Annotated in this window: 61 protein-coding genes and 2 tRNA genes (1 of these 63 cut by a window edge); 45 read left to right on the plus strand and 18 right to left on the minus strand. The window is 73.8% G+C overall.

What is annotated here, in order from left to right; all coding sequences use genetic code 11:
- On the minus strand, nucleotides 1–199 hold a 199-nt coding region (locus tag EDD28_RS17725; protein WP_211339224.1), incomplete at its 3' end, for a hypothetical protein.
- Between the two features lie 2022 nt (nucleotides 200–2221).
- On the opposite strand from EDD28_RS17725, the gene EDD28_RS12195 reads away from it, so the two are divergent.
- Together EDD28_RS12195 and EDD28_RS17730 are read left to right on the plus strand one after the other, a co-directional pair.
- Nucleotides 2222–2479, plus strand: coding sequence for a hypothetical protein (locus tag EDD28_RS12195; RefSeq protein ID WP_211339073.1), 258 nt, complete (start codon nucleotides 2222–2224; stop codon nucleotides 2477–2479).
- Nucleotides 2480–2505: 26 nt separating this feature from the next.
- Nucleotides 2506–2718 carry a hypothetical protein gene (locus EDD28_RS17730; RefSeq protein WP_211339072.1) on the plus strand — a complete coding sequence of 71 codons (213 nt, stop codon included), beginning with the start codon at nucleotides 2506–2508 and terminating at the stop codon, nucleotides 2716–2718.
- Nucleotides 2719–3033: 315 nt separating this feature from the next.
- On the opposite strand, the gene EDD28_RS17450 is transcribed toward EDD28_RS17730, so the two are convergent.
- Nucleotides 3034–3177 (minus strand): hypothetical protein, encoded by a 144-nt coding sequence (locus EDD28_RS17450; RefSeq protein ID WP_170169483.1) that lies wholly within the window; start codon nucleotides 3175–3177, stop codon nucleotides 3034–3036.
- A 36-nt stretch (nucleotides 3178–3213) separates the two neighbouring features.
- Here EDD28_RS17450 and EDD28_RS17455 point away from each other — a divergent pair, with 36 nt between their 5' ends.
- The 8 genes from EDD28_RS17455 (at nucleotide 3214) to EDD28_RS12235 (ending at nucleotide 7707) form a co-directional block, all read left to right on the plus strand.
- Entirely contained in the window at nucleotides 3214–3813 is a 600-nt protein-coding gene (locus EDD28_RS17455; RefSeq protein WP_170169484.1) for a hypothetical protein, read from the plus strand.
- On the plus strand, nucleotides 3810–4748 hold the full coding sequence (locus tag EDD28_RS12205; RefSeq protein ID WP_170169298.1) for a phosphatase domain-containing protein: 939 nt from the start codon (nucleotides 3810–3812) through the stop codon (nucleotides 4746–4748). The genes EDD28_RS17455 and EDD28_RS12205 overlap by 4 nt, the downstream gene beginning before the upstream one ends.
- A complete protein-coding gene (locus EDD28_RS12210; protein WP_123737795.1) occupies nucleotides 4748–5065 on the plus strand; it encodes a hypothetical protein in 318 nt (105 codons plus the stop codon). The genes EDD28_RS12205 and EDD28_RS12210 overlap by 1 nt, the downstream gene beginning before the upstream one ends.
- Nucleotides 5062–5748, plus strand: coding sequence for a hypothetical protein (locus tag EDD28_RS12215; protein ID WP_123737794.1), 687 nt, complete (start codon nucleotides 5062–5064; stop codon nucleotides 5746–5748). The genes EDD28_RS12210 and EDD28_RS12215 overlap by 4 nt, the downstream gene beginning before the upstream one ends.
- Nucleotides 5745–5930, plus strand: coding sequence for a hypothetical protein (locus tag EDD28_RS17460; protein ID WP_170169297.1), 186 nt, complete (start codon nucleotides 5745–5747; stop codon nucleotides 5928–5930). The genes EDD28_RS12215 and EDD28_RS17460 overlap by 4 nt, the downstream gene beginning before the upstream one ends.
- An 11-nt stretch (nucleotides 5931–5941) precedes the next feature.
- On the plus strand, nucleotides 5942–6877 hold the full coding sequence (locus EDD28_RS12220) for an SPFH domain-containing protein (RefSeq protein WP_170169296.1): 936 nt from the start codon (nucleotides 5942–5944) through the stop codon (nucleotides 6875–6877).
- Nucleotides 6874–7077: a hypothetical protein gene (locus EDD28_RS12225; RefSeq protein ID WP_123737792.1), complete on the plus strand. Its 204-nt coding sequence runs from the start codon at nucleotides 6874–6876 to the stop codon at nucleotides 7075–7077. The genes EDD28_RS12220 and EDD28_RS12225 overlap by 4 nt, the downstream gene beginning before the upstream one ends.
- Nucleotides 7078–7248: 171 nt before the next feature.
- Nucleotides 7249–7707 (plus strand): hypothetical protein, encoded by a 459-nt coding sequence (locus EDD28_RS12235; RefSeq protein WP_123737790.1) that lies wholly within the window; start codon nucleotides 7249–7251, stop codon nucleotides 7705–7707.
- Nucleotides 7708–7732: 25 nt separating this feature from the next.
- Here EDD28_RS12235 and EDD28_RS12240 read toward each other — a convergent pair whose 3' ends face one another.
- Together EDD28_RS12240 and EDD28_RS12245 are read right to left on the minus strand one after the other, a co-directional pair.
- Complete coding sequence (locus EDD28_RS12240; protein WP_123740092.1) at nucleotides 7733–8404, minus strand: 3-methyladenine DNA glycosylase; 672 nt, start codon at nucleotides 8402–8404, stop codon at nucleotides 7733–7735.
- Nucleotides 8401–9750 carry a heparan-alpha-glucosaminide N-acetyltransferase domain-containing protein gene (locus EDD28_RS12245; protein WP_148059617.1) on the minus strand — a complete coding sequence of 450 codons (1350 nt, stop codon included), beginning with the start codon at nucleotides 9748–9750 and terminating at the stop codon, nucleotides 8401–8403. The genes EDD28_RS12240 and EDD28_RS12245 overlap by 4 nt, the downstream gene beginning before the upstream one ends.
- A 102-nt stretch (nucleotides 9751–9852) precedes the next feature.
- On the opposite strand from EDD28_RS12245, the gene EDD28_RS12250 reads away from it, so the two are divergent.
- The 4 genes from EDD28_RS12250 to EDD28_RS12265 all read left to right on the plus strand — a co-directional run bounded on the left by EDD28_RS12250 (nucleotide 9853) and on the right by EDD28_RS12265 (nucleotide 13911).
- The gene (locus EDD28_RS12250; RefSeq protein ID WP_123740094.1) at nucleotides 9853–10665 is read left to right on the plus strand and encodes a methyltransferase domain-containing protein; all 813 of its coding nucleotides are present in this window, start codon (nucleotides 9853–9855) and stop codon (nucleotides 10663–10665) included.
- Nucleotides 10666–10726: 61 nt separating this feature from the next.
- On the plus strand, nucleotides 10727–11509 hold the full coding sequence (locus EDD28_RS12255) for a fumarylacetoacetate hydrolase family protein (protein ID WP_123740095.1): 783 nt from the start codon (nucleotides 10727–10729) through the stop codon (nucleotides 11507–11509).
- A gap of 216 nt (nucleotides 11510–11725) precedes the next feature.
- Complete coding sequence (gltX, locus tag EDD28_RS12260; RefSeq protein WP_123740883.1) at nucleotides 11726–13159, plus strand: glutamate--tRNA ligase; 1434 nt, start codon at nucleotides 11726–11728, stop codon at nucleotides 13157–13159.
- A complete protein-coding gene (locus EDD28_RS12265; RefSeq protein ID WP_123740096.1) occupies nucleotides 13156–13911 on the plus strand; it encodes an HAD family hydrolase in 756 nt (251 codons plus the stop codon). The genes gltX and EDD28_RS12265 overlap by 4 nt, the downstream gene beginning before the upstream one ends.
- 24 nt (nucleotides 13912–13935) lie before the next feature.
- Here EDD28_RS12265 and EDD28_RS12270 read toward each other — a convergent pair whose 3' ends face one another.
- Nucleotides 13936–15063, minus strand: a complete 1128-nt coding sequence (locus EDD28_RS12270) for a GTP-binding protein (RefSeq protein ID WP_123740097.1) — start codon at nucleotides 15061–15063, stop codon at nucleotides 13936–13938.
- 52 nt (nucleotides 15064–15115) lie between these two features.
- Here EDD28_RS12270 and rpmB (EDD28_RS12275) point away from each other — a divergent pair, with 52 nt between their 5' ends.
- Genes rpmB (EDD28_RS12275) through rpmF form a run of 6 tightly spaced genes read left to right on the plus strand, consistent with a single transcriptional unit; the run spans nucleotide 15116 to nucleotide 16404 of the window.
- On the plus strand, nucleotides 15116–15352 hold the full coding sequence (gene rpmB, locus EDD28_RS12275) for a 50S ribosomal protein L28 (protein ID WP_123740098.1): 237 nt from the start codon (nucleotides 15116–15118) through the stop codon (nucleotides 15350–15352).
- Nucleotides 15352–15522, plus strand: coding sequence for a 50S ribosomal protein L33 (rpmG, locus tag EDD28_RS12280; protein ID WP_123740099.1), 171 nt, complete (start codon nucleotides 15352–15354; stop codon nucleotides 15520–15522). Before rpmB (EDD28_RS12275) ends, rpmG begins: the two co-directional genes overlap by 1 nt.
- A complete protein-coding gene (rpsN, locus tag EDD28_RS12285) occupies nucleotides 15522–15827 on the plus strand; it encodes a 30S ribosomal protein S14 (protein WP_123740100.1) in 306 nt (101 codons plus the stop codon). Before rpmG ends, rpsN begins: the two co-directional genes overlap by 1 nt.
- 6 nt (nucleotides 15828–15833) lie before the next feature.
- Complete coding sequence (locus EDD28_RS12290) at nucleotides 15834–16115, plus strand: type B 50S ribosomal protein L31 (RefSeq protein WP_123740101.1); 282 nt, start codon at nucleotides 15834–15836, stop codon at nucleotides 16113–16115.
- On the plus strand, nucleotides 16112–16234 hold the full coding sequence (gene ykgO, locus EDD28_RS12295; RefSeq protein ID WP_123740102.1) for a type B 50S ribosomal protein L36: 123 nt from the start codon (nucleotides 16112–16114) through the stop codon (nucleotides 16232–16234). Before EDD28_RS12290 ends, ykgO begins: the two co-directional genes overlap by 4 nt.
- On the plus strand, nucleotides 16234–16404 hold the full coding sequence (gene rpmF, locus EDD28_RS12300; protein WP_123740103.1) for a 50S ribosomal protein L32: 171 nt from the start codon (nucleotides 16234–16236) through the stop codon (nucleotides 16402–16404). Before ykgO ends, rpmF begins: the two co-directional genes overlap by 1 nt.
- 135 nt (nucleotides 16405–16539) lie before the next feature.
- Here the strand turns inward: rpmF and EDD28_RS12305 are convergent, their stop codons facing one another.
- Nucleotides 16540–18150 (minus strand): VaFE repeat-containing surface-anchored protein, encoded by a 1611-nt coding sequence (locus EDD28_RS12305; RefSeq protein ID WP_123740104.1) that lies wholly within the window; start codon nucleotides 18148–18150, stop codon nucleotides 16540–16542.
- Between the two features lie 166 nt (nucleotides 18151–18316).
- Nucleotides 18317–19525, minus strand: coding sequence for a GNAT family N-acetyltransferase (locus tag EDD28_RS12310; protein WP_123740105.1), 1209 nt, complete (start codon nucleotides 19523–19525; stop codon nucleotides 18317–18319).
- A 137-nt stretch (nucleotides 19526–19662) separates the two neighbouring features.
- On the opposite strand from EDD28_RS12310, the gene EDD28_RS12315 reads away from it, so the two are divergent.
- Nucleotides 19663–19734: transfer RNA gene (locus EDD28_RS12315), tRNA-Gln, on the plus strand.
- Nucleotides 19735–19825: 91 nt separating this feature from the next.
- A tRNA-Glu gene (locus EDD28_RS12320) sits at nucleotides 19826–19898 on the plus strand.
- 72 nt (nucleotides 19899–19970) lie between these two features.
- Here the strand turns inward: EDD28_RS12320 and EDD28_RS12325 are convergent.
- Both EDD28_RS12325 and EDD28_RS12330 read right to left on the minus strand, forming a co-directional pair.
- Nucleotides 19971–20360 carry an HNH endonuclease gene (locus tag EDD28_RS12325; RefSeq protein ID WP_123740106.1) on the minus strand — a complete coding sequence of 130 codons (390 nt, stop codon included), beginning with the start codon at nucleotides 20358–20360 and terminating at the stop codon, nucleotides 19971–19973.
- A gap of 112 nt (nucleotides 20361–20472) precedes the next feature.
- Nucleotides 20473–21192 (minus strand): IclR family transcriptional regulator, encoded by a 720-nt coding sequence (locus EDD28_RS12330; protein ID WP_123740107.1) that lies wholly within the window; start codon nucleotides 21190–21192, stop codon nucleotides 20473–20475.
- A gap of 147 nt (nucleotides 21193–21339) precedes the next feature.
- On the opposite strand from EDD28_RS12330, the gene leuC reads away from it, so the two are divergent.
- The 3 genes from leuC to EDD28_RS12345 all read left to right on the plus strand — a co-directional run bounded on the left by leuC (nucleotide 21340) and on the right by EDD28_RS12345 (nucleotide 24077).
- The gene (gene leuC, locus EDD28_RS12335; protein ID WP_123740108.1) at nucleotides 21340–22821 is read left to right on the plus strand and encodes a 3-isopropylmalate dehydratase large subunit; all 1482 of its coding nucleotides are present in this window, start codon (nucleotides 21340–21342) and stop codon (nucleotides 22819–22821) included.
- Between the two features lie 34 nt (nucleotides 22822–22855).
- A complete protein-coding gene (gene leuD, locus EDD28_RS12340; RefSeq protein ID WP_123740109.1) occupies nucleotides 22856–23503 on the plus strand; it encodes a 3-isopropylmalate dehydratase small subunit in 648 nt (215 codons plus the stop codon).
- Between the two features lie 109 nt (nucleotides 23504–23612).
- On the plus strand, nucleotides 23613–24077 hold the full coding sequence (locus tag EDD28_RS12345) for a VOC family protein (RefSeq protein WP_123740110.1): 465 nt from the start codon (nucleotides 23613–23615) through the stop codon (nucleotides 24075–24077).
- Between the two features lie 36 nt (nucleotides 24078–24113).
- On the opposite strand, the gene EDD28_RS12350 is transcribed toward EDD28_RS12345, so the two are convergent.
- Together EDD28_RS12350 and EDD28_RS12355 are read right to left on the minus strand one after the other, a co-directional pair.
- On the minus strand, nucleotides 24114–24974 hold the full coding sequence (locus EDD28_RS12350; protein ID WP_123740111.1) for an LLM class flavin-dependent oxidoreductase: 861 nt from the start codon (nucleotides 24972–24974) through the stop codon (nucleotides 24114–24116).
- A gap of 4 nt (nucleotides 24975–24978) precedes the next feature.
- Nucleotides 24979–25563 (minus strand): MarR family winged helix-turn-helix transcriptional regulator, encoded by a 585-nt coding sequence (locus EDD28_RS12355; RefSeq protein WP_123740112.1) that lies wholly within the window; start codon nucleotides 25561–25563, stop codon nucleotides 24979–24981.
- Between the two features lie 72 nt (nucleotides 25564–25635).
- Between EDD28_RS12355 and EDD28_RS12360 the strand changes: the two genes are divergently transcribed.
- From EDD28_RS12360 to EDD28_RS12410, 11 genes are all read left to right on the plus strand, one after another.
- Nucleotides 25636–27699, plus strand: a complete 2064-nt coding sequence (locus tag EDD28_RS12360; RefSeq protein ID WP_245968068.1) for an MMPL family transporter — start codon at nucleotides 25636–25638, stop codon at nucleotides 27697–27699.
- A gap of 48 nt (nucleotides 27700–27747) precedes the next feature.
- Nucleotides 27748–28275 carry a hypothetical protein gene (locus tag EDD28_RS12365; RefSeq protein WP_123740113.1) on the plus strand — a complete coding sequence of 176 codons (528 nt, stop codon included), beginning with the start codon at nucleotides 27748–27750 and terminating at the stop codon, nucleotides 28273–28275.
- A gap of 160 nt (nucleotides 28276–28435) precedes the next feature.
- Nucleotides 28436–30118, plus strand: a complete 1683-nt coding sequence (locus EDD28_RS12370) for a TIGR04028 family ABC transporter substrate-binding protein (protein WP_123740114.1) — start codon at nucleotides 28436–28438, stop codon at nucleotides 30116–30118.
- Nucleotides 30119–30134: 16 nt separating this feature from the next.
- Nucleotides 30135–31070 carry an ABC transporter permease gene (locus EDD28_RS12375; RefSeq protein WP_123740115.1) on the plus strand — a complete coding sequence of 312 codons (936 nt, stop codon included), beginning with the start codon at nucleotides 30135–30137 and terminating at the stop codon, nucleotides 31068–31070.
- Between the two features lie 10 nt (nucleotides 31071–31080).
- Nucleotides 31081–32028: an ABC transporter permease gene (locus EDD28_RS12380; RefSeq protein WP_123740116.1), complete on the plus strand. Its 948-nt coding sequence runs from the start codon at nucleotides 31081–31083 to the stop codon at nucleotides 32026–32028.
- Nucleotides 32025–33767 (plus strand): dipeptide ABC transporter ATP-binding protein, encoded by a 1743-nt coding sequence (locus EDD28_RS12385; protein WP_123740117.1) that lies wholly within the window; start codon nucleotides 32025–32027, stop codon nucleotides 33765–33767. The genes EDD28_RS12380 and EDD28_RS12385 overlap by 4 nt, the downstream gene beginning before the upstream one ends.
- A 2-nt stretch (nucleotides 33768–33769) precedes the next feature.
- Nucleotides 33770–34792 (plus strand): putative FMN-dependent luciferase-like monooxygenase, encoded by a 1023-nt coding sequence (locus EDD28_RS12390; RefSeq protein ID WP_123740118.1) that lies wholly within the window; start codon nucleotides 33770–33772, stop codon nucleotides 34790–34792.
- A complete protein-coding gene (locus tag EDD28_RS12395; RefSeq protein ID WP_123740119.1) occupies nucleotides 34789–35445 on the plus strand; it encodes a CMD domain protein in 657 nt (218 codons plus the stop codon). The genes EDD28_RS12390 and EDD28_RS12395 overlap by 4 nt, the downstream gene beginning before the upstream one ends.
- Nucleotides 35442–36071 carry a peroxidase-related enzyme gene (locus tag EDD28_RS12400; protein ID WP_123740120.1) on the plus strand — a complete coding sequence of 210 codons (630 nt, stop codon included), beginning with the start codon at nucleotides 35442–35444 and terminating at the stop codon, nucleotides 36069–36071. The genes EDD28_RS12395 and EDD28_RS12400 overlap by 4 nt, the downstream gene beginning before the upstream one ends.
- 11 nt (nucleotides 36072–36082) lie before the next feature.
- Nucleotides 36083–36934 (plus strand): lysophospholipid acyltransferase family protein, encoded by an 852-nt coding sequence (locus EDD28_RS12405; RefSeq protein ID WP_123740121.1) that lies wholly within the window; start codon nucleotides 36083–36085, stop codon nucleotides 36932–36934.
- On the plus strand, nucleotides 36931–37929 hold the full coding sequence (locus tag EDD28_RS12410) for an NAD(P)H-dependent glycerol-3-phosphate dehydrogenase (RefSeq protein ID WP_123740122.1): 999 nt from the start codon (nucleotides 36931–36933) through the stop codon (nucleotides 37927–37929). Before EDD28_RS12405 ends, EDD28_RS12410 begins: the two co-directional genes overlap by 4 nt.
- 563 nt (nucleotides 37930–38492) lie before the next feature.
- Here the strand turns inward: EDD28_RS12410 and EDD28_RS12415 are convergent.
- Nucleotides 38493–39695 carry a trans-sulfuration enzyme family protein gene (locus tag EDD28_RS12415; protein WP_123740123.1) on the minus strand — a complete coding sequence of 401 codons (1203 nt, stop codon included), beginning with the start codon at nucleotides 39693–39695 and terminating at the stop codon, nucleotides 38493–38495.
- A 62-nt stretch (nucleotides 39696–39757) separates the two neighbouring features.
- Between EDD28_RS12415 and EDD28_RS12420 the strand changes: the two genes are divergently transcribed.
- Nucleotides 39758–40873, plus strand: a complete 1116-nt coding sequence (locus EDD28_RS12420) for a D-alanine--D-alanine ligase family protein (RefSeq protein ID WP_123740124.1) — start codon at nucleotides 39758–39760, stop codon at nucleotides 40871–40873.
- A gap of 78 nt (nucleotides 40874–40951) precedes the next feature.
- Here EDD28_RS12420 and EDD28_RS17465 read toward each other — a convergent pair whose 3' ends face one another.
- Together EDD28_RS17465 and EDD28_RS12425 are read right to left on the minus strand one after the other, a co-directional pair.
- The gene (locus EDD28_RS17465) at nucleotides 40952–41119 is read right to left on the minus strand and encodes a hypothetical protein (protein ID WP_170169485.1); all 168 of its coding nucleotides are present in this window, start codon (nucleotides 41117–41119) and stop codon (nucleotides 40952–40954) included.
- A 110-nt stretch (nucleotides 41120–41229) separates the two neighbouring features.
- Nucleotides 41230–41736 (minus strand): DUF3515 family protein, encoded by a 507-nt coding sequence (locus tag EDD28_RS12425; protein WP_245968069.1) that lies wholly within the window; start codon nucleotides 41734–41736, stop codon nucleotides 41230–41232.
- Nucleotides 41737–41777: 41 nt separating this feature from the next.
- On the opposite strand from EDD28_RS12425, the gene EDD28_RS12430 reads away from it, so the two are divergent.
- Nucleotides 41778–42755: a thiamine-phosphate kinase gene (locus EDD28_RS12430; RefSeq protein ID WP_123740125.1), complete on the plus strand. Its 978-nt coding sequence runs from the start codon at nucleotides 41778–41780 to the stop codon at nucleotides 42753–42755.
- Between the two features lie 91 nt (nucleotides 42756–42846).
- Here EDD28_RS12430 and rpmB (EDD28_RS12435) read toward each other — a convergent pair whose 3' ends face one another.
- Entirely contained in the window at nucleotides 42847–43038 is a 192-nt protein-coding gene (gene rpmB, locus EDD28_RS12435; RefSeq protein WP_123740126.1) for a 50S ribosomal protein L28, read from the minus strand.
- Between the two features lie 234 nt (nucleotides 43039–43272).
- On the opposite strand from rpmB (EDD28_RS12435), the gene EDD28_RS12440 reads away from it, so the two are divergent.
- From EDD28_RS12440 to EDD28_RS12450, 3 genes are all read left to right on the plus strand, one after another.
- Nucleotides 43273–45570 carry an ATP-dependent DNA helicase RecG gene (locus EDD28_RS12440; RefSeq protein ID WP_245968070.1) on the plus strand — a complete coding sequence of 766 codons (2298 nt, stop codon included), beginning with the start codon at nucleotides 43273–43275 and terminating at the stop codon, nucleotides 45568–45570.
- A gap of 94 nt (nucleotides 45571–45664) precedes the next feature.
- Nucleotides 45665–46366, plus strand: coding sequence for an ABC transporter ATP-binding protein (locus EDD28_RS12445; RefSeq protein WP_123740127.1), 702 nt, complete (start codon nucleotides 45665–45667; stop codon nucleotides 46364–46366).
- The gene (locus EDD28_RS12450; RefSeq protein ID WP_148059618.1) at nucleotides 46363–48147 is read left to right on the plus strand and encodes a DUF6297 family protein; all 1785 of its coding nucleotides are present in this window, start codon (nucleotides 46363–46365) and stop codon (nucleotides 48145–48147) included. The genes EDD28_RS12445 and EDD28_RS12450 overlap by 4 nt, the downstream gene beginning before the upstream one ends.
- A 29-nt stretch (nucleotides 48148–48176) precedes the next feature.
- On the opposite strand, the gene EDD28_RS12455 is transcribed toward EDD28_RS12450, so the two are convergent.
- The 3 genes from EDD28_RS12455 to EDD28_RS12465 are packed head-to-tail and all read right to left on the minus strand — an operon-like array spanning nucleotide 48177 to nucleotide 51158.
- Entirely contained in the window at nucleotides 48177–48980 is an 804-nt protein-coding gene (locus tag EDD28_RS12455) for an ABC transporter ATP-binding protein (RefSeq protein WP_123740129.1), read from the minus strand.
- Nucleotides 48973–50061 carry a FecCD family ABC transporter permease gene (locus EDD28_RS12460; RefSeq protein WP_211339225.1) on the minus strand — a complete coding sequence of 363 codons (1089 nt, stop codon included), beginning with the start codon at nucleotides 50059–50061 and terminating at the stop codon, nucleotides 48973–48975. Before EDD28_RS12460 ends, EDD28_RS12455 begins: the two co-directional genes overlap by 8 nt.
- Complete coding sequence (locus tag EDD28_RS12465) at nucleotides 50058–51158, minus strand: FecCD family ABC transporter permease (protein WP_211339226.1); 1101 nt, start codon at nucleotides 51156–51158, stop codon at nucleotides 50058–50060. Before EDD28_RS12465 ends, EDD28_RS12460 begins: the two co-directional genes overlap by 4 nt.
- A gap of 148 nt (nucleotides 51159–51306) precedes the next feature.
- On the opposite strand from EDD28_RS12465, the gene EDD28_RS12470 reads away from it, so the two are divergent.
- The 4 genes in view from EDD28_RS12470 to EDD28_RS12485 are tightly spaced (at most 40 nt apart) and all read left to right on the plus strand, a layout consistent with a single transcriptional unit that may run on beyond the window.
- Entirely contained in the window at nucleotides 51307–52380 is a 1074-nt protein-coding gene (locus EDD28_RS12470; protein ID WP_245968071.1) for an iron-siderophore ABC transporter substrate-binding protein, read from the plus strand.
- Nucleotides 52381–52420: 40 nt separating this feature from the next.
- The gene (locus EDD28_RS12475; RefSeq protein WP_123740131.1) at nucleotides 52421–53224 is read left to right on the plus strand and encodes a siderophore-interacting protein; all 804 of its coding nucleotides are present in this window, start codon (nucleotides 52421–52423) and stop codon (nucleotides 53222–53224) included.
- Nucleotides 53225–53240: 16 nt separating this feature from the next.
- Nucleotides 53241–53855, plus strand: coding sequence for a 16S rRNA (guanine(966)-N(2))-methyltransferase RsmD (rsmD, locus tag EDD28_RS12480; RefSeq protein ID WP_123740132.1), 615 nt, complete (start codon nucleotides 53241–53243; stop codon nucleotides 53853–53855).
- Nucleotides 53855–54250, plus strand: the 5' portion of a protein-coding gene (locus EDD28_RS12485) for a hypothetical protein (protein WP_123740133.1). 15 nt of this gene lie beyond the right edge of the window; 396 of the gene's 411 nt are visible here — the first part of the coding sequence; its start codon is at nucleotides 53855–53857; its stop codon lies beyond the right edge, outside the window. Before rsmD ends, EDD28_RS12485 begins: the two co-directional genes overlap by 1 nt.

Consider the following 54250-nt stretch of genomic DNA (forward strand, 5'->3'; position numbering starts at 1 on the left):
CATGCTCGCGCTCCTGGATCACATCGAGAAGCTGACCGGCAGGCTGGACCACGCCGAGTTCCGTGCAACGGAGGCCGAGTGGCAGTTGGCGGCCGAGAGTACGCACCAGGATGACGGACCGTGCGCGTCTGTGACCCTCGCGAACGTGGATATCGCGAAGATCTACGACGAGAACGAAATCCTGCGGCGCGACCTGCACACGCCAAGGCTGAGCGCGAGCACGCCTCGGTATTGCTCGGCTCCTGCGTCAGGAGCGGAACGTGCTGCGGCGCGAGGTGGACGGACGCGGACGGGCTCGTGCCGCCTCGACCGGGTGCCGAGCGGAGCACGGTGCGACGCCTGGCGGACGGCTCGCTGGTCTGCTCGGGGTGCGGCAGATTGTGGCCGTGCCGACGCTCCGCGCGCTGGAGGGGGACGCGTCATGACGAGGGCCGCGATGATGGCGACGACGCGCTACGGTCGGGCCATGAGCCAGTACCCGCGCAGCGTCGCGCCGTCCGCCCATGCAGCTCAGCACAAACCCCAACCTCACGCGTGGGCGCCCCGGCGCGCTACCCGGCGGAGGCGTTTCGCGACCGTCGCGTCGACGCAGTCTCGGATGGGTGTGGGGTGTGGTTGCGGGAGTGGGTGCGATCGTCCTGGTGGCGGTCATCACCCGGGCAATCCGGAGGTCGCTCGCGCGACGGCCGACCTTCGCGCGAGCTGGTCCGGGCTGGTTGATGCTTCTGGTCGCCACTCACGGGGTCATCCGGACTGGCCCGCGCCTAGTCGTAACCCACTCTGCTCGCACATGCGAGAGCAATAGGATAAGTGTCGTGTAGTGTGTTGACACGGCAGGCGAGAGAATGGAGAGAGAAGTGACCATCATCATCGGACTGGCTGGGGCGAAGCGCTCGGGCAAGACAGCGCGGCGAATACTCGCTGCGGCCACGGGTTCGCATCATGTGCTTCGCGACCCCTGCGCGACATCCTCGGAGGGCTCGACCCGATCATCCCGGCGGCGCGAACCCAGGGCGGCTACCAGCGCCTCAGCGAAGGCGTTGAGGGAGGCGGGGGGCTGGGAGGGCATCAAGGGCAGCCCTTCTACTGGAGGTCCGCGGCCTGTTGGCAGCGCCTCGGCACCGAGGCCGGCCGCATGGTTCTCGGCCAGGACATCTGGGTCGACGCCTGGAGTCTCGGATCGCCGGCGCGGTCGAGATGGGCGAGGACCGCTTCGTCATCCGGACGTCCGCTTCCCGACGAGATGGACCGACTCCTCGACATGGTGGCTCCGTGTACCGACTCGTCGGCCGAGGGTCGGCAACGATCCCCACCCCTCGGAGCGGGCGCTCGACGGCATCGCCCTCACGGAGATCGAGAACGACATGGAGGTCATCGACCTGCATCGCCACCTCGACTCGATCGTCGAGATGGAGCGCGACTACGAGGACATGCGGGCCGACCTCGCGGGGGTGACCGCATGAAGCTGCCCACCGCGGACGACATCTCGGGATGGTGGACCGGCCTAGCGGGTCGCCCCGAGGCCCCCGCCGATCGCACGTGCCGAGCGCCCCCGCGCGCCTGGAGGCCGAAGTCGCGTGCACTGAGGATCGGCCGGCTTCGGCGGCCGACGCCCCGCTGCCCCCCTCGGGCTACCGATGGGCTGCGGACGTTGCGGAGGTGTCGTCCGTCTATCGCGGTTCGCCCTCTCGCGGAGGGCCGCTCCTGGGGTTGCAGCTTCTGTTGCTCCGGGAGTCGGACGGGGAAGGGCCGTTGGTCGGCGTCGCGTCTTCGGGGACCATGGCGAGATCCGTCGATGGACGATGTCATCGAGGCGATGGAGAGCATCCTTAAGGATCGCCATGCCCTGGAAGCGGAGGCGGCTGCGCGGCAGGCTCGGTGGGACGAGCGCGTGGCGAGACTAGCGCGCCTTGAGCGCCTCGCCGAGAGCCTCGGGGGTGGTCGCTGATGGGGCCGGCTACGCGGAGGTGTCCTACAACCTCGACGAGAAGTACGTGACCGGCGACCGGATCTGCCGTGCCGCCGGGGAGGCGTCGCGGTTCTCATCGACCTGGCGACCGCAGACTATGCCCGCCCGCTTGCGTGCATCGACGTGCGGGCGATGATCGTCCTCGCGTCCGTCTGGCCGGAGCTGAGCGAGCCCGACACGATCCCGAGCCGTACCTCGTCCAGCTCATCCACCCGGGGGTCATGCCATGACCGAGCGAAAGGGGCAGGGGTCGTGACCAAGCACTGTGTCGTCGCTCATCGCATCTGCCGAACGACCGGCAAGCGCAGCTTCTTCTCGGACCGCGACGCCCGGAAGGCCCTGGGCCGCGCCCAGGCGAAGCGCGAGAAGTGGCAGCGGACCGAGACGCGGTACTACCACTGTCGCGACTGCGATGGCTACCACCTGACCTCGCAGTCGCGACAGGAGCACGACGCCGCCGCAGTGCTCTGGCAGGAGTTGCGCAAGATCGCCGAGGAGAGTGTTGCCTGATGCAATGGTGTAACGTGGGGTTGAACGTGCCTGACGATGGTGCCGTCGTAGAGGGGCGGCACTCGACCAACTGCGCGGTGAGCGTCGGGCGCGATGGCTGCGTTGTCCTCACCACCTGGCGCGGGTACCCGGCAGACCGCCAGATGACCACCTTCCTCGACCGACAGGCGTTCCTCGACGCCGTCTCCGACGCCCTTGGCGTCGACATCACCGACCACAACGAAGGGAGCACACTGTGAAGCTCAGCGAGATCCTCGACCCGACCCTGCTGGCGGCCGATGTCGACGCCGGCTACATCACCTCGCGCCACCACCCCGACGACCAGTCGCTCGTCATCTACAACTACACCCCGGCGGCGCAGTATGACCGGCACTGGACGGACGCGACGCGCCTCTGTCGCGGTCTGATCGTGCGGCTCGACGGCAGCGGCGACGCCGACATCGTCGCTCGTCCGTTCGCCAAGTTCTTCAACTATGGCGAGCACCCGGACGGGAGCCTCAACCTCAGCCAGTGGGCCGTCGCCTACGACAAGCTCGACGGCTCTCTCGGGTCATCTACCCCGCGCCGGACGGACGCCCCGCCGTCGCGACGAGGGGGTCGTTCACCAGCGACCAGGCGGTCCACGCGACGACCGTCCTGCGCGAGCGGTACTCCAAGGTCGACACCCAGGCCGGGTGGACGGATCTCGTGGAGATCATCTACCCTCGAACCGGATCGTCGTCGACTACGGCGATATGGACGACCTGGTCCAGATCGGGATGGTTAACCACGCGACGGGGCATTCCACCCCGTCTGCCTGGTGGTCCAAGTACGGGATGCCCGCCGCCTCGCGAGTGGCCGAGGGCTCCCTCGCTGAGGTGCTTGCGCTGCCCCCGCGAGAGGGCAAGGAGGGGGTCGTGGTCCACCTCGCCGACGGGACGATGGTGAAGATCAAGCAGGACGACTACGTGCGCCTGCACCGCATCGTCACCGGCCTCAACGAGACCACCGTGTGGGAGGCGCTGCGCACCGGCACCTACTGGCGGCTGGAGCGGGAGATGCCCGAGGAGTTCCGCGACTGGGCCTGGAGGATCGCGAGGCCGCTCCTCGCAGACCACGGGCTGCTCGTTCAGGGGGCGCGACAGGCGCACGCCTCCGCCGCGCTCGCGGCGCCCAGCAAGCACTACACCGAGCGCCGTACGTGGCGGAAGGAGTTCGCCCGACTGGCGAACCGCAGCGCCTACGCGCCCTACATCTTCGCGATCGAGGACGGGCGGGACTTCTACGACATGGCCTGGAAGGCGGTTCGCCCCAAGGGTCCCAAGCCGACCGGGCGAACGGAGTGTGCGGCGTGACCGGTCAGGAGCTCGTGATCTTGCGGGGCTACCCCGGCAGCGGCAAGACGACATGGGCGACCGAGTGGGTCGCCGAGGACCCGGAGGGTCGTGCGCGCCTGTCGCGAGATGATCTTCGCGACGCCTTCTATGACCGGCGTTCAGGCCTCTCGTCCTCGCAGGAGGGCGCGATCACCAAGGCGCATCGCGCCGCGGTGAAGGCTCTTCTCGCGGGCGGCAAGAGCGTCGCCGTCGACGACACCAACCTCCGCCTCCGGACGGCCCGTGAGTGGGTCGACCTCGCCATCTCCGGGGGAGCCTCCTGGCGCGTCGTGAACGTCGAGACGCCCGTCGGGGAGTGTCACGAGCGAAACGTCGCCCGAGCTCTGCATGGCGAGGCGGCGGTTCCTGGGGGAGTCATCAACAGCTTCGCCCAGCGCTACCCGATGCCGTGGCCCGAGGTGAAGCCGAGCGAGCGCAAGAGGGCGAGCGACCCGATGCCCTACACGCGCGAGGACGGAGCCGGCTTGCCGCTCGCGATCATCGTCGACATCGACGGCACCCTGGCCCACATGAACGGGCGAGGGCCCTACGACCTTGATCGCGTCCATGAGGACACCGTCGATCCGGTGGTCGACATGCTGATCGAGAAGATGTGGCTCGACGAGGTCTCCGTCATCTTCCTGAGCGGTCGCGAGGACTCCTGCGCTGCCGTGACCAACTCGTGGCTCGCCGACGCCGGCTGGGACTCGCGCGAGACGGAGGGCGTGGTGGGTCCGCTCATGCGCAAGACCGGCGACCGTCGTCCCGACTTCGAGGTGAAGTACGACCTGTTCAACGAGCACGTGCGCGGTCGTTACGACGTCATCTTCGCGCTCGACGACCGGAATCAGGTGGTTCGCCTCTGGCGTGACATGGGCATCAAGTGCCTCCAGGTTCAGGACGGCGACTTCTGATGGCGACCACGAGTCAGCGCGAGGCGACCATCGAGCGATGGTGCCGCTGTGGGACCGAGTGGGGCGCGAAGGCGGATGTCCGCTGGTGCCCGCACTGCGACGGGGGCGAGGGGTGCACCGCCTACCCGATGATCCCCGCCACGGCCAAGGACGGCCAGGGGGAGACGGTGCTCACGGGGCTCGGGGGTATCGGCGGGGCGTGCACGAAGTGCGAGGTCTCGCGGCGCATCTGCTGCACCTGCGGGCAGCCCGCAGGGAGCTACGTGGCTGCGCTCGAATGCACGAAGAAGGACATCGAGGAGAGGGGTTACGAGTGAGTGAGAGCAAGTTCAAGGTCGGGGACCGCGTGGTCCGAACCGGCGCGCACCACTACCGCCTGGGGGGCGCCGGGGTGGTCGCTGTCGACCCCAACGAGTGGGAGCTCGGGACCGCTGGAACCGTGCGGTGGGTCTACGGCGATGGTGACCTCGGCGTCAAGGTCGATGGAGCGCCCGTGACTGCGATCGTCCCGGAGTCGGTGACCCTGGAGTCGGAGTACCTCAAGCGCCTCCCGCGCGTCATCTCGTTCGGCGAGATCCAGGTCGGCGACACGATCCGCGTGGAGCTGGTGCGGGACGACGGCATGAGCGACACGCGCCAGGGGTTGGTCACCGAGGTCTCGCTCGCCGGCTACGCCCAGTCGAACGGGTACATCCTCGCCTTCGTGGACCGAGTTTCAGGGATGGCCCAGACGATCACGCTCCTGGACCGGCCCAAGCCCGAGCAGGAGCTCCCGTCCACCATCGGCGCGACCATCGTCAACGTCCGGGTCTCGATCCCGCGGGGCTGGTCATCGGACCCCTTCGAGCGCGTCTACGCATTCGGCGTTCGTCGGCTCTTCGGCGCCGACGAACGGCCGTGGCTGCTGTTCAACCCCGACCAGGGGTGGCAGGACGCCGCCGACGAGCACATCGTCGACTGGGCCCCCGGCGAGGTCGTCGCGGCGGCGGGCGCCCCGTGATCGTTCTGCTCCTGCTCGCGACCTTCCTCGCCGGAGTGGTGTGCGGCCTCGCACTCGCCTCCACCACGGGGCGCCGGAGTCGCGCCTCCAGCCCGACAGCACACCCGGCGGGGCCGACCGGCCTCGAAGCCATCACCAGCGATGCCGTCTACGGCACGCCGATCAACAAGACCACCTACTGAGAGGAGCAACAGTGTTCATCGTTGCCATCATCCTTGCCGTCATCGCGCTCATCGCGACGGCCGTGTTCTTCATCGTCAAGCCCAGGGGGAACAACTACGACTTCCCGACGAAGCGGGCGGCCGGCATTGCCGCCGCTGTCGCGCTCGTGGGATCGCTCCTGTTCGTCGGGTTCAGCACCATCTACTCGCAGTCGGTTGGTCAGGCGTCGGTCCTCGTGAACGCTGGTGGGACCGTCGCCGGCCAGAACAGCGAGCCCGGCTTCGCAACCAAGGCGCCCTGGCAGACCCGCAGCGAGTGGGATCTGTTCTCCCAGTCCGTGACCTACGCCGGCGACGACAAGGGTGCGCCGTCCTACACGGGTGGGCAGGTCTCGGGCCAGCAGGTCACCGCCAGCGTCTCTGGCGGCGCCCAGAGCAACTTCGACTTCTCCGCCGTCTATTCGCTCGACGGGGACCACGTCGAGGAGCTCTACGAGTCCTACCGCTCGCAGGAGCGCTTCACGAAGCAGGTCATCGAGCCGACCATCCTCGCCGTCGTGCGCGACGTCCCCTCCGCGTACTCGCCGGTCCAGTTCCGGGGCGAGAAGCGCGGCGAGGCCCAGGACACCATGCTGGAGCGGCTCAACAGCCGGCTGTCGCAGTACGGCGTGACCGTCTCCCTGGTGAACCTCCAGAACATCACCTTCTCCGACGACGTCGAGGCGTCGATCAAGAGCGTCGAGGTCGCCCAGCAGAAGGAGGCCGAGGCTGAGGCCAACCTCCGCGCGACCGAGGTGTCCGCCCAGGCTCAGGTGGTCGAGGCCGAGGCGCAGGCCGAGGCCAACCGCGTTCTGACCGAGTCGCTCACCCCCGAGCTGCTCCGACTTCGCGAGATCGAAGCGTACGGGTCGGGCACGGTGTTCGTGGTGCCGGAGGGCTCGACTCCGTTCGTCCAGGTCGCGCCGTGAAGCGTCGGATCGCAGCGGTTGCCGTCGCGGCCGGCCTCGCGCTCGGCCTCTCGGCGTGCGGGGTCGAGGCTGAGAGCTCCACCCAGACACGAGCGGGAACGGTGAACGTGTTCACCGTCGACCTGCCGGACGGTGGTCGGATGCTCTGCGCAACGCTCACCCGCGGTGAGGACGGCGTCGCGCTCGACTGCTCATGGTGAGCGTCGCCCCGCGCTGGCGGCGGTACCGCGCGTACTGCGACGACTGTCGCTGGGTCGGTCCCGGATACTGGCGGACGGGCCACGGCGCGCAGAGCGATCTTCGGGAGCATCTCGCGAAGAACCACGAGCGGTCCGCCCACGGGGTGGAGTTGGTGCCGTTCGGTGATCTCGATGGCGACTGAGTACCAGCGGAAGCTGTGGGACCAGTTCTACGAAGCGGGGCGGAACCACAGGGTGATGCAGGCGCTAGAGCGCGAGCTCGACGCCCCTCTTCCCCCGCCGCCGCCGCTGCGGAGCGAGTTCGTGCCGGAGGATGCCTGGCCCTCGCTCCCCGCCTCGCCAAAGCTGTTCATCAAGAAGGCGACGGCGAACGGCTGGGCCGTCAGGGTGCTGGACTCGGTTGGTCCTCGACTCGGCGGACTCGGGCTCCGCAACGTTCTGGAGCCCGAGTGCCACACGCTTGGCGTCTCGGCCCGCAGGGGGCCGGTCGCCATGTGCGCCTGGTGGCGCGAGACCGACAGCGTCAACAAGGACGGCAGCTACAAGTGGGTGGCCGACTCCGCGATCGGGTTCCAGCCCACGCTCAAGGTCATCTCCCACACGGACGCCACGAAGTACCTGCAAGCCTGAACATCGAAGGGCCCCAGCTCAAGGATCACACCCTAGGCTGGGGCCCTTCGGCGTGCCAGGTGCATCCTAGGCGGATGACCAGGTCCATCCCGACGTGGAGGCAGCCGGGCTGGTCCAGCTCGACCTGGAGCTCGCGCGTGGGCCGCAGCTCGTTGCGGCCCGTCGCCTCGGGCGTGAAGAACCGGAACGCGTCGTAGTGCGAGCACGTGATCTGGTGCCGCTCGACGACGGCGTCGGTCCCTGCCTCGCCGAGCCGCAGGGGGAGCGCGTGCCGGTGCGCGCCGGCCGGCTCGCGGTAGACAATCGCCCACTCGTGCAGCCCGAAGCACGAGAAGACCGGCGGCCGGTCGGCGACGGCCGCCAGCAGCGTCGCGTGGTGGCGCACCGCGCCTCCCCGGTCCGCCAGGTAGGCCCGGCCGTCGAGGCGCACCGCGTCGCCCTCCGTCGTGAACCAGCGGGCCGACGCGACCGGTGAGCCCGCGGCGTCGGCGAGCGCGACGCCGGCCCCGGGGGACCAGCGCCGCAGGACCGCGGGCCGCAGCGGGTAGTACGTGTAGAGGAAGTCCTCGACGGCGTGCGAGGAGCCGGCGGCGCGGCGCTCGCGGTGCCCGGCCGTGAGTGCGTCGGCCCGGCGGGCGTGCGCCTCGGCCCGGGCCGTCCAGGCGCCGCGGGGCAGCAGCGTCAGGGTCGGGCTCACCGGACCCAGCCGGGCGGCGGGGGGAGCTGGGCGCGCAGCTCGGTCCGTCGCGCGGCCGCGTCCGACGCCAGCTTGAGGAGGCGTTCGAGCGGCCCCTGGCCGAGCAGCGGGCGCCACACGCAGGCGAAGACGATCGACCCCAGCGCGAGCGCGAGGAGCGGCACGTTGCTCTCGGGGTAGAACACCGCCATCGGGCCGAGGATCGCGATGACGACGATCTGGCCGGCGTAGATCGTGAGTGACATCGCGCCGGCCGTCGCCAGCGGCCACAGGAGCGTCGCGCCGATGCGGGGCGTGGTGAGCAGGAGGCACAGACCGGTGACGGCGACCGCGACGCCGAGGTTCCCGACGACCTCGAACGTGGAGCCGGCGTGCGGCTCGGTCGAGACGAGGACGTCGGGCCAGAACAGGTAGTCCGGCGCGTACGCGGAGTTCGCCCAGACGCCCTGGAGGAGGACGCCGAGGCCGTACCCGACCGCGGCCAGCGCGGTGCCGAGCCCGAGCAGCGTCGCGGCGTAGCGCGGCGACGCGAGGTTGCCGCGCCCCATGACGAGGCCGGCCAGGAGGTAGCCGATCCAGACGAGCGCGGGGTAGTAGCCCCAGACGAGCTCGCCGATGCCGAAGCCGAACTGCACCAGCGACGGCTGGACGGTACCGGTGGTCGCCTCGCGGAGTCCGAGGACGACGAGCGGGCCGATCGTCACGGCGGCGGCGATGATCGCGACCAGCCAGCGTGTGGAGAGTCGCAGCACCGGCAGCGCCATGAAGAACAGGACGGCGTAGGTCGGCAGGATGATGACGACCGGCGTGCCGAGCGCCTGCAGCGCGATGCCGATGGGCAGCAGGATCGCGGCGCGCACGGCGATCTTGACCCGGACGCTGCGCCAGGCGACGCGCTGCGGCGGCAGGGGGCCGGGGGCGAGCGGGGGCACGGGGCCGAGGCCGCGGGCGCGACGCGACATGAGCGCGATGGAGACACCCGCGAGCGTCGCGAACAGCGCGGAGGAGCGGCCGTCGAAGATCCACATCCACTGCTCGCCCCAGCCGCCGCCGGACGCGTGGTGACCCGTGCCGAGGTGCGCGACGAGCATGCCGATGATGGCGACCGCGCGCGCCACGTCGACGCCGCTGATCCGGACCTTCGCCGCCGCGGGAGCTGCGCCGCGCGCCGGGGCGGGCACGGGCGTCGGGGCGACACCGGCGGCCGGGATCGCCGGCCCCGGCGTGACGGGGCCCGGCGGGGGCGGGACGAGCTGACCCGGCCGGCCAGCCGCGACCGGCGCGACGGGGGTGCCCGCGGGGAACACGGGACCTGCGGCTGGCGGCGGCGGGGGAGGTGTCGTCACGGACACGAGGGTAGGCGACGGGACGATGGACGGGGCCGCACGGCGTCCGAGGGGTAGGTTGGGGGTGCGACGACGAGGTCGCCAGGGCAGAAGGAGGTCACGATGACGACGACGCGATACACCCACGGTCACAGCGACGCCGTCCTGCGGTCGCACGCGTGGCGCACGGTCGAGAACTCGGCCGCGTACCTCGTCGACGACCTCGCCCCGGGCCTCGACGTGCTCGACGTCGGCTGCGGGCCGGGCACCATCACGATCGACTTCGCGCGCCGGGTGAACCCGGGCGGGCGCGCCGTCGGGATCGACACCTCCTACGAGGTGCTGATGAAGGCGTCGGAGCTCGCGGCGGTCAGCGGCGTCGACAACGTGCTGTTCGAGCCGGCCGACGTCATGGACCTCCCGTTCGCGACCGGGAGCTTCGACATCGTCCACGCGCACCAGGTGCTCCAGCACCTGCAGGACCCGGTCGGGGCGCTGCGCGAGATGACCCGCGTCCTGCGGCCCGGCGGCGTCCTCGCCGTGCGCGACGCCGACTACGGCGCGATGACCTGGTTCCCGGAGCTCGCCGGCCTCGAGGAGTGGCGTGACCTGTACGCGCGGGTCGCCCGCGCCTCCGGCGGTCAGCCCGACGCCGGACGCCGCCTGCTCGCGTGGGTCCTCGCCGCCGGCTTCGACGTCGACGACGTGGACGTCAGCGCCTCCACCTGGTGCTTCGCCGACCCGGAGTCGCGCGCCTGGTGGGCGGGGACGTGGGCCGAGCGGATCCGCGGCTCCGGGGTGGCCGAGCGGGCGCTCGCGCTCGGGTACGCGACCCGCGAGGAGCTGGAGGAGCTGGCCGAGGTGTGGCGCGAGTGGGGCGAGCAGGACAGCGCGCTGTTCCTCGTGCCGCACACCGAGGTCCGCGCCCGCAAGTAGCGCGGCTCGCGCCCGGCGCCGGCCGGCGCCTTGCCCCGGCTCGGGTCCGTAGGCTGGTCGCATGCGCATCGCTCGTGTCGCCGTCGGCGACGACCCCCGCTACGCCGTCGTCCAGGGTGAGGGCAACGACCCGGAGCAGTGGCAGTTCGCCATGCTCGCGGGCGACCCGCTGTACGGGGGCGTCGAGCCGACCGGTCAGGTCCTGCCCGCCGATGGCGTCCGGCTCCTCGCCCCGGTGATCCCGCGCTCGAAGGTCGTCGGCGTCGGGCGCAACTACGCCGAGCACGCGGCCGAGCTGGGCAACGAGGTGCCCGAGCGGCCGCTCGTCTTCCTCAAGCCGAACACCTCCGTCATCGGCCCGGACGACCCGATCGTCCTGCCCTCCTACTCCGACGACGTGCACTTCGAGGGGGAGCTCGCCGTCGTCGTCTCGCGGCTGTGCAAGGACGTGCCGGTCGCTCGGGCGCTCGACGTCGTGCTCGGGTACACGGTCGCGAACGACGTGACGGCCCGCGACCAGGGCGCGACCGGGCCGTGGGCGCTGAAGAAGGGGTTCGACTCCTCCTGCCCGCTCGGTCCGGTCATCGCCACCGACGTCGACCCCGGCGACCTGCGGATCCGGACCTGGGTCGACGGCGAGCTGCGCCAGGACGGCAGCACCGCCCAGATGCTGGTCGGCGTCTCCGAGCTGATCGCGTACGTGTCGTCGATCTTCACGCTCCTGCCCGGCGACGTGATCCTCACCGGCACGCCGGCCGGGGTCGGACGGATCGACGCCGGCCAGCGCGTCGAGGTCGAGATCGAGGGCATCGGGCGCCTGGGCAACCCGGTCCTGCGCCGCTGAGCCGAGGCCGGGGCTCACCCCGCGCTGGTCCGGCGCGGCCGCCGATGCGCTCCTGCGCCTGGGGGACGAGGGACGCGGGGACGGCGCCCGCGGCTAGGCTGGCTGATCGTGACCGAGACGCCAGCTGAGACCGCTCCGACCGCCGCCGCCCCTTCCGTCGGACCGGCCCCGACCGTGCGCTTCTGCCCGTCGCCGACCGGCATCCCGCACGTCGGGATGATCCGCACGGCGCTGTTCAACTGGGCGCAGGCGCGGCACACGGGCGGCACGTTCGTGTTCCGGATCGAGGACACCGACGCGGCCCGCGACTCGGAGGAGTCCTACGCCGCGATCGTCGAGTCGCTGCGCTGGCTCGGGATCGACTGGGACGAGGGCATCGACGTCGGCGGGCCGAACGGCCCCTACCGGCAGAGCCAGCGCGCCGACATCTACGCCGACGTCATCGAGCGGCTCAAGGCCGGCGGCTACCTCTACCCGTCGTTCTCGACGCCCGAGGAGATCGAGGCACGCAACGTCGCGGCTGGCCGCCCGCCGCAGATGGGCTACGACAACGCCGAGCGCGACCTCGCCCCCGAGCGGGTCGCGGCCCTCGAGGCCGAGGGCCGCCGGCCGGTCTGGCGCCTGCGGATGCCCGACGACGACCTCACCTTCCACGACCTCATCCGCGGCGAGGTGACGTTCAAGGCGGGCTCGGTGCCGGACTACGTCGTCGTCCGCGCCGACGGCAAGCCGCTCTACACGCTCGTCAACCCGGTCGACGACGCGCTCATGGGTGTCACCCAGGTGCTGCGCGGGGAGGACCTGCTCTCCTCGACGCCGCGCCAGCTCGCGCTCTACCGGGCGCTCGTCGAGCTGGGCATCGCGAAGCAGACGCCGGAGTTCGCACACATGCCGCTCGTGCGGGGCGAGGGCAACAAGAAGCTCTCCAAGCGCGACCCCGAGTCCGACCTGTTCCACCACCGCGAGCGCGGGTTCGTCCCGGAGGGGCTCCTGAACTACCTCGCGCTGCTCGGCTGGGCCATCGGCCCGGACCGCGACGTCTTCACCATGCGCGAGCTGGTCGAGGCCTTCGACATCCGCGACGTGAACCCCAACCCGGCGCAGTTCGACCTCGCGAAGGCCGAGGCGATCAACGCGCAGCACCTGCGGATGCTCGATGTCGCGGACTTCACCGCGCGCCTCGTCCCGTACCTGCGCGGGTACCTGTCCGCCGACACCTACGGGGGCCTCACCGACCGCGAGCGCGCGATCCTCGACGCCGCGGCGCCGCTCGTCCAGGAGCGCATGACGCTGCTCGGCGAGGCGCCGGGGATGCTCGGCTTCCTGTTCACGCCGGACGCGGACCTCGTCGTCGAGGAGGACGCAGCGGCCTCGCTCAAGGAGGGCGCGGCCGACGTGCTCGACGCGGCCGTCGGCGCGCTCGACGCGCTGGCGGAGGAGGAGTTCGCGACGGCCGCGATCGAGGAGGCCCTGCGCGGTGCGATCGTCGACGGGATCGGGATCAAGCCGCGCCTGGCCTTCGGCCCGCTGCGCGTCGCCGTCTCCGGCCGCCGGGTCTCGCCGCCGCTGTTCGAGTCGATGGAGATCCTCGGGCGGACCTCGACGCTGGCGCGGCTCGCTGCGCTGCGCGCCTCGCTGCCGGCGTCGTGAGCCCCGCGCGGCTCGCGGGCGTCCGGGGCGTCCTGCTCGACATCGACGACACGCTCGTGGTGACCCGCGAGGCGTTCGGGGCCGGCATCGCCGCGGTCCTGCGCGAGCGCGTCCCCGACATCACCGGCGAACGGCTCGCGGAGGCGACCGCCATGTGGCGCGCGGACCCGAACGGGCACTACCGCCGGTACGTGCGCGGGGAGCTGACGAAGGACGAGCAGCGGCTGCACCGCGCCAACGAGGTGCACGCGCACCTCGGCGTCGCCCGGCTGGACCGCGACACCTTCCCGGCCTGGGACGCCGTCTTCTGGGACGGGTTCGAGGCGGCCTGGCGTCCGTTCGACGACGCGGCGGGCGCCGTCGCGTCGCTGACGGGGGCGGGGCTCGCGCTCGGCGCGCTCACCAACGCCGAGGGTCCGATGTCGCAGCGCAAGCTGGTCGCTACCGGCTTCGGCGACAGCGTCCGGCTGCTCGTCAGCCTCTCCACCTTCGGGGTCGGCAAGCCGGACCCGCGGGTGTTCCGCGAGGGCGTCCGGCTGCTCGGGCTCGAGCCGGAGGAGACGGTGTACGTCGGCGACGAGCTCGACACGGACGCGATCGCCGCGCGCGAGGCCGGGCTGCACGGCGTGTGGCTCGACCGTCCGGGCGCGCGCCGCGGGGGCGTGCACCTGGAGGACCCCGGCGTCGCCCGCGAGCTCGGCATCCCCGTCATCGGCTCGCTCGGCGAGCTGCCCGGGCTCCTGGGTCGCTAGCCGCGCGGTGGCGGCTGCCCGGAGCTACGCAGCCGGCGGCGACGTGCGGTAGAGGTCGGCCGGGTCGCCGAGGAACCGCGCGAGCGGATCCGGGCGGCCGAGCCAGGCCGCCGGCTCCGCCGTCTCCCGCGTCGTGGCGAGCGCCCGCAGGAACGCCCGGCGGATGCTCCGCCAGGGTGCCAGGCCGGCGTCGCCGTGCCCGACGACGACCAGTCGCGTCTGCGGCTCGCTCTCCTCCCACGGGCCGGCGACGCCGATGAGCACGCCGCCGCCGGTGGCCTCCCAGCCGCAGGCCGTGTCCGGGCGGTTCGGCAGCCAGAACACGCCTCGGCTCGTCGTCGCCTCGGGGGCCAGGTCCGCCGCGAGCGCGAGCAGGCGCTCGGGGTGGAACGGCCGCTCGCTCGTCAGCTCGACCTGCCACACCCCCGACGCGGCGATCCGGACGCCGTCGGCCTCGTCGACGTGGCGGAAGCCGTGCCCGGGGCCGCTGGTCACCGGGTCGCAGCGCTCCTCGGCGTCCTCGAGGTCGTGCTCCCCGGCGAGCGCGAGCGCCAACCACGGCTCGCACAAGTCGGCGACCAGCGCCGACGTGGGGGAGCGGAGCGCATCGACGAGGTCGCGCCCGGCGTCGTCGTGACCGGCGAGCACCACGAGGTCGGCGGTGACGAGGTGCGCGACGACGTCGCCGTCGTCGACGAGGTCCGCGCGGATGGTCCCGGGGTCGAGCGCGGCGACCGTGTGGGCGAGCCGTGCGCCGAACAGCCGGCTGCCGGGCTCCGTCTCGTGCGCGAGCTGACGCGTGGCGGGAAGGATCTCGGCCCCGAGCGGGAGCGCGAGCAGGACGGCGCTCGCACCGTCGGCCAGCAGGGCCGCGATCGCGGGGACGGCGTCCTCGCGCAGCGCGCAGCCGGCGCAGGCGTGCTCCAGCGCCACCTCGGTCTGCTCCCGCGCGCCGGCCCAGTCGAGCACCCGTCGCGTGAGAGTGACGGCGGAGTCCGCGGGGTCGGTCTCCGGCCCTGGCCCCGGGTCGCCGGTGAGGTCGTGCACGACGACGACGAGGTCGGGTCGGTCCAGGAGGGCGGTGGCGATCGCGGTCTCGCGCACGGTGGGGTCGGTGCTCGCGAGGACGACGACGGGCGTGGGGGAGTCCATCGTCACATCGTAGGAGTTGTTGATAATGATTCTCAAGTTCTATAGTGGGACCATGGTCGCAACATGTCAGCTCACCGGCGCCGCGCCGTCCTTCGGCAGGAGCGTCTCCCACTCCCATCGCCGGACGTCCCGGCGCTGGAACCCCAACATCCAGCGCAAGCGCTACGTCGTCCCGTCCCTCGGGCGCACCGTCACGCTGCACCTGTCCGTCCGCGGCATCCGCACGATCGACCGGATCGGGATCGAGGCCGCCGTCGCGCGGATCATCGCCCGCGGGGGGAGGGTCTGATGGCGCGCGCCTACAAGGAGGTCCGGCCCAAGATCAAGCTCGTCTCCACCGCGGGGACGGGCTACACGTACGTCACCCGGAAGAACCGGCGCAACGACCCCGACCGGATGGTCCTGCGCAAGTACGACCCGGTGGTGCGCCGGCACGTCGAGTTCAAGGAGAGTCGCTGATGGCGAAGAAGTCGAAGATCGCGCGCAACGAGCAGCGGCGCGCCGTCGTGGCGCGCCACCGCGAGGTGCGCCTGGAACTGAAGAGGGCGTCGGTCGACCCGGCGCGCCCGATCGAGGAGCGGGAGGCCGCCATGCGCGCCCTGCACCGCCTGCCGCGCGACGCCAGCCCGACGCGCGTGCGCAACCGCGACGTCGTCGACGGTCGCCCGCGCGGTCACCTGCGCAGGTTCGGGCTGTCCCGCGTCCAGTTCCGCAAGCGGGCGCTGGACGGCGAGCTGCCCGGCGTCACGAAGTCGAGCTGGTAGGCGAGCATGAGGAACGACATCCACCCGCCGTACGGCCCCGTGGTCTTCCGGGACGTCTCGGTCCCGGAGGGCACGCCCGGCCGGGAGCTGCTCACCCGCTCGACGCTGGTCGCGACGGCGACCGAGACCGTGACGTGGAGCGACGGCCGGACCTACCCGCTCGTCGAGGTGCAGATCTCCTCGGCGAGCCACCCGTTCTACACGGGCAGGCAGAAGATCCTCGACACCGCAGGACGCGTCGAGAAGTTCAACCGCCGCTACGGCCGCGGAGAAGGAGGACGACGATGAAGGTGCGCGCGTCGCTGCGCTCGCTCGCCAAGCAGCCCGGCTCGAAGGTCGTGCGCCGCAAGGGCCGGATCTACGTCATCAACAAGCAGAACCCGCGGTTCAAGGGGAGGCAGGGCTGATGGCGGTCCCGAAGCGGAAGCTGTCCCGGGCCAACACGCGCGCGCGTCGGTCCCAGTGGAAGGCGGAGCCGCCGGCCCAGCTCGTCGCGGCGCGCACGCCCGACGGCCGGACGGTGATGGTCCCGCGCCGGCTCGTCCGGGCGGTCGAGCGCGGGCTCGTCACCCCGTAGCGACGGCTCGCCGCCGGCGATCGCCGACCGGCGATGCCGGGGGAGACCCAGGAAGCTGAGCGCGGAAGGCCCGCGGAGAGGTCGTGCGACCCCTCCGCGGGCCCTCCGCGCGTCGTACCGTCCCGCGACCGTGACTCAGCGCGCGAGGCGCCGGCGGGCCACGGCGGCGCCGCCGCCGAGCGCGAGGGCCAGGACGGCGAGCCCGGCCACGATCGCCGACGACTCGGCGCCGGTGTCCGGGAGGCGGGAACCGGTCGGCGTCGGACCGGGCGTGCCCGACGCGGGCGTGCTGGGCGCGGTGCTCGGCGTGCCGCCGGGTGTCGGCCGGTCGCTGGGCGTGACGCTCGGCGAGGGCTCCTCGCTCGGCTCGTCGCTCGGAGTGGGCGTCGCTGCGTCCTCCTCGACCGTCACGGTCTGGGCCGCGTCCTCGATGTCCCGGTGCTCGGCGACGACGGGGCCCTCCCCGTCGGCGCCCTCGTGCAGCGTCTCGAAGGCGACGAGGCTCTCGCCGGCGTGGCCGGCGGGGACGACGAACGTCACCTCGACGGAGCCCGAGGGCTCGCCCGGGGTGAACGTGACCGCGCCGGTGATGCCGGTCGGGGTCCCGTCGGACCTGCGCACGAGCTCGCCGACGAGCGTGTACTCGGTGCCGGGCGTGAGGTTCTCGTAGCTGACCGTGTCCACGACCGTCCCGCCGCTCGCGGGCAGGACGCGGTCGCCGTCGGCGGCGTCGACCAGCGACGTGCCGATGGCCGGCACCGGCGCACCGGGGGCCGCCGACCAGCGCGCCGTCGCCCGGGCGCTCGTCGTCGCGGTGCTCGGCACGACCAGGATGATCGACTGCGCGTGGGACTCGGCGGTCGGCGTCCCGCCGGACGCGGCCGGCACCGAGACGACCCTGCCGGTCGCGCTCGACCCGACGGCGGACACCGTGACGGTCGCCGACCCGGCGGCGCTCGAGCCGCGCAGGTCCAGGTACAGCTCCTGCCCGTCGACGACGGCGGCCGGGTCGACGGGTGTGCCGGACGCGTCGACCAGCGCGGTCGCCGGGTCGACCGACGCCGTCACCGTCGGCTGGTTCGTGCTCACGACGAACGGGCCGACGAGGGTTCCGGCCGTGCCCGGCGTCGCCGGCGCCGTGATCGACGCCGTGACCGCGAGGTCCTCCGGGGTCGTGCCGCTGCTCGCGTTCGCGCCGTCGACGAGGTACCAGTAGGCGGTCTCGGAGTCCTCGGACTCCCAGCTCCAGGAGGCGTCCCACGTGAGATCGGTGTAGCGCCAGATCGCGTACTGCGTCGCCTCGATGGCGTCGTTCCGGGAGATGTCCGGTACGCCGGACGCCTCACCGAAGTCGGCGAGGCTGAGTGCCGGGTAGCTGTGGGCGAGCACCCAGAGCACCTTGCCGGCGACGGCCGGGTCGCTCAGGTGGTTGTCGCCGAGGAAGTCGTCGAGGCCGCCGACCGTCCCCTCGACGTTCGTCCGGGCCGACACGTCGTGCTCGACGCAGTAGGCCCACGCGTCGGGGTCGCCGGTCGGGGGCGTCTCGTACCAGATGGGGAACAGGCCCGTTCCGCCGTAGCCCTGCTTGCTCCCGATGTGGACGGTGTCGCCCGGCTCCGCCGCCGTGGCGGCCGCGCTCGGGACGACGAGCGCGGCGAGCGTGAGCAGCGCCGTGGCGAGCCGTCTGCCCGGCCGTGCTGCCGGCCGTGTCGCCGACCCGCCGGTCGTGGTGTGCTGTGTGGACATGGCGCTTCGCTTCCCCCTTAGGACCGGGCGAGGGCGGCGCCGTCGACGCCCGCGTCGTGCCCCTCGCCGCGCGGAACCCCGAAGGTAGTTGAACGCGGTCCTTCTCCACGAGCCCCGGGGCCCTCCTGACCCCCGTGCGGGGGTCACGACGGGGCGGGTCGACCGGCTAGACGTCCCGCCAGAAGCAGCGCGCCCTGGCGAGGCGCTCGGGGTCGTACCCCGTCCACTTGGCGGCGGGGATGGCGCTGCGCGGCACCTCGTGGAAGCCGCGCCGGACGAAGAAGGCCGCGGCGTCGTCCGAGACCGTGACCGCGAACAGGGCCCGCAGGCCGACCGCCTTCGCGCGGGCGACGAGACCGTCGACGAGGAGCCCGCCGGACCCGGCGCCGGAGAACTCCGACACGGTGATGAGACCGGAGATCTCGCCGAGCCCGTCGCGACCGTAGGCGTCCGTCTCCAGACCGACGACGCCGGCGAGGTGCCCCGTCCGCGAGACGCGCGCGCCGAGCCCCCCGACCGCCATCCGCGCGACCTCCTCGCGCGAGCGCGGCTTGAGGATGCCGTCCGCGACGCCCTGGGCGACGAGCCGCTCGAGCGCCGGCAGGTCGTCGACGCGCAGCGTCGTCAGCTCGATGTAGTGGCCGAGCGTGAGCACCGTTCCGGCGCCGTCGAACGTGAACAGCTCGACCTCGACGTCCTCGGGCCGGCACAGGTTGACGCTCGCAGCCCCGCCGCGCAGCGCGGCCAGCGCCGCCGGGAGCAGGCTGCTCGCACCGCGGTCCCGGAGCGCCTGGCCCAGCTCCTTCTGGTGCCGGGAGAGGTCGACGAACGAGCGCGGCGGATCGCCCCAGCCGCCGCCGGCGTCGGTCAGCACGAGCTTGGTCGCGCGCAACCGGGAGGCGACGAAGCCCGCGGTGTCCGGCACCGCGTCGGGCGAGGTGGCGACGACGACGACCACGCGCTCGTCGGCGGTCGTGATCCACAGCCGGGCGAGCGCGGCGTCGTGCCACACGACCGGGGAGGACAGGACGGCGACGCTCGCGCCGAGCTCGGCCGCGGCGTCGACGATCCGACCGGCGGCGCCGCGGTCGGGCACGACGGCGACGAACCGGGTGTCGCCGGGGGCGAAGCTGTCGATGGAGCGGACGAGAGCGCCGATGCCGTCGTCCGTGACGACCGGGAGCGAGACGACGACGGTCGTCCCGCGGAACTCGGCGACGAAGAAGGCGCGCTCGGTGGCCGGGATCGCCTGGGGGGCGACGGTGCCGCGCGGAACCTGGTCCGGCTCGGGCACGGGGTGCACGGCATGGTCGAGCGGAGCCGCCGGGCGCTCGGCGCGCGGGCGGGGGGAGCCGTGGATCGGGGAGCGGGACATCGGGTCCAGTCTGGCGCAGTCGCGCGGGTTTGGTGAGCGGGCGTTCGCCGTGTAGAGTCGTGCGTCGGTTGAACGACCACGACACACCACTTCTGGGACGACCAGAACGCGGCGTGAAACGGGTCCGGATACCCCCTTGGGGTATGGTGTAATTGGCAGCACGACTGATTCTGGTTCAGTTAGTCTAGGTTCGAGTCCTGGTACCCCAGCGCAACGGCGACACCGTGATTTCACTTCCGGGTGAGCATCCGGTACAGTCTCCGAGGCGCCAGAACCGGAACCGGTCCTGGCCAGCGTGACGGCCCCATCGTATAGCGGCCTAGTACGCCGCCCTCTCACGGCGGTAACGCGGGTTCGAATCCCGCTGGGGTCACGCAATCGAGGCCTCCACTCATCGAGTGGAGGCCTCGAGTCGTCTTCGGGCTCGGGCTGCTCGGCCCCGCGCTCACGTGAGGTCGGGCTGGACCTCCGCCGGCTCGCCGACGAGCGAGGCCATCCCGAGCTCGTCCAGCTCCAGCCGGATCGCCACCCACCGCTCGAGGAACGCGCGCTCGTCGTAGCGGCGGCGGCGCAGCCAGCCGGTGACCTCCGCGTTGCACTTGCTCGCGTTGCAGGACCGGCAGGCCGGCACCACGTTGTCGAGCGTGTACGCCCCACCCCGGGAGATCGGCTGGACGCAGTCCTTCTGGAGGTCGGACGCGGTCGCGCCGCAGTAGGCGCAGCCGCCCCAGGTCCGCAGCAGGTACTCCCACTGGGCGGTCGTCAGGTCGTTCGGTGCCGCGCGGACCCGCCGGCGCCGGCGACGCGAGTGGACGAGCTGACGACGAGTGGCCACGGCCCAACGCTAGGGCGCGCGTCGCGCGAACCGGCCCGGGCACGCCGGGACGTCGGCGTGGCCGCGCGGGAGGGTCGCGTGAGGGGCGGGTCCTCGCGCGGTCGGTCCGCGATCAGCCCTGGTCGGCGCGGCGCAGCACCTCGGTCAGCCGGTTGGCCGCCGACATGATCGCCGCGGCGTGCAGCCGGCCGGGCTGGCGCGTCATGCGCTCGATCGGGCCCGAGATGGACACGGCGGCGACGACGCGTCCCGACGGCCCGCGGACGGGGGCCGAGACCGAGGCGACGCCCGGCTCGCGCTCGGCGACGGACTGCGCCCAGCCGCGCCGGCGCACGCCGGACAGGATGGTCGCGGTGAACGCGGCGCCGTGCAGGCCGCGGTGGAGGCGGTCCGGCTCCTCCCACGCGAGGAGGATCTGCGCGGCGGAGCCGGCCTGCATCGAGAGCTGCGCGCCGACCGGGATCGAGTCGCGCAGGCCGACGGGCCGCTCGGCCGCGGCGACGCAGATGCGGTGGTCGCCCTGGCGGCGGAAGAGCTGGGCGCTCTCGGCGGTGTGGTCGCGCAGCGCCGCGAGCACGGGGCCGGCGGCCGCGAGCAGGCGGTCCTCGCCGGCGGCGGAGGCCAGCTCGGCCAGCCGCGGGCCGAGCACGAAGCGCCCCTGGAGGTCGCGCGCGACGAACCGGTGGTGCTCGAGCGCGACCGCCAGCCGGTGGGCCGTCGGACGCGCGAGGTGCGTCGCGGCCACGAGCTGGGCGAGTGTCGCGGGGCCTGACTCGAGGGCTCCGAGAACGATCGCTGCCTTGTCCAGAACGCCGACGCCGCTTGTGTCCATGCTCTGATATTGCCGTCTCGGAGGCTGAGACGCAAATCCATGATGCGGGACGGCGCGGGATGATGCATCAACGCTGCGGTCACGCACGGCCGGAACATGCGGCCCGACCGCCGAGAACGTAACCCGCATCACGAGGTGGCAGGAACCATGGGCAAGACTCTCGCTGAGAAGGTCTGGGACGCGCACATCGTCCGCAAGGGCGAGAACGGCGCCCCCGACCTCCTCTACATCGACCTCCACCTCTGCCACGAGGTGACGAGCCCCCAGGCCTTCGAGGGGCTCCGGCTCGCCGGGCGCCCCGTGCGCCGGCCGGACCTCACGCTCGCGACCGAGGACCACAACACCCCGACGCTCGACATCGACCTGCCGATCGCCGACCTGACGAGCCGCACGCAGATCGACACGCTGCGCACCAACGCCCGCGAGTTCGGCGTCCGGATCCACTCCCTCGGCGACGCGGACCAGGGCATCGTCCACCAGGTCGGGCCGCAGCTCGGCCTCACCATGCCCGGCCTCACGGTCGTCTGCGGCGACTCGCACACCTCGACGCACGGCGCGTTCGGCGGCCTGGCGTTCGGCATCGGCACGAGCGAGGTCGAGCACGTCCTCGCGACGCAGACCCTGCCGCTGGCGCCGTTCAGGACGATGGCGATCAACGTCGTCGGCGACCTGCCCCCCGGCACGACGAGCAAGGACATCATCCTCGCGATCATCGCGAAGATCGGGACCGGCGGCGGTCAGGGCTACGTCCTCGAGTACCGCGGCGAGGCCATCGAGAAGCTCTCGATGGAGGCGCGGATGACGATCTGCAACATGTCGATCGAGGCCGGCGCGCGCGCCGGCATGATCGCGCCGGACCAGACCACCTTCGACTACATCAAGGGCCGTCCGCACGCGCCGGAGGGCGAGGACTGGGACGCCGCGGTCGAGTACTGGACGACGCTGCGCACGGACGACGACGCCGTCTTCGACACCGAGGTCGAGCTGCGGGCGAGCGACCTCGAGCCGTTCGTCACGTGGGGGACCAACCCCGGCCAGGGCCTCCCGATCAGCGCCAGCATCCCGGTGCCCGAGGAGATCGCCGACGAGAACGAGCGGATCGCCGCCGAGCGCGCCATCGAGTACATGGGCCTGACGCCGGGTCAGCCGCTGCGCGAGATCCCGGTCGACACGGTCTTCATGGGCTCCTGCACCAACGGCCGCATCGAGGACCTGCGCTCGATCGCGAAGGTCATCCAGGGGCGCCGGAAGGCGGACAACGTGCGTGTGCTCGTCGTGCCGGCCTCGGCGCGCGTACGGCTGCAGGCCGAGGCCGAGGGCCTCGACCTCATCTTCAAGAGCTTCGGAGCCGAGTGGCGCAACGCCGGCTGCTCCATGTGCCTCGGCATGAACCCGGACCAGCTCGCCCCGGGGGAGCGCTCGGCGTCGACGTCGAACCGCAACTTCGAGGGCCGCCAGGGCAAGGGCGGGCGGACGCACCTCGTCTCCCCGCTCGTCGCGGCGGCCACGGCGATCCGCGGCACGCTCTCGTCGCTGTCCGACCTCGACCTGCCGGACGGCACCGACCTCACGACGTTCGACGGCTCGCCGCTCGCGCCGCTCGACCCCACCGTCCTCGTCCAGGTCTGACGGCCGGCACCGAGAAGAACGAGAAGGACCAGTCATGGAGAAGTTCACCGTTCACACCGGCATCGGGGTCCCGCTGCGTCGCAGCAACGTCGACACCGACCAGATCATCCCCGCCGTCTACCTCAAGCGGGTGACGCGGACCGGCTTCGAGGACGCGCTGTTCGCCGCGTGGCGCGGTGACCCGTCGTTCGTCCTCAACCAGGACGCCTACCGCTCCGGCACGGTGCTGGTGGCCGGCCCCGACTTCGGCACCGGCTCCTCGCGCGAGCACGCCGTGTGGGCGCTCAAGGACTACGGGTTCCGGGTCGTGCTCGCCTCGCGGTTCGCCGACATCTTCCGCGGCAACTCCGGCAAGCAGGGCCTCGTGGCCGGCATCGTCGAGCAGGAGGACATCGAGCTCCTCTGGAAGATCCTGGAGAACGAGCCCGGCACCGAGGTGACGGTCGATCTCGTCAACAAGACGGCGACGGCCGGCGACGTCACGGTCCCGTTCCAGATCGACGACTACACGCGCTGGCGCCTCATGGAGGGCCTCGACGACATCGGCCTCACGCTCCAGCACGCCGACGAGATCACGGCGTTCGAGGCCCGGCGCGAGTCCTGGCGCCCCAGGACGCTCCCGGCCAAGACCCTGCCGAAGCAGGACATCGAGGCCGCGCGTCCCGCCGACCAGCCCGCCTGAGCCGGGCGCGGCCGATGCCGAGTCGGCTGACCCGGTTCGGCTCGCCGTCGCGGCATCCCGCCGCGCGCCCGACCGCCTCGATGTCGGACCTCGCGGTTACGGTCGCGGGATGAGCGACGCACCCGTGACCTGGCCCCGTTCGATCACCGCGGTGACGCTGGGGGTCGAGGACGTCGGACGATCCCTCGCGTTCTACCGCGCGCTGGGCTGGGCGGCGGACGAGGTGCACGACGAGGTCGCGTTCGTCCATCTCGCCGGCCAGGTGCTGTGCCTCTTCGCGCGCGCCGGGCTCGCGGCCGACACGGGTCGTGACGACCTGGTCCCCGGCTCGGGCTCGGTCGCGCTCGCGCGCAACGTCGAGACGGCCGACGACGTCGACCGCGCCTACGCCGCGGCGCTCGCCGCCGGGGCGCTGGGGGTCACGCCGCCGCGGCCGACGGACTGGGGCGGGCGGAGCTGCTACGTCGCCGACCCCGACGGCCACCTGTGGGAGCTGGCCTGGAACCCGTTCTGGCTGATCGGTCCGGACGGCGTCTTCGCCGGTGACGCGCCCGCGGCGGACCCGGCGCCGTAGTCCCGGCTCGGCCGGCCCGCTCCGCCAGCTGCCGACTCAGCCGGCCGGGCGCGGCGGCCCGGCCTCGACCAGCTCGACCTGGCGCTCGTACCAGGAGTCCGGCCCGTCCCAGTGCCCGTCGATCCACCAGGTGGCACCGGCCGCCGCGTAGCCGGCGGCGCGCTCGGCGCTCGCGTCGGGGTCCTCGCCCGCGAACCGGCCCTGGATGACGACGTCGAACCCCGCCATCGCCTCCGGTCCTCCCCGCAGCTCGGTGAGGCGGGCCACGAGCGCGGCGACGTCCTCGGGGGTCGGGTCCTCCATCGCGCGCTCGCCCCGGAGCTGGACCACGATCCCGTCCCACCGCGCCGCCCGCGCCATCGAGCGAGGAGCCGGCCACACGCCGACCGGCCACACGGGGATCCGCGGGCGCCGGAGCGGCGGCGGAGAGACGAGCATCCGCTCGATCCGGTAGTGCTGGCCCTCGTGGTCGAACGGCTCGCCGGTGGCCGCGAGGTCGAGGATCGCGAGCGTCTCGTCCAGCAGCCCGGCCCGGTCCCGGAGCGACGCGGGGGTGCTGCCGCGGCCCGTCACGCCGGAGTACGCGCGATCCTCCAGCACCCCGACGCCGACCGGGAGCACCAGCCGCCCGCCCGACAGGTGGTCGACGGTGAGCGCCTGCCGCGCCAGCTCCCACGGCTGGCGGCGCGGCACGGCGAGGACGAGGGCGCCGAGGGTGATCCGCTCGGTCGCGGTGGCCGCGGCGGCCAGCAGCGCGAACGGGTCCCAGACCGGGTCGGGCCCGAGCGAGACGGCGTCCCAGGTGAAGAAGCCGTCCCAGCCGCCGGCCTCGGTCGCGCGGGCGAGGTGGACCTGCTGGCTCGGCGTGCCGAAGGCGCCGACGAATCCGAACTTCATCCCGTCAACGGTACGGCGGGACCGGGCCGTCCGGAAGGGTCGGGCCGGTGCCGGTCCCGGCGGCCGTCCCCGGCTCGGGCCCGGGCGCGGACGCGTTCCCCGGCTCGGGGTGCAGCACCGACTCGGCGGCCTCGAGCGCCGCCCGGAGGTAGCGGACCACCACGTCGCGCTCGGCGTCCGTGAGACGCGCGTCCGCCAGGCCGATGCCCCGGAACATCGGTCCGAGGTGGTGCAGGACCTCCTCGCGCGCGCTCGGCGTCAGGACCACCTCGGTGCGGCGCCGGTCGGTGAGGTGGCGCCGGCGCTGGACATGACCCTTCGCCTCCAACCGGTCGACGATCCCCGTGGAGGCCGCCGTCGACACGTTCAGCAGGCGGGCGATCTCCGCCGGGCCGATCGATCCGCCGTCATCCGCCAGCTCGCCGGCCGCGATGTGCTCGAGCGTGTGCAGCTCGGTCGGGGACATGGCGGCGCGCGCCGCGACGGTGCTCCGCACCTCGCCCGAGAGCCCCATGACCTGACGCAGCAGGCGCAGGGACTCCGTCTGGCGCCAGGCGCCCGGGGTGGAGAGATCGGGGGATCCCGTCATATAGTTCACCTACTTAGTTACAAGTTCATCAAGCAATCGTACGCCGTCGACCACTCGTCACCTGGAGCAACCGTGGCACACCGCACCCCCGGCACCAATCCGATCGCTAGCCGGTGGCTGGCCCTCGCGACCGGCCGCGGGACCGCCTGGGTGGTCGCCCTGGTGCCGCTGCTCCTCGGCCTCGCCGTCATCGGTGCCCTCGGCGATGGGCACCGCGACCGGCTCCCGACCGACCAGCTCCCGGCCGGCTACGACTCCACCGCCGCGGTCGAACTCGCGGAGCGGCTGCCCGACGCCGGCACGTCGACCGCGATCGTCGTGTTCTCCACCGGTCCGGCCGACGACGGTGTCGCGCTCAGCCAGGAGCAGCTCGGCGAGCTCGGTCGCGTCGTGGCGGACCTGAGCGGCGACGAGGAGCCGGTGCTCGTCCCGTCGGAGGACGGAACGGCAGCCCTCGGCATCCTCACGCTCCAGGCCGCGAGCGCGTCCGAGGTGGCGGCGGAGGTCTCCGACCTGCGTCAGGAGCTCGCGACGCAGCTTCCCGACGGCGTGGTCGCGCAGGTGACCGGTCCGGCGGGGATCGAGGCGGACCTGGCCGCGGTGTTCGACGGCGCGAACGTACGGCTGCTCGCGGTGACGGCGCTCGTCGTGGCCGTCCTCCTCGTCGTGACCTATCGCAGCCCGGTCGTGTGGATCGTCCCGCTCCTCGTCGTCGGCATCGCCGACCAGACCGCGGCGCGGCTCGCGACCCGGTTGCTGGCGCTGGTCGACGTCGCCTGGAACGAGTCGACGGTCGGCATCCTGTCCGTCCTCGTGTTCGGCGCCGGGACGAACTACGCCCTCCTGCTCATCTCCCGCTACCGGGACGAGCTGCGCGTCCGGGAGGACCGGCGCGAGGCCATGCGGGTCGCGGTGCGGCGCACGGTCGAGCCGGTGACGGCGAGCGCCGGCACCGTCGTCGTCGGCGTCCTCGCGCTGCTCCTCTCGCTCGTGCCGACGACGCGCGGGCTGGGGCTCGCCTGCGCCGTCGGGATCGTCGTCGCCGCGCTGTTCGTGCTCGGCTGCCTGCCCAGCGCGCTCGTCCTGCTCCCGCGCGGCGTCTTCTGGCCGCGCGAGCCGCGGGTGGGGGAGAGCACGGCGGCGCAGAGCCGGTCGGTGTGGCGACGGGTCGGCGAGGTCGTCGCCCGGCGGCCGATCCCGGTCGGGCTCGCCGTCGTCGTCGCGCTCGGCGTGCTCGCGACGCCCGGTCTCGGCCTGCGCCTCGGTCTCGACACCGCCGACCAGTTCCTCACCAAGCCCGAGGCGATCGCGGCGAGCGAGCGGATCGTCGAGTCCTTCCCGGCCGGGACGGCCAACCCCACGACCATCGTCACGACGCAGGACGCCGAGCGCGTCGTCGCGGCGGCGGAGGCCGTCGACGGCGTGGCGTCGGTCCGTCCCGCAGCGGCGGCCGACGGCGTCACCCAGCTCCAGGTGGTCCTCGACGCGGCCGAGGGCAGCGAGGGGAGCCGCGCCGCCGTCGTCGACCTGCGCGCGGCCCTCGCCGACCTGCCGGAGACCTACGTCGGCGGCCCCGAGGCGCAGACCATGGACGGCACGGCGGCCGCTGCTCGCGACCGCGAGCTCATCGTGCCGATCATCCTCGTCGTCGTCCTCGTGGCGCTCACCCTGCTCCTGCGGGCCGTCGTCGCGCCGGTCCTGCTCGTGCTCACCGTGGTGGGGACGTACTTCGCCGCCGTCGGGGCCTCGTGGTGGATCTTCACCGGGTTGCTCGGGTTCGCGGCGCTGGACGAGGGGGTGCCCCTCCTGGCGTTCCTGTTCCTCGTGGCGCTGGGGGTCGACTACAACATCTTCCTCGTGACGCGGGCGAGGGAGGAGACGCGGGAGCACGGTCCCCGGCTGGGGATGCTCCGGGCGCTCGGCGCGACGGGCGGCGTCATCACGAGCGCCGGCATCCTGCTCGCCGCCGTCTTCGCCACCCTCGGCGTCCTCCCGCTCGTCGTCCTGGCGCAGCTCGGCGTCGTGGTCTGCGTCGGGGTGCTCCTGGACACGCTCGTCGTGCGCACGATGCTCGTGCCGGCGCTCGCGTTCGTCCTCCGCGAGCGGTTCTGGTGGCCGCAGCGCCTCCTCCGCTAGCCTCGTCGGTTCGACCAGCGCTCTCGCCCCGGAAGGCCCGGCTCGCCGATGGACAACGTGAAGTACCTGCTCATCCTGCTCCTCGTCATCGCCCTGCCGGTCGCCGGCTCGGTGCTCAAGCGCATGGCGAACGCGAAGGGGGACGAGCTGGGCCGGCGACGCCTCGCGAACCGGACGGTGCAGGCGCTCGAGCAGCTCGCCGTCTCGCTCGACGTCGCGGCGGACCCGGCCGCGGCGGCGCGACTCGTCACCGAGGTCGCCGACACGATGAAGAAGTGGCGCCGGGCGGGGGAGCTGGAGTGGCACCGCGAGGTGCTCTACCCGGCCGACATCGTCGTGCGTCTCGACCCGACCGAGACGGGCTGCCGCCTCGCGGTCGTCCGGACGCACGAGTCGGTCACGGTCCCGCAGGGCGTGCGCGACTGGGAGCGCTTCCGGGACGCCGTCGCCGCCGCAGCGACGACGCACGGCGTCGCGACCGCGACGACGGCGAGCCACCCCATGGTGCGGGTGCCCCGCCAGGAGCCCGCCGGTATCGGGCAGTCGGACCACCTGTGGGTGCGCGCCGACGCCTGACCCGCGAGCGCCCGCCCTCGTGTGAGCCGGACCACATAATCAGAGCAACTGTCTCGCATTGCAAGACTTATCGGTTGTCCCAGCAACCAGGGTGTGACTCCTCGTACCGTCGAGGCACTCGGCACCGGCCGAGGTCCCTCAACACCGACGGAGCACCCGCATGTCTCGCATCGCCCACCGACCCGCAGCTGGCATCGTCTCGTTCGCCGTCGCCGCCGTCATGCTCGCGGGCTGCGCCTCGGGCTCCGGGGGCGGCACCGCCGACTCGACCACCGACGCCGCCACCGGCTCGAGCGGGACGGACGCGACGCCGGCCGGCGACGTCCAGACCGGGGGAGAGCTGCTCTACCTCGAGTACCAGCCGTTCACGACCCTCTACCCGCCGCAGTCGGGCTTCTACCCGAACGGCGGCATCATCGCGAACATCACCGACCGGCTCGTCTACCAGGACCCGGTGACGCTCGAGCTGGAGCCGTGGCTCGCCACCGACTGGACGGTCAACGAGGACGCGACGGAGTACACCTTCGACCTGCGCCCGGGCGTCACCTTCTCCGACGGGACGCAGCTGACGGCCGAGGTCGTCGCCAAGAACTTCGACCTCTACGGCCTCGGTGACGCCGAGCGCGGCTTCCCGGTCTCCGAGCAGATCAACAACTACGCCGGCTCGACCGTCGTCGACGAGGACACCGTCACGTTCAGCTTCTCCGCCCCCGCGCCGGGCTTCCTCCAGGCGACCAGCGCCAACGGCGCGGGCATCCTGTCCGAGGCGACCCTCGACGGCGACGTCGACTTCTTCGCCCCGGGCAACGCGACGCAGGTCGTCGGCACCGGCCCGTTCGTCGTCGCCGACGAGACGGTCGGGACGGAGCTGCTGCTCGAGGCGCGCGAGGACTACGACTGGGCGCCGCCGTCGCTCGAGCACCAGGGCCGCGCCTACCTCGACGCCGTCCGGTTCACGGTGACGCCGGAGGACGCGGTCCGCGTCGGGGCGCTCACCTCCGGCCAGGCCGACCTCGTCCGCTACGTCCAGGCGTACGACGAGCAGCAGGTCACGGGCGCCGGGCTCCAGCTCTTCGCCCCGCAGACCCAGGGCGTCAACAACTCCCTCTCGCTGCGGTTCACCAACCCGATCCTCAGCGACCTCAAGGTCCGCCAGGCGCTCGTCGCCGGCGTCGACGCGCAGGAGGTCGTCGACACGATCTTCACCGAGAACTACCCGGCCGCGACCGGCGTGCTCTCCCACACCGCCCTCGGCTACGTCGACGAGTCCGACCGGCTCGCCTACGACCCCGAGCACGCGGCCGAGCTCCTCGACGAGGCCGGCTGGACGCTGGACGGCGCCACCGACGGCATCAGGACCAAGGACGGCCAGCGGCTCTCGCTCGTCGCGTCCGAGGCCAAGCCGCAGCCGCTCTCCAAGGACACGCTGACCCTCGTCGCGCAGCAGCTCGCGAAGATCGGCGTCGAGCTCAAGATCCTCGCCGCCGACGCCGGGACGTTCGCTGAGGCGATCGTCGACCCCGACCAGGTGCAGCTCTACCACTCGATGGTCGCCCGCTCGGACCTCGACGTCATCAAGAGCCAGTACCACTCGCAGAACCGCAACTCGCTCCTCTCGACCGACGCCGAGCTGGACCGCCTCCTCGAGGTCGTCTCCTCCACGGCCGACCCGGCCGCGCGGCTCGAGGCGAGCAAGGCGGCCCAGGACTACCTCGTCGAGCAGGCCTACGTCATCCCGCTGTTCGAGGAGCCGCAGGTCTACGGCGCGCAGAACTACGTCCACGGCTTCGGCTGGGACTCGATCGCGCGTCCGATCTTCTACTCGACCTGGCTCGAGGGCTGAGGGAACCGGTCGAGAGATGAGCTACGTCGCCGGCCGCGTCGCGAGCGCCCTGGGGGTCCTGCTCGCCGCGTTCACCCTGGCCTTCCTCCTGCTCCAGGCGCTCCCGGGGGACGCCGTGATGATCCGGTTCGAGAGCCCCGAGCTGGGGCTCTCCCCGGAGCAGATCGCGACCATCCGGGAGTCCTACGGGGCCGACGCCGGGCTGCTCACCCAGTACGGCCACGCCCTGGCCGGCGCGGTCCAGGGGGACTTCGGCTTCTCGGCGGCGACGGGTGCTCCCGTCCGCGTCCTGATCGGCGAGGCGATCGGCTCGACGGTGCTGCTGGCCGTCCTCGGCCTGCTCACCGCGACGGTCCTTGCGGTCGCGCTCGCCGTCGCGGCGACGCTCCTGCCGTGGTCCTGGCTGGCCGGCGCCATCCGCTCGCTGCCGTCGCTGTTCGTCTCGGTGCCCGTGTTCTGGCTCGGGATCGTGCTGGTCCAGATCTTCTCGTTCCGGCTCGGCTGGATCTCCGTGATCCGGCCGGGCCCGCTCGAGGGGCTGATCCTTCCGGTGCTCACGCTCGCCGTCCCGATCAGCGCCCCGCTCGCCCAGATCCTGCTCCGCTCGATCGACACGGCGCGCGCGGCGCCGTTCGTCGGCGTCGTGCGGGCCAAGGGGGCGTCCGAGGGCTGGCTCCTGGCGAACAACGTGCTGCGCAACGCCGCCGTGCCGGCGCTCACCATCGCCGGCGTCCTGCTCGGCGAGCTGATCGGCGGTGCCGTCGTCACGGAGACCGTGTTCGCCCGCTACGGCATCGGCCGGATCACGGCGGACGCCCTCGCCACCCAGGACGTGCCCGTGCTCCAGGCGATCGTCGTCCTCGCGGCCGCCGCCTTCGTCGTCGTCAACCTCGGCGTCGACCTGCTCGCCCCGATCGTCGACCCGCGGCTGCGCCGCCGGGCCGCAGCCTGAGGAGCCCGCCATGTCAACGGATCTCTCGCTCGCTCCCGGCCCCTCGGCCGTGCTCGCCGAGGAGGCGGGGGTCGACCCCGTCGAGGCCGGCGACGCCGCCGGTGCGGCCGGCACGGTCGGGGGCGTCGCCGCCGGCGGCGCGCCGGGCCGGCGTCGCCGCCGGCTGCCCGCGCTCACCGTGGTCGCCTCGTTCGCCCTCCTCGGGCTCGTGGTCGCCTGGGCGCTCCTGCCCGCGCTGTTCGGCCACGCCGACCCCTACGCCGGCGTGCCGAGCGAGAAGCTCGCCGGCCCGAGCCCCGCGCACTGGTTCGGCACCGACACGACCGGTCGCGACCTGTTCACCCGCGTGGTCTACGGCGCGCGCTACAGCCTGCTCGGCGGTGCCGTGGCGGTGACGGTCGGCCTCGTCGCCGGCACGGCCATCGGCGTCCTGGCCGGGACGATCGGCGGGATCCTCGACGAGGCGCTCATGCGCGTCGTCGACGTCCTGCTCGCGATCCCGGCCCTCCTGCTGTCGCTGTCGGTCATCATCCTGCTGGGGTTCGGCACGACGTCGGTCGCGATCGCGGTCGGTGTCACGTCCGTCGCGGCCTTCGCGCGGCTCTCGCGCAGCGAGGTCGTCCGGGTCCGGCGCACCGAGTACGTCGAGGCGGCGTTCGGCAGCGGCGGGCGGTGGTGGCAGGTGCTCCTGCGGCACGTCCTGCCGAACTCGCTCACCGCGGTCCTCGCGCTCGCGGCACTCCAGTTCGGCACGGCGATCCTCGCGATCTCGACGCTCGGCTTCCTCGGCTACGGCGCCCCGCCGCCGACGCCCGAGTGGGGGCTGCTCATCGCCGAGGGACGCAACTACCTCGCCACCGCCTGGTGGCTGACGACGCTGCCCGGCATCGTCGTCGTCCTCACCGTGCTGGCCGCGAACCGCGTGTCGGTCTGGATCGCGCGCAGGAGCGAGGCATGAGCACCGTCGGCACGAACCTGCTCGAGGTCACGGACCTCTCGGTCGGGTACGCGAGCGCCGGTGGCGCCCCCCGGGCCGTCACGCACGGCGTCTCGTTCGCGGTCGCGCCCGGCGAGGTCGTCGCGCTCGTGGGGGAGTCGGGGTCCGGCAAGACCACGACGGCCCAGGCGGCGATCGACCTGCTGCCCCCGGGTGGCCAGGTGCTCTCGGGGCGCATCGCGCTCGACGGCGAGGACGTCACGCGCGCCTCCCGTCGCCGCTGGCGCCAGCTTCGCGGTGCCCGGGTCGGGCTCGTCCCGCAGGACCCCGGCGCCTCGCTCGACCCGACCAAGCGGATCGGCGACTCGATCGCCGAGGCGTTCCGCATCCACGCCGGGGCGCGGGGTTCGGTTCCTCGACGGCTGGTGCGGCCGCGCGTGCTCGAGCTGCTCGAGCGCGTCGGCATCGACGACCCCGAGCGCCGGGCCCGCCAGTACCCGCACGAGCTGTCGGGCGGGATGAAGCAGCGCGTCCTCATCGCGGGCGCGATCGCGCTCGGGCCGGGCCTGCTCATCGCGGACGAGCCGACCAGCGCGCTCGACGTCACCGTCCAGCGCCGCATCCTCGCGCTCCTGGACGACCTGCGCCGCGAGCAGGGCACGGGCATCCTCCTGGTGACGCACGACCTCGCGCTCGCGGCCGACCACGCCGACCGGATCCTCGTGCTGCGCGACGGCCGGGTCCAGGAGGACGGGCCGGCGGCGCGGGTCCTGGCGGCGCCCAGCTCGGAGTACACCCGCCGCCTGCTCGCCGACGCCCCGACGCTCGCCACCCCGATCCACCGGGCCGCGGTCCCGGCGGTCGGGGGCGGCGCGGCCGAGGCGTCCGACGGCGCGGCCCCGCCCGCCCTGTCCGTGCGGGACCTCACCGTCGAGTTCGGCGGCCCGGGCGTCTTCGCGCGGCTCGTCGGCCGCGGCCGGCCGGCGTTCCGCGCCGTCGACGGCGTCTCGTTCGACGTCCCGCGGGGGACGACGCACGCGCTGGTGGGGGAGTCGGGCTCGGGGAAGACGACGACGGCGCGCGCGGTCGCGGCCTTCCAGCGGGCCGCCGGCGGCTCGGTGACGCTGCTGGGGCGCGACGTCCGGTCCCTGTCCGCGGCGGGTCGGCGCGAGCTGCGCCGCAGCGTCCAGCTCGTCTACCAGAACCCGTTCGCCTCGCTGGACCCGCGACAGAGCATCCTCCAGGCCGTCGAGGAGCCGCTGACGAACTTCGGCCTCGGCTCGGCCGCCGAGCGACACGACCACGCCGTCAAGGCGCTCGAGCGCGTCGCTCTCCCGGCCGAGCTGCACGCGCGGAGGCCGCGGGAGCTCTCGGGTGGACAGCGTCAACGCGTCGCGATCGCGCGCGCCATCGTGCTGCACCCCGAGGTGCTCATCCTCGACGAGGCGACGAGCGCGCTCGACGTCACCGTCCAGGCCGGCATCCTCCGACTGCTCGACGACCTCCAGCGCGAGCGCGGGATGACCTATCTCGTCATCTCCCACGACCTCGCCGTCGTCCGGCAGATCGCCGACTCGATCACGGTGCTGCGAGGCGGCCGCGTGGTCGAGCAGGGCAGCACGAGCGAGATCTTCGAGCGCCCGCGCGCCGACTACACCCGCGAGCTCATCGCCGCGATCCCCGGCGCCTCGCTCGATGCGAGCCTCGCCGCCACCGGCACGACCAGCACGCTCAGCACGACCGCCCCGACAGGAGCCTGACCATGACATCGAACGAGCTGCGCCTCGGCGTCTTCACCCGACTCCTCGACGACACCTCACCGGCCGAGCGCTACCGCAACGCCAGCGAGCAGATCGTCCAGGCCGAGGCCCTCGGCTTCCACTCGGCCTGGGTGGCCCAGCACCACTTCCACCGCGACGAGGGCGGTCTGCCGGCCCCCGCCGTGTTCCTCGCCTCCGTCGCGCCGCTGACCCGGCGGATCCGGCTCGGCTTCGGCGTCATCACGCTGCCGCTGGAGCACCCGCTCCGCGTCGCCGAGGACCTCGCGGTGCTCGACGAGATCTCCGGGGGACGCGTGGAGGTCGGGTTCGGGACGGGCGGCACGCCGTCGTCCTTCCGCGCGTTCGGTCACGACGCCGCCGACCGGCGGCGGATCTACGCCGAGCACCTCGACGTCGTGACGCGGGCCTGGGCCGGCGACGACCTCGGCGACCCGGAGAACCAGCTCTACCCCCCGGCGCCCACGCTGCTGGAGCGGCAGTGGGAGGCGACCTTCTCCGTCGAGGGCGGCGCCCGCGCCGGAGCGAACGGCAACGGCCTGCTGCTCTCCCGCAGCCAGCCGCGTCCCGACGGCCAGCCCGACCTGCGGATCTGGGAGATCCAGGAGCCGATCGTCGCCGCCTACCTGGAGAACCTCCCCGACGGCGTCGCCCCGCGGATCGCCGCGTCGCGCACCGTCATCGTGACGGACGACGAGGCGACGGCCCGCCGCGAGGCCGAGCGCGGGCTGCGCGCGGTCGCCGGTCGCGCCGGGCTGTGGGGTCTCGACCCGGCCGGCTCGCTCGACCACCTCATCGCGGCCTCCGACACCGTGACCGGGACGAGCGAGCAGGTGACCGAGCAGCTCGCCCGTGACACCGTGCTGCGCGACGCGACGGACCTCCTCGTCCAGGTGCACTCCGTCGACCCGGTGCACGAGCTCGTCCTGCGCTCGCACGAGCTGCTCGCGACGCAGGTCGCGCCCGCGCTCGGTCGCCGGCTCGCGCCGGTGGAGGTGGGGGCATGAGCGCGTCGGTCGCATCGCCGGACGTCCTGGACCGGGTCGCCGGGATCGAGCCGTCGAGCACGCTGGACGCGCTGCGGCACGCCCGGCCGGCCGCGCGGACGCACACCCAGCGGGCGCACGACGTGCTCCTGGACCCCGCCGACGACCGCGGGTTCACCCGCGCGGAGCGGCTCGCCGTCGCGAGCTTCGTGCTCGGCCTGCACCGCGGCGGGCCGGGCCGAGGGATCCCCGCGCTCGCCCAGACGTACGACGACGCCCTGCAGGAGCTCGCGCCGGACCTCGCGGACGCGGTGCAGCACGCGGCAACCGCCGCCCGTCGGCCGGGCCCGTACGGCGTGTACCGGGAGGTCGGTCTCGCGAGCGAGTCCGAGCCGGGGGAGGCGTTCACGGCCGCGGCCGACCCGGGGGCCGGGCTCGACGACCGGCTCGCGGCCGGGCTCGACCACGCCGCGCTGCTCGTCCTGCGACCGCGCGAGGCCTCGCCGGAGGCGCTCGCGGCGCTGGCCGGCGCCGGCTGGACGCCCGCACAGGTCGTCGAGCTGTCCCAGCTCGTCTCCTTCCTCACCTACCAGGCGCGCATCGCGCACGCGCTCGCCGTCGTGGTCGACGACGACCCCGCGCTCGCCACCCGACCCGACGGAGACCCCCGATGACGACCGCCCCGACGACCGACCTGCACCGGCCCGAGCACTTCACGCGGGACGCGCTCGGCTGGGTGCCGTGGCTCGAGCCCCCGACGGCCGACGAGCTCACGCCGGAACAGGTCGAGGCGCTCGTCGAGCCCGGTCGCGTCGCGAGCCCGTACTTCCGGCTGCTGGCCCTGGCGCCGGAGATCCTGGAGTCGCGCACGCGCGCGGACCTCGACATGGTGCTGACGGGTGCGCCACGCCCGGGGCAGGACGGCGAGGGGCTGCCCCGCCCCGAGCGCGAGCTGGCCTCGACCGTCGCGTCGCGTCTCAACGGCTGCGTCTTCTGCGCGAGCGTGCACTCCCGGCTCGCCGCCCAGCTCGGCAAGCGGCCGGAGGAGGTCGACCTGCTGCTGCGCGACGGCGTCGCGGCGGCCGACCGGCTCGAGCCGCGGTGGGCCGCGGTCGTGCGGGCCGCTGCCGCGCTCTCGGCCACCCCGCCGACGTTCGACGCGGAGAACGTCGCCGAGCTGCGCGCCGTCGGTCTGTCCACCGAGGCCGTCCTCGACGCGGTCGGGTCGGCGGCGTTCTTCGCGTGGGCGAACCGGCTCATGCTGTCGCTGGGTGAGCCCGAGGTGCCCGCACCCCGTTAGGATCGGCCAGCGTGGAGCACACCGAGCACGACTACCCGCCGCGTCACAAGTCCGGCCACTACCGGTTCATCGCGGCGGTGGTCCGGCCCATCCTCAACGCGCTCGGCCGCAAGCGCTGGAGCGGGACGGAGAACCTCCCGGCCGAGGGCGGGTTCATCGTGGCGTCCAACCACCTGTGCAACCTCGACCCGCTCACGGTCGCCCACATGCTCTACAACAACGGGGCGCCGCCGCGCATCCTGGCGAAGTCGGAGCTGTGGCGGATGCCGATCATCGGCCCGACCATGCGGCACAGCCACATGATCCCGGTCGAGCGGGGCACCCGGACGGCCGCCGACTCGCTCGTCGCGGCGGAGGCGGCGATCGCGCACGGCGAGGCCGTGTTCATCTATCCCGAGGGCACGCACTCCAAGGACCCGGACAAGTGGCCCATGGTCGCCAGGACCGGCGTGGCCCGCCTGGCGCTCGCGACCGGCGCGCCCGTCATCCCCGTGGCCCAGTGGGGGGCCCACCTCGTCATGCCGAACCACAAGCCGTGGTTCCGCCCGTGGGCGCAGCCGAAGTTCCAGGTGCTCGTCGGCACGCCCGTGGACCTGGCCGACCTGATCGGTCGCAGCGACCACGAGGCCCTCGTGGAGGCCACCGCCCGGATCATGCGCGCCATCACCGCGCTGCTCGCGCGGCTGCGCGGCGAGACGCCGCCCGAGATCCCCTGGGACCACCGCAGGGGCGGTCGCGTCGTGCGCGAGCCGAGGCCGGGGTCGGCCGAGGCGCGGGGGACCGACGAGGCGCGGACGGAGCAGGCCCGCCCGGGCGGGGCGGCCGACGAGGCCGGGGACACCGCCGGGGAGGACGCCTCGTGAGGGCCGTCGTCATCGGCTCCGGCGCCTGGGGCACGACCTTCGCCCAGGTGCTGGCGGACGCCGGCAACGACGTCGTCGTGTGGACGACGCAGGAGGCCGTCGCCGAGGAGATCAACACCCGGCACACGAACGGCCGGCACCTGCCGGACGGGACCGTGCTGCCCGAGACCCTCGCGGCCTCGACCGACCTGGCGCGGCTGCTGCCGACCGCGGAGGTCGTCGTCGTGGCGCTCCCGTCGCAGGTGGTGCGCGACGTGCTCACCCCGTACGCGGGACTGGTCGCCCCCGAGGCGGTCGTGGTCTCGCTCATGAAGGGCGTCGAGCTGTCGACGCTCGAGGTGATGAGCCAGGTGCTCATGGAGATCTGGGACCTGGCACCCGAGCGGATGGCCGTCGTGTCCGGGCCGAACCTCGCGGGCGAGATCGCACGCCGCGAGCCGACGACCACGGTCGTCGCGTGCCGGGACGATGCCGTCGCGCACCGGATCGCCGAGGCGATCGCGACGCCGTACTTCCGCGTCTTCACGAGCACCGACGTCATCGGGCTCGAGATCGGCGGCGCGGTGAAGAACGTCATCGCGCTCGCCGTCGGTATCGCCGAGGGGATGGGGTACGGCTACAACATGGTCGCGTCGATCATGACGCGCGGCCTGTCGGAGGGCACCCGGATCGGTCTCGCGATCGGCGCCGAGCGGGAGACGTTCCTCGGCCTCGCGGGCGTCGGCGACCTCGTCGCCACCTGCTCCTCGCCCAGCTCGCGCAACCACCGGCTCGGCTCCTACATCGGCAAGGGGCTCACCCTGGCGGAGGCCGTCGAGGCGACCGGGGCGACGGCCGAGGGTGCCAAGTCCTGCCGGCCCATCCTCGAGCTCGCCCGGCGGCACGGCGTCAAGGCGTCCGTCATCGCGGCCGTCGTCGCCGTCGTGCACGAGGGGCGCGACCCGGCCCAGGTCGTTCGCGAGCTGCACGCCCGCCCCCCGCGCGCCGAGGACTGATCGCCGCCCGGCGCACGGGACCACCGCGCCAGGGTGGCGGAGCCGGCCTCGCGGCACACCGCCGGCGGTGGGTGCCCGACTGCGGTGCGAACATCCCGGTGTCGTAGACGCATCGTGCGCGATGCGTCCTTGCGGGTGCGGTGCGAGCGTCGTCGCTGGTCGGAGCGTCGGCGTCGACCCCCGCGATGCGTCGTGCACGACGCCAGCGGTCCCGGCTGCCGCCGTGCCGCGCGCGGCACGTCCCCGGCACCACCGCGTACTGCCGCGCGGGCACGTTTCCGGCACCACCGCGCACTGCGTGCGACGCGCCCCGGGACGGGCCCGGCCGCCGACACCGGCGGCGCCCGGCGAGGCTCAGCGGCAGGCGCCGGCGTCCGCGGACGCCCGCGGCGTCGCCGCCGGCATCGGCCGGCCCGCCCGAGCGCGCGGCGACGGCGTTCGTGGACGATGCATCCGGGTGCAGCATCCTGCCCGGTCCGAGCCCGACCGATGGCGTCCCGGAAGCGACGCATGCGACGCGTTCTGGCACACGCACCCCTGCGTCGCTCTGCGTCGGTGCCGACTCAGCCCGCCTGCGACGCGACGAGCGCCTGGTCCAGGTCGGCCCACAGGTCGCGGACGTCCTCGATGCCGACGCTCACCCGGAGCAGGTCCTCGGGGACGCTCGGCGCCTCGTTCGGCCAGCGCCGACGCCGCTCGAGCATCGACTCGACACCGCCGAGCGACGTCGCCGGCAGCCACAGCCGCACCTCCTCGGTGAGCCGGCGCGCGGCCTCTGCTCCGCCGCGCACGCGCAGCGTGAGGATCGCGCCGAAGCCGTCCATCTGCCGGGCGGCGAGGTCGTGCTGCGGGTGGTCGGGCAGCCCGGGGTAGGACACCGCGAGCACGGCGGGGTGCTCGCGCAGACGCCCGGCCAGCTCGGCCGCGTTCTGCTGCGCGCGCTCCATCCGCAGCGCCAGCGTCCGCAGCCCGCGCAGCGCCAGCCACGCCTCGAACGGGCCGGCGATGCCGCCGCCCGTCACGCGCCGCTGCCGGACGCGGGCCCACAGGTCTGCGTCGCCGGTCACGACGGCGCCGAGCACGACGTCGGAGTGCCCGGCCAGGTACTTCGTCACCGAGTGGACGACGACGTCCGCGCCCAGCTCCAGCGGCCGCTGCAGCAGCGGCGTCGCGAACGTGTTGTCCACGACGACGACCGCGCCGACCGCGTGGGCGGCGCTCGAGACGGCGGCGACGTCCGCGACCTCGAGCATCGGGTTCGTCGGCGTCTCGAGCCAGACCAGGTCGGCGGGGCGTCCGGCGTCGCCGTCCGCGCCGTCCGTGCCATCCGCGCCGTCCGACCCGCGGATCGCGGCGACGACGGCCGCGGTGTCCGCGATGTCGACGCGACGGATCTCGACGCCGCACCGCTCCGCGAGCTGTCGGGCCGCGACCAGGGCCTCGTGGTAGGCGTGCCGGGGGACGACGAGCACGCCGCCTGGCGGCGTGAGGTCCAGGACCGCGCTGATCGCCGCCTGGCCCGACCCGAACAGGAGACCCGGTCGGTCCGCGCCCTCCAGCTCGGCGATCGCCTCCTCCAGCGGGTGCCAGGTCTCGGTGTCGATCCGGGCGTAGACGAGGTGCTCCGGGCCCGCTGCACCGGGCCGCTCGGCCCCGACGTAGGTGCTCGACAGGACGACCGGCGGGTTGACCGGCGCACCGGGGGTGCGGGCCGGGCGACCGGCCGCCACGACCGTCGTCGCCGGGCTGAGTGGGGAGTTGCTCACGTCTAGCCACGGTACGCGCGTGGCGTCCCGGCTCTCCACCGGGCGCCGCGTAGTCTCGCCCCGTGACCAGGACGCGCGTGGCGATCATCTTCGGCGGACGCAGCAGCGAGCACGCCATCTCGTGCGCCACCGCCGCCGGCGTGCTCTCCGCGATCGACCGGGAGCGGTTCGAGGTCGTCCCCGTCGGCATCGCGCTCGACGGGTCGTGGGTCCTCCTGCCCGACGATCCCGAGCCGCTGCGGATCGACGGCGCGCGGCTCCCGGAGGTCCACTCGGCCGGGGCCCCCGGCGTGCTCGTCCCGTTCGGCCCCGACGCTCGCTCGCTCGTGACGACGGACGTCGGCGGCGGCGTGACGGCGCTCGCCGAGGTCGACGTGGTCCTGCCGCTCCTGCACGGCCCGTTCGGCGAGGACGGCACGATCCAGGGCCTGCTCGAGCTGGGCGGGATCCCGTACGTCGGGTCGGGCGTGCTCGCCTCGGCCGCCGGGATGGACAAGCACGTGATGAAGGTGATGCTCGCGGGAGCTGGCATCCCCGTCGGACCCTACGTCGTGCTCACGCGGACCGAGTGGGAGCGCGACCGGGAGCTGTGCCTCGACGCGGCGCAGGCGCTTGGCGACCTGCTGTTCGTCAAGCCGGCTCGGGCCGGGTCGAGCATGGGGATCAGCCGGTGGACCGGCGCGGACGGCCGCGACGCGCTCGCCCGCGCGATCGAGGAGGCGCGCGAGCACGACCCCAAGATCGTGGTCGAGGCCGGGCTGCGCGGGCGGGAGATCGAGGTCGCGGTGCTCCAGGGACGCGGGCTCGACCGGCCCCGGACGACGGTGCCGGGGGAGATCCTCGTCGGCGGTGGCCGCGACTTCTACGACTTCGAGGCCAAGTACACCGACACCGGCGACACGACGCTCGTCATCCCCGCCGATCTCGACGACGACGAGGTCGCCGCGGCGCGGGCGCTCGCGGCGGACGCGTTCGACGCGCTCGGCTGCGAGGGGCTGGCACGGGTCGACCTCTTCCTCACCGAGTCCGGCTTCGTCGTCAACGAGGTGAACACGATGCCCGGGTTCACGCCGTTCTCGATGTTCCCGCAGCTCTGGCGCAGCGAGGGGCTCAGCTACCCCGAGCTCATCACGGAGCTGCTCGAGCTCGCCCTCGAGCGGCCCGTCGGGCTGCGCTGAGCGCACGAGCGGACCGGTCGAGCCGAGCCCGGCGACCAGCCGGGTGTGCGGCGTCGCCCACGCCCCGTCGGTGCGGCGTCAGCGCGTGCGCGCGACGACGTCGAGCACCTCGCCCATGAGGGCGAGCCAGCTCTCGTTGTCGAGGTCGCGGCGCTGGGCGCGCGCGTAGGGGAGGTACTGCGACACGGCCTCGCGAACCAGGGCGACGGCATCGTCGTGGGTGCGGGTGGACGTGGTGGTGCTCATCGGGGTCTCCGATCGAGATCTGCGCCAGGGGTGGTGACGTCACCATCGTCCGTCCCGGGGAGACCTCGCGCCTGGGACCAAAGGTCCGGCGTCCGGACCCGCCGGCCCGGCTAGAGGCAGGCGCGCTCGGGGCTGGTGCGCGAGACGGCCCCCGCGAGGTCGACGAGGATCGCGGTCGCGTCCGACCCGGCGTACTCCACGGGCACGACGACCTCGATCGCCGGGACGCGACCGTAGGTCGTGAAGGCGAACCGGCCGCGTCCGCCGTCGTCGGCCGTCGAGCCCTGCGGGTCGTCCTCGTGCACGATCCAGTCGACGACGGTGCCGTCGCCCGCCGTGACCTGGATGCAGCGCTCGGGCGTCGGCGGGAGCGGCTCCACCCCGCAGCGCAGCGTGATCGCCGGATCGCCCCACGCGAGCGAGGCCTGGGACGTCGTCGGCCGGCGATCGGCGCCGGCGAGCGAGGACGGCGCGACGCGCAGCACCTGGGCGCACACCTCGGCCGACGCGTGGGGTGCCGCGTCGAGCACGACGTCCGACGCGCAGCCGGACAGCATCGTCGCCCCGGCCGCCAGCGCGAGGGCGAGGGAGGGGACGGCGACGCGGCGGGGACTCACCCCTCCACGGTAGTCGGCCGACCGTGCGCGAGGATGGTCCGGTGCGCGTCGACGAGATCACCGAGACCGAGCTGATCGCCCGGTTCGCGCCGATGCTGCCGGTGGGCGTGCGGACCGTGCTCGGTCCCGGTGACGACGCCGCCGTCCTCACCGCGCGCGGCGACCTCGTCGTCACGACCGACGTGCTCGTGGAGGACCACCACTTCCGGACGCGGTGGTCGACCGGGGCCGACGTCGGCTGGCGCGCCGCCATGCAGAACCTCGCCGACGTCGCGGCGATGGGAGCCGTCCCGACCGCGCTCGTGGTCGCGCTGACCCTGCCGCCATGGACCCCGGTCGCGTGGGTCGAGGACCTCGCGCGGGGGCTCGCGCAGGCGTGCGAGCCGCACGGGGTCGGCGTCGTGGGCGGCGACCTGTCCGCCGGGCCGGCGCTGTCCGTCGCCGTCACCGCCCTCGGCGAGCTCGACGGGCGCCGGCCCGTGACGCGCGGGGGAGCCCGGCCGGGCGACGTCGTCGCCCACGCGGGCGTGCTCGGCCGCTCGGCGGCGGGGCTGGCGCTCCTGGCCGCCGCGTCGGAGGGGGTGACGTCCCTGCCCGGTGGGGAGCGGCTCGTCGAGGCGTTCCGGAGGCCCGACCCGCCACTGCTCTCCGGGGTCGACGCGGCGCGCGCCGGCGCGAGCGCCATGCTCGACGTCTCGGACGGGCTGCTGCGCGACGCCGGCCGGATCGGGCTGGCCAGCGGCGTCCGGCTCGACCTGTCGCGCGGACTCCTCGCGCCCGGCGTCGACGCGCTCGCCGAGGCCGCGCAGGACGTCGGCGTCGACCCGCTGACGTGGGTGCTGACGGGTGGCGAGGACCACGGCCTCCTCGCGACGTTCCCGCCGTCGGTCGCGCTCCCGCCCTCGTTCCACCGGATCGGCGTCGTCGTCGCGGCGGACGTGCCGGGCGACCCGGGCGTCACCGTCGACGGCGCGACGTGGGCAGGCCCGCTCGGCTGGGACCACTTCCACGCGACCTGAGTCGTCCCCGTCGGCGGCGGTCGGCTCCGGGGACGACGAAGGCCGCGGTCCCCGAGGGGAGCGCGGCCTTCGTGCGACTACGGGTGCGGGCTCAGAGAGCGCGCGTCACCTTGCCGGCCTTGAGGCAGGAGGTGCACACGTTGAGGCGCTTGGGCGTGCCGTTGATGACGGTCCGCACCTTCTGGATGTTCGGGTTCCAACGGCGCGAGGTCCGCACGTGCGAGTGCGAGACGCTCTTGCCGAAGCTGGGTGCCTTGGCGCACACGTCGCAGGTCGAAGCCACGGTCGTTCTCCTCATCATGAGCCGCCTGATCTGGCGGCGAATCCTGACAGCGTCGGGGTCGCGACTCCGCGAGGGAGGTGCATACCGGCACAACGCAACCGCAGCAGCATACCCTACGGCGCCGGACCGATCCACCAGCCGATCGTCGACGGCGCCCGTCCACACATCCTCTGGATCCACGGGCTCGACGTCGCGCGACCCCCGGTGTCGGACCAGCAGCCTACCCTCGGTGTCATGACGAGCAGCGGACGCGGGAGCGACGGGCACTGGCCGGGCATGCCCCGCACGCCCGTCGACCGCAGCCTGCGCATGCAGCTCGGTGAGGCGGCGTCGCGCAAGTACGCCAAGCTCGGCCTCCACTCGGTCCGCGACCTCCTCGAGCACTACCCGCGCCGGATGATCGACCCGGGCCGGCTGACGGACCTGTCGCGGCTGCGGCCCGGGCAGCACGTCGTCGTGGTGGTGGACGTGCTCGGGCTGACGGCCCGCCCGATGCGGGCCCGGCGGGGGTTCGTCGTGCAGGTCGACGTCTCCGACGGGGACGGCGTGCTCCAGATCGTCTACTTCGCGCCGAGCGCCCACCGCGTCGCCTACCTGGAGCGCCGCCTGGCACCGGGGCGGCGGATCGTCGTCGACGGCGTGGTCGCGGCGCACGGCGGCCGGCTGCAGCTCACCCACCCCGAGATCGACGACGTGGACGAGGAGGAGACCGACGAGGAGGCCCGCGAGCGCGCCAGCCGTCCCAAGGTCCGCTACGGGCAGACCCGGGGGCTCAAGAGCCTGACGATCCAGAAGCACGTCCGCGGTGTCCTCGCCTCGCTCGACGACGAGCTGCTGCCCGACCCGGTCCCGCTCGAGGTGCGGCTGGAGCGCGGCCTCCTCACGCACGCGATGGCGCTGCGCGCGATCCACGAGCCGCAGGACGCGCAGCAGTACCGCGACGCGGTCGAGGCCCTGCGGTTCGAGGAGGCGTTCGTGCTCCAGGCCGCGATGGCCCGCCGTCGCCACGAGGCCTCCCTCGAGCCCGCCACCGCGCGCCCGGTCCGTCCGGGCGGGATCCTCGACGTGTTCGACACGCGCCCGCCGTTCACGCTCACGGCCGGCCAGCTCGAGGTCGGCGGCGAGATCAGCCGCGAGCTCGCGGGGACGACGCCGATGCACCGCCTGCTGCAGGGCGAGGTCGGCTCCGGCAAGACGCTGGTGGCGCTGCGCGCCATGCTCCAGGTCGTCGACAACGGGGGACAGGCCGCGCTGCTCGCGCCGACCGAGGTCCTCGCGGCGCAGCACGAGCGCTCGATCCGCGGCCTGCTCGGCGACCTCGGCGAGGCGGGCATGCTCGGCGGGGCGCTGGACGCCACGCGCGTCGTGCTGCTCACCGGCTCGCAGTCGACGGCGCAGCGGCGCAAGGCCCTGCTGGAGGCGGCGACGGGGACGGCCGGGATCGTCATCGGCACCCACGCGCTGCTCCAGCAGCACGTGACGTTCCACGACCTCGGGCTCGTCGTGGTCGACGAGCAGCACCGGTTCGGCGTCGAGCAGCGCGACGCCCTGCGGGCGAAGGCGCGGACGGCGCCCCACCTGCTCGTCATGACGGCGACGCCCATCCCGCGCACCGTCGCCATGACGATCTTCGGCGACCTCGAGGTCTCGACGCTGCGCCAGCTCCCGGCCGGCCGCGCCGACGTCGCGACGCACGTGGTCGACACGGGCAACGAGCGCTGGGTGCAGCGGATGTGGGCGCGGGTCGCGGAGGAGGTCGGGCAGGGGCGGCGCGTGTACGTCGTCTGCCCGCGCATCTCCGCGACGGTCGCGGAGGCGGGGGAGGACCTCGACGCCGGGCCGGCGGCCGATGACGACGACGGCACCACGGGCGGCGAGCCGTCGGCGGCGCCGCGCGAGCTGGAGTCGGTCGAGGCCGTGGTCGAGCGGCTGGGCGGCGAGCCGGCCCTCGCCGGGATCGAGCTGCGCGCGCTGCACGGCCGGATGGGCCCGGAGGAGAAGGACGCTGCGATGGCCGACTTCGCCTCGGGGGCCGCCCCGGTGCTCGTGGCGACGACCGTCGTCGAGGTGGGCGTCGACGTGCCGGAGGCGAGCGTCATGGTCATCCTCGACGCCGACCGGTTCGGTCTGTCCCAGCTCCACCAGCTCCGCGGGCGGATCGGCCGCGGAGCTCTGCCCGGGGTCTGCTTCGCGGTGACGCCCGTGCCGGAGCTCGACCCGGGGACGGGGGAGCGGTCGGCCGCGCGGGAGCGGCTCGAGACGTTCGCCGGCACGCGGGACGGCTTCGCCCTGGCCGAGGCCGACCTCGGTCAGCGGCGCGAGGGCGACGTCCTGGGGGCGGCGCAGCACGGCCGGACCGCCTCGCTCCGGCTCCTGCGCGTCGTGCACGACGCCGAGACGATCGAGCTGGCGCGGGAGGCCGCGCGCTCCGTCGTCGCGAGCGACCCCGCGCTCGAGCGACACCCGGAGCTGGCCGAGGCGATCACCCGCGCGCTGGACGCCGAGCGCGAGGAGTACCTGGAGCGGTCCTGAGCCCATCGGCGCGTGGTCCGCCCGGCCACGCTCGCCGAGCCCGACCGGGGCGCTCGGGTTCGGTGCGAGCCCGCGCGGCTCGTACGCTCGGGGGATGGCGAAGTCCTCCCCAGCGGTGCTGCGCGCCCGCGACCTGCTCGTCGGCTACGGCGAGAGCGCCGACTCGGCCGTGTGCCCGCCGATCTCGGTGACGATCCCGCCGGGGGCGGCACTCGCCGTCGTGGGGGCGAACGGCAGCGGGAAGTCGACGTTCCTGCGCGCGGTCGTCGGTCTGCTGCCGGCCCTCGGCGGGACGATCGAGCTGCTCGGACGGGCGGTCGACGAGCGCGAGGCGGACTTCCGCGCCGCCGTCGCGACCGTCATGGACGAGGATGCGGCGTTCCCCGCGCTCACCGTGCGCGAGCACCTGCTCCTGCTGGCCCGCGGTCACGGCGTCGCCCAGGCGAGCGAGCTGGTCACGACCCTCACGCGGGAGTTCGGGATCGCTGAGCGCGAGCGCGCGATGCCGACCGCGCTGTCCTCCGGGCAGCGACGCCGCATGCTCCTGGCCGCCGCGTTCGTCCGCCCCCGGCGCGTGCTCGTGCTCGACGAGCCCGAGCAGCGGCTCGACGCCGGCATGCGCGACCGGCTGGGCGAGCGCCTCGCGGCCGAGCGGCGCAGCGGGGTCACGGTCGTCATGGCGACGCACGACCCCGTGCTCGTCGAGCGGGTCGCGACGCACGCGCTCGTCATCACGGACGAGCAGGCCCGGCAGGCCAAGCCGCGGGCCGCCCTCGACCTCATCGAGACGCTGTGACCGCCCCTGGCGCTCCCGGCGCCCCCGATGCCCCCGGCGCGGAGCTAGCCCCCGAGGCCGACGTGACCGCCGCCGGACCCGACGCGACGGTCGGCGACGAGGTCGACCCGGACGACCCGAGCTCCGCCGAGCAGCAGCTCACCGTCCTGCCGCTCGACGAGCCCGTCCCGGGCCAGCCCGTCGCGACGACCCGCCTGACCGGCCGCGGTCTGCGCTCGCTCACGGCGACGGCCAGGCGTGGCCACGGCGGCGCCAAGTGGACCAGCCTGTTCGGCGACGTCTACGTCTCCGTCCTCTCGGCGGTCGTCGGCGTCACGATGGCGGTCCAGGCCGCGCGCATGCTCGGGGCGGACCTCGGCAACCTCGAGGGCGCGGCGCAGGCCGCGGGACCCGCCCTCGACCCGGCCTGGCTCGTGCCCATCGTCGGTCTCGCGGCGGCCGGGCTCGTGCTGGGCGTCGTCGTGCGGCTCGGCCCGGTCGGGGTCGGCGGCGCGGGCGCCCTGTGGTGGCTGCCGACGCCGGCCGACCGCGCCGGGCTGCTGCGCCCCGTCGCGCTGGCCTGGCTCGCCGGCGGCGCGGTCGCCGGCGCCGCGGTCGGTGCGGTGCTCGCGGGCTTCGCCCACGTGGCCTGGCTCGGCTGGTTCGCGCTCGTGGGAGCCGGCGGGGGAGCCGCCCTCGTCGCCGTCGCGATCCTGAGCCAGCGCGGGGGAGCCGGCGGGCGGTCGCTCGCCTCGGCGCCGGTGCGGGCGCGGCGTCTCGCCCGGCTGGGCGAGACGTGCTTCGCGCTCGCCGTCGCCGCCTGGATCGCGCTCGCCGTCGCGCGGCGGCCGGCCCCGGAGCCCAGCCCGGTCCTGCTCGCCGCCGTCCTGCTCGCCCTCGCGGTCGTGCTCGGCGTCGTCGCGATCGCCGGTCTCGGCTCGATCCCGGGCGCGGTGCTGCGCGCGCGAGGCGCCAGGACGGGCGACGCGACGTCGTCCGTCGCCGCGCTCGACCTGCGCGGTCTCGGCCGCGTCCTCACCGACTCCGGCGGCGACGTCCGACGGCGCAGCTCGGCGCTGCGGACCGTGCGCGGGCCGCTGAGCGCCGTCTTCACGGCGGACTCCCGCCTCGTGCTGCGCAGCCCGTGGCAGCTCATCGCGTTCACCAGCGCCGTCGGGCTGCCGCTCGCGCTCGCGGTCTCGGGTGGTTCCCTGCTCATGGTCGCGCTGTTCGTCGTCGTCGGCGGGGCCCTCGTCGCGAACGTCGGCGGTGCCGGCGCGCGAGCGGCGCACGACGCCCCGGTCCTCGACCGCGTGCTCGGCCTCGGCGCTCGCCGCTCGCGGCTCGCGCGGCTCCCGTTCGCCTCCCTGCTCGTCTTCGTCTGGGCGATGGTCGTGCTGCCGCTGCTGCTCTCGATGCGCGGTGTCGGCCTCGGCTGGGAGCTGGTCCCGCTCGCGCTGCTGCTCGCCCCCGGGCTTGCCTCCGCCGGCATCCAGGCCGCCTACCGCAAGTCGATGGACTGGTCGCAGCCGCTCGTCATCACGCCCCAGGGCGCGTACCCGCCGGGGCTGATGAGCGCGCTCGCCCTCGGCCCGATGCTCACGCTCATCGCGCTCCTGCCGACGCTCGTGGCGCTCGCGGTCGCGGTGCTCTCGCCGGCGACGCAGGTTCCCGTCGGCGTCCTGCTGCTCCAGGCCGTCGTCTCATCGATCCTCGTCGCGGTCGCCACCCACGTCCGCAAGGACGCCGGCCGGCCGGCTCGTCCGACCCGGCCGACCTCGGCCGCGGCGACGGCCAGGTAGCCACCGCCTCCGGTTCCCGGGGGCGGACCTCAGCCGCGCGAGCGGTCGCGTCCGATCGGAACGACCTGCGGCGTGCCGACGACGGGGTCGGGCACGACGACGCAGGGCAGGCCGAACACCTCCCCGACGAGGTCGGACGTCACGATGTCGCGCGGGGCGCCCTCGGCGACCACCCGCCCGTCGCGCATCGCGATGAGGTGCGTCGCGTACCGCGCGGCGTGGTTGAGGTCGTGCAGCACGGCCACGAGCGTGTGGCCGGCGAGGTTGAGGTCCGTGAACAGCTCGAGCAGCTCGATCTGGTAGGTGATGTCGAGGTAGGTCGTCGGCTCGTCGAGCAGCAGGATGCCGGTCTGCTGCGCCAGGGCCATCGCGACCCACACCCGCTGGCGCTGGCCGCCCGACAGCTCGTCGACCAGGCGGCCGGAGAGCTCGGTGATGCCGGTCGCCGCCATCGCCCGCAGCACGGCCTGCTCGTCGTCCCCGGTCCACTGCCGGAGGAGGTTCTGGTGCGGGTAGCGCCCGCGGGCGACGAGGTCGGCGACGGTGATGCCGTCGGGAGCGATGGAGCTCTGGGGCAGCAGCCCGATCCGGCGCGCGACCTCCCGGGCGCGGTAGGAGTGGATGTCGGCGCCGTCGAGCACCACCCGGCCGGCGGTGGGACGCAGCAGGCGGCTGAGCCCGCGCAGGAGCGTCGACTTGCCGCACGCGTTCGGGCCGACGATCACCGTGAACGAGCGGTCGGGGATCGAGACGGAGAGGTTCTCGGAGATCGTCCGCCGGTCGTACCCGATCGTCGCCGCCTCCACGCGCAGCCGCGCACCTGTCTCAGGCACGGTGCCTCACTTCCCTGATGATGAGCCAGACGAGATAGGCGCCGCCGGCCACCACCGTGACGATGCCGACGGGCAGCGCGGTCGGCAGGGCGTGCTGCGCGACGAGGTCGGCCCCGACGAGCAGCAGCGCGCCCGTGCAGGCCGCCGGCGCGACGGCGATGCCCGGCGAACGGGTGAGGCGCCGGGCGATCTGGGGCGCGGACAGCGCGACGAACGCGATCGGCCCGGCCGCGGCCGTCACGACGGCCGTCAGCGCCACCGCGATCAGCATGACCGTCAGCCGCACCGGTTCCGCGCGCGTGCCGGTGGCGCGTGCCGCGTCGTCGCCCAGCTCGAGCTGCCGCAGCCCCGGGCCGAGCGCCGCCCCGGCCGCCAGGAGGACCAGCACGAGGCCGCCGCCGACGATCGCCTGGTCCCAGGTGGTCCCGTTGAGCGAGCCGGCGCCCCAGACCGCGGCGGTGAGCGCGAGCTCCTGGTTCGCGGTCAGCATGAGCCACGTGTTGAACGAGGCGAGGACGGCCGCGACGGCGATCCCGACGATGATGAGCCGGAACCCCTGGACCCCCCGACGCCATGCCAGCAGGTAGACGACCCCGGCGGTGAGGATGCCGCCGACCAGCGCTCCGCCGGCAACCTGGAGGTACCCGCCGCCGATGACGATGATGACGAGCAGCGCGCCGGTGTAGGAGCCGGTGGAGAAGCCGATGACGTCGGGGGACGCCAGCGGGTTGCGGGTGAGCGACTGGAACGCGCCCCCCGCCGCGCCGAGCGCGGCGCCGAACACCAGCCCGGCGAGGACGCGTGGCAGCCGCCAGTCGACGACGACGGTGCGCGCGAAGCCGGCGTCCGGATCGTTCGTGAGCGCCGCCAGCACCTGGGGGAGGGTGAGCGGGTAGTCGCCGACGACGAGACCGACCGCGGCCAGCGTGACCGCCGCGACGACGAGCCCGGCGCACACGAGGAGCGCCCGCAGCCGCCACCGGCCGGCCAGGCCGCCGGCGCGCAGCGCGACCGAGCGGTAGCCGGGGTCGACGAGCCCGGTCGGAGCGTCGCCGGGGACGGCGTCCGCGATCGCGCTCACAGCCCGCTCGCTCGCTGCCGGCGGACCAGGACGATGAGGACGGGCGCCCCGACGAAGGCCGTGACGATGCCGACCGGGACCTCGCCGGGCCAGTCGACCACGCGGCCGACGATGTCGGAGACCAGCAGCAGCGCCGGCGCGAGCACGATCGTGTACGCGAGGATCCACCGCTGGTCCGGCCCGACGATCCAGCGGGCCACGTGCGGCACCATGAGGCCGACGAAGGCGATCGGGCCGGCGATCGCGGTCGCCCCACCGGCCAGCAGCGTGACGGCGGTGACGACGACGACCCTGGTGAGCACGACGTTCGTGCCGAGGGAGCGCGCGAGGTCGTCCCCGAGCGCGATGGCGTTGAGCGAGCCGCTCGCGACCATCGCGAGGACGACGCCGACCAGCAGGAACGGGAGGACGGGCAGCAGGACGTCCCAGCCCCGCTCGACGAGCGTCCCGGCGTTCCAGCTCCGCATCGTGTTGAACGTCATCGGGTCGAGCAGGATCAGCGCCGTGACGATCCCGCTCAGCACCGCGCCGAGCGCGACACCCGCCAGGGTGAGCCGCACGGGGTCGGCGCCGCCCCGACCGGCCGAGCCGACGACGTAGACGGCGACCGTGACGACGAGCGCCCCGGCGAAGGCGAGCCAGACCTGCCCCGAGGTCGACGTCACCCCGAGCGCGGCGACACCGATCGCGATGAAGAACGAGGCGCCGGAGGTGACACCGAGGATGCCCGGGTCGGCGAGCGGGTTGCGCGTCAGGGCCTGGATGAGCGCGCCCGCGACCCCGAGCGCCAGCCCGACGCAGACTCCGACGACGGTGCGGGGCACGCGCAGGTGCCACACGACGTGGGACTCCTCCGTTCCCCCCAGCAGGGTGTGGAGCACGGTGAGCGGCGCAATGCCCCTCGAGCCCACCGCGATGCTGACCAGGACGAGGACCGCCAGCACCACCATCGCGACGAGCAGCCCGAGCGTCCGGGTGGCGCCGGACGACGCGACGGGCCCCCGCTCGGTGGAGCCGGAGGCCGAGGTCAGGTCGGAGAGCTGGGTCGGCTCGGCGATCGACGGCGCCGCGCGCGGGTCGATCGGGGCAGCCGTCATGGACGATCCGTTCCTCGGGCCGGAGCCGGCCGACCCGCGTCGCGGCCGTGTAGCATCCGGATTACTTAGGTAAGGGTAACCTGAGTACGAATGCTGTCGCGACTCTCGCAGGGGGACTCGGACGGCCATCCACTGAATGGAGCCACCATTGTCTCGTCGTCCCACTCGTCGCCGCACCACCGCCCGTCGAGCGACGCTCGCGCTCGCCGCAGCCGTCGCCGCCCTCGCGCTCGCCGCGTGCTCGACCCCCGCCACGTCGTCGCAGACCACGCCGCCGGCCGACCCCGCGGGGTCGGCGGCCTCGTCGGGAGCAGCCGAGGGATCGGGCGACGCGGGCACCGAGGACTCGGCCTACCCGGTGACGATCGACACGAAGTTCGGCCCGGTCACGATCGAGGAGCGGCCCGAGCGGGTCGTGGCCCTCGGCTGGGGTGACGCGGAGCTCGCGCTCGCGTTCGGCGTGCAGCCCGTCGGGGCCGCCGACTGGCTCGCCTTCGGCGGCGAGGGCGTCGGTCCGTGGGCCGAGGGCCTCTACGACTCGGCTCCCGAGATCATCGGGACGATGGAGCCCTCCTACGAGGCGATCGCCGCGCTCGAGCCCGACCTCATCCTCGACGTGCGCAGCTCCGGTGACGCGGAGCGCTACGAGCGGCTGTCGACGATCGCGACGACGGTCGGCGTGCCCGACGGCGGCGACTCGTGGCTGGCGACGCGCGACCAGCAGGTCGGGATGATCGCCGCCGCGCTCGGCCAGACCGAGCGCGGCGAGGAGCTCGTCGCCGAGGTCGACGACGCGTTCGCCGAGGTGTCGGCCGCGCACCCCGAGTGGGCGGGGAAGACCGTCACGGTCGCGACCCGCACCGCCGACGGCTGGGGCGCGTACGCCGCGACCGACGGCCGCGTGCAGCTCCTCGAGAACATGGGCTTCACCCTGAGCCCGACCATCGCGGCCCTGCCGGTCGACGAGAACGGCTGGAGCGTCAGCATCTCCGCCGAGCAGCTCGACCTGCTCGACGCCGACCTCCTCGTCGCGTTCCCGATCTTCATCGACGCCAGCGAGATCACCGACGACGCCGGGTGGCAGCTCGTCCCGGCGGTCGCCGACGGCCGGTCGATCGTCGTCACGGACGACCTCTCGCAGGCGTTCTCGCTCGGCACGCCCGCGGCGCAGCTCTACGCGATCGACCACTTCACCTCGCTCATCGAGAGCGCCATCGGTTGAGCGCCGTCGTGCTGCGCCCCCTGCACCGCCGGACGTCCCGGTGACCCGGCGACGTCCGGCGGCGCAGGCCCGCAAGCCGGAGGTGGCCACCGTCCGCGGGTTCCGGGTGGTCGACGCGCTGACGATCTCGCCGGGGTTCCGCCGGGTCGTCGTCCGCAACGAGGACGAGGACTTCGACGAGGAGTTCTCCTACCTCGGCTACGACCACTGGTTCCGCCTCTTCCTCCCGGTGCCCGGGCGGCCGCTCGAGCTGCCGCTCGGCGGGCTGGACGGCTGGCACCAGCGCCTGCTCGCGATGCCGGACGAGGTCCGCCCGATCGTCCGCAACTACACGATCCGCGCCGCCCGGCGCGACTCGGCCGGCTGGGAGCTCGACGTCGACTTCGTCCTGCACCGCGGAGCGTCGGGCGAGGTGGAGGGCGAGGCGGCCGGCTGGGCGCTGGCGTGCCGGCCCGGGGACGAGCTGGGCTTCCTCGACCAGGGCTGCATCTTCACCGCGTACGACGAGCGGCCGCTGCTCCTCGTGACGGACGAGACGGGCCTGCCCGGCGTCGAGGCGATCCTCGCGACGCTCGACCACGACCGCGTCACGACGGTCGTCGAGGTGGCGTCGGAGGAGGACCGGCGCGAGCTCGCGGGGCCCGGGGCGTCATGGACGGCGCGCCGGCCGGGCCAGGGGTACGGCGACGCGGCGCTGGAGGTGCTGCGCGGGACGAGCATCGACCCGGCCTGCAGCGCCTACATCGTCGGCGAGTCGGCGTTCGTGCTCCGGGCGCGCACGGTCTGCCGGCGGGCCGGCGTCGCGAAGGAGGCGATCGGCTTCTGCGGGTACTGGCGGCTGTGAGCCGTAGGCTGCCGGGGTGACGCGCATCATCGCCGGGGTCGCGGGCGGCCGGACGATCCAGGTGCCGCCGCGGGGGACCCGCCCGACGTCGGACCGGGTCCGCGAGGCCCTGTTCACCCGCCTCGACAGCTACGGCCTGCTCGACGGCGCCCGCGTCCTCGACCTCTACGCCGGCTCCGGGGCCCTCGGGCTGGAGGCCGCGAGCCGCGGGGCGGTCGAGGTCGACCTCGTCGAGCACGACCGCCGCGCCGCGCAGACCTGTCGCGACAACGCGCGCGCCCTCGGGATCCCCGGCGTCGACGTCCGCGTGCACCAGGCGCGGGTCGAGACGTTCCTCGCGGCGCGTCCGGCGCGTCCGGCGGACGTGACGGGTGTGGCGGATCGGGCGGAGGACCCGCGCGACGACGCCTGGTCGCTCGTGCTGATCGACCCGCCGTACGACGTCGCGACCGACCGCGTCGACGCCGTCCTGCACCAGCTCGTCGGGCACCTGAGCCGGGACGCGGTCGTCGTGGTCGAGCGCTCGTCGCGCAGCTCGGCGCCCACGCCGCCGCCCGAGCTCGAGACGTGGCAGGACCGCAGGTACGGCGAGACGACGCTGCACTTCCTCGAGCGCGCTACCGTCGGGTGATGAGCACGCAACGCCCGAACGACCCCGCCCCGTTCGACGGTCCCGCCGACGGGATCGGCTACCCGCTCGACCCTCCGACGTCGACCAGCGACGCCGGTCCGGCCGGCACCACCGGGCCGGCCGGCACCGCGGCTCCCGTCGCCCCGACCTACGGGACGCCGGCCGAGAGCCCCGAGGTCCTCGTCCCCACGCCCCTGCCGTCGCGCGGCGGCCTGAGCCGGTCCAAGATCATGGCCGCCACGCCGATCCTGGCGACGATCGGGTTCTTCGTCTGCGGGTTCGCGTTCAACGGCTGGGCCTGGGCCTGGGTGTTCTGGCTGGCCGTCCCGCTCGTCGGCATCCTCACGAGCGACGACGACGACCAGAAGCGGCTCCGCCGGGAGCGCAAGCGCGGC

It is taken from the genome of Salana multivorans (assembly GCF_003751805.1).
Lineage (GTDB): Bacteria > Actinomycetota > Actinomycetes > Actinomycetales > Beutenbergiaceae > Salana > Salana multivorans.

Coding starts and splice junctions, on each gene's coding strand:
- EDD28_RS12255 (WP_123740095.1), top strand. CDS start 10,727: ATGCGCATCGCTCGTGTCGCCGTCGGCGACGACCCCCGCTACGCCGTC.
- EDD28_RS12350 (WP_123740111.1), bottom strand. CDS start 24,974: ATGAAGTTCGGATTCGTCGGCGCCTTCGGCACGCCGAGCCAGCAGGTC.
- EDD28_RS12385 (WP_123740117.1), top strand. CDS start 32,025: ATGAGCACCGTCGGCACGAACCTGCTCGAGGTCACGGACCTCTCGGTC.
- EDD28_RS12250 (WP_123740094.1), top strand. CDS start 9,853: ATGACGACGACGCGATACACCCACGGTCACAGCGACGCCGTCCTGCGG.
- leuC (WP_123740108.1), top strand. CDS start 21,340: ATGGGCAAGACTCTCGCTGAGAAGGTCTGGGACGCGCACATCGTCCGC.
- rpmF (WP_123740103.1), top strand. CDS start 16,234: ATGGCGGTCCCGAAGCGGAAGCTGTCCCGGGCCAACACGCGCGCGCGT.
- EDD28_RS12370 (WP_123740114.1), top strand. CDS start 28,436: ATGTCTCGCATCGCCCACCGACCCGCAGCTGGCATCGTCTCGTTCGCC.
- EDD28_RS17465 (WP_170169485.1), bottom strand. CDS start 41,119: ATGAGCACCACCACGTCCACCCGCACCCACGACGATGCCGTCGCCCTG.
- EDD28_RS12380 (WP_123740116.1), top strand. CDS start 31,081: ATGTCAACGGATCTCTCGCTCGCTCCCGGCCCCTCGGCCGTGCTCGCC.
- EDD28_RS12235 (WP_123737790.1), top strand. CDS start 7,249: ATGGCGACTGAGTACCAGCGGAAGCTGTGGGACCAGTTCTACGAAGCG.
- EDD28_RS17455 (WP_170169484.1), top strand. CDS start 3,214: ATGGACGACCTGGTCCAGATCGGGATGGTTAACCACGCGACGGGGCAT.
- EDD28_RS12210 (WP_123737795.1), top strand. CDS start 4,748: ATGGCGACCACGAGTCAGCGCGAGGCGACCATCGAGCGATGGTGCCGC.
- EDD28_RS12390 (WP_123740118.1), top strand. CDS start 33,770: ATGACATCGAACGAGCTGCGCCTCGGCGTCTTCACCCGACTCCTCGAC.
- EDD28_RS12290 (WP_123740101.1), top strand. CDS start 15,834: ATGAGGAACGACATCCACCCGCCGTACGGCCCCGTGGTCTTCCGGGAC.
- gltX (WP_123740883.1), top strand. CDS start 11,726: ATGATCCGCACGGCGCTGTTCAACTGGGCGCAGGCGCGGCACACGGGC.
- EDD28_RS12330 (WP_123740107.1), bottom strand. CDS start 21,192: ATGGACACAAGCGGCGTCGGCGTTCTGGACAAGGCAGCGATCGTTCTC.
- rpmB (WP_123740098.1), top strand. CDS start 15,116: ATGGTCGCAACATGTCAGCTCACCGGCGCCGCGCCGTCCTTCGGCAGG.
- EDD28_RS12400 (WP_123740120.1), top strand. CDS start 35,442: ATGACGACCGCCCCGACGACCGACCTGCACCGGCCCGAGCACTTCACG.
- EDD28_RS17450 (WP_170169483.1), bottom strand. CDS start 3,177: ATGATCTCCACGAGATCCGTCCACCCGGCCTGGGTGTCGACCTTGGAG.
- EDD28_RS12440 (WP_245968070.1), top strand. CDS start 43,273: ATGACGAGCAGCGGACGCGGGAGCGACGGGCACTGGCCGGGCATGCCC.
- EDD28_RS12395 (WP_123740119.1), top strand. CDS start 34,789: ATGAGCGCGTCGGTCGCATCGCCGGACGTCCTGGACCGGGTCGCCGGG.
- EDD28_RS12305 (WP_123740104.1), bottom strand. CDS start 18,150: ATGTCCACACAGCACACCACGACCGGCGGGTCGGCGACACGGCCGGCA.
- rpmG (WP_123740099.1), top strand. CDS start 15,352: ATGGCGCGCGCCTACAAGGAGGTCCGGCCCAAGATCAAGCTCGTCTCC.
- EDD28_RS12270 (WP_123740097.1), bottom strand. CDS start 15,063: ATGGACTCCCCCACGCCCGTCGTCGTCCTCGCGAGCACCGACCCCACC.
- ykgO (WP_123740102.1), top strand. CDS start 16,112: ATGAAGGTGCGCGCGTCGCTGCGCTCGCTCGCCAAGCAGCCCGGCTCG.
- EDD28_RS12465 (WP_211339226.1), bottom strand. CDS start 51,158: ATGACGGCTGCCCCGATCGACCCGCGCGCGGCGCCGTCGATCGCCGAG.
- EDD28_RS12355 (WP_123740112.1), bottom strand. CDS start 25,563: ATGACGGGATCCCCCGATCTCTCCACCCCGGGCGCCTGGCGCCAGACG.
- EDD28_RS12310 (WP_123740105.1), bottom strand. CDS start 19,525: ATGTCCCGCTCCCCGATCCACGGCTCCCCCCGCCCGCGCGCCGAGCGC.
- EDD28_RS12365 (WP_123740113.1), top strand. CDS start 27,748: ATGGACAACGTGAAGTACCTGCTCATCCTGCTCCTCGTCATCGCCCTG.
- EDD28_RS12345 (WP_123740110.1), top strand. CDS start 23,613: ATGAGCGACGCACCCGTGACCTGGCCCCGTTCGATCACCGCGGTGACG.
- EDD28_RS12445 (WP_123740127.1), top strand. CDS start 45,665: ATGGCGAAGTCCTCCCCAGCGGTGCTGCGCGCCCGCGACCTGCTCGTC.
- EDD28_RS12375 (WP_123740115.1), top strand. CDS start 30,135: ATGAGCTACGTCGCCGGCCGCGTCGCGAGCGCCCTGGGGGTCCTGCTC.
- leuD (WP_123740109.1), top strand. CDS start 22,856: ATGGAGAAGTTCACCGTTCACACCGGCATCGGGGTCCCGCTGCGTCGC.
- rpsN (WP_123740100.1), top strand. CDS start 15,522: ATGGCGAAGAAGTCGAAGATCGCGCGCAACGAGCAGCGGCGCGCCGTC.